Genomic DNA, 56,817 nt, shown 5'->3' on the forward strand with positions numbered 1-56,817 from the left:
GGTTTTGGGGGGGGGGGGGGTTTGGGGGGGGGGGGGGGGGGGGGGGGGGGGGGGGCGGTTTTTTGGGGGGGGGTGGGGGGGGGGGGGGGGGGGGGGGCGCCGGGGGGCGGGCGCGCCCCCCCCCCCCCGCCCCCCCCCCCCCGCCTCACTGCTATGCGCCCAAGGACGGACCAAGGACCGGCCAAAGACCGACCAGGGCGGATCAGGGGCGGCTCAGTACGGCTCCGCCCGCTCCCGGAACTCCTTCGCCGGCCGGGCCGAGCCCGACTCCGGGTAGGAGACGCGATCCGGATCGCCATCGGACGTGTACCGCGCGACCGCCCCGTCGCGCAGCTCGTCCAGCCAGTGCGCGGAGCCGAATTGGGCGTCCTCGTCGTGCGCGCCCGCCGAGCGGATGCGGGGTATGCCGACCGGGTCGAAGGCGGTGGCGTACGGGGAGGGGGCCGGGCCCGCGCCGACGAGGTACGCACCGTCGTACGCGTACCGCTCCCCGTCCGCCGCCCCCTTGACGTCCAGGCCGGGCGGATTGGGCTGGACGCCGAACGGCAGGGCCAGCGAGGTCACCTTCGCGCCCGGCACGCTCTCCTCGATGACCTGCTGGCCGGCGGCTATCTGCTGCTGCGCCGCGCCCGCGGAGATGTCCCGGAGGTTGGCGTGGTCCCGCGTGTGGTTGCCGACCTCGAAGCCGTGGCCGTGCAGCCACCGCAGCGCCTTCTTCGTTCCCGTCTTGGGGAACGCGCCGCCGTTCACGAAGAGGGTGGCGGCGGGCGTGAACCCCGGGTGCCGCCGGGCCACGTCGCGCAGGATGCCGACCGCGGAGTCCGCGGCCGGCCGGCCGTCGTCCCCGAGCGCGAACTGGCTGTCGGTGGAGTCGTCGAAGGTGAGCACGACCGGGTGCCGCCCGGCCGGTATGTCGATCTTCCCCGCGCTGTAGGCGCCGGCGGTCACCGGCACATAGCCCTCCTTCGCCAGCCGCTCCAGCTCGGCGCGGAAGTCGGCGGGCCTGCGGTCGTACGCGCTGCGTGGCTTGTCCACGATCTGGTGGTACATCAGCACCGGTACCGCACCGAGCTCGTTGGCGTGCACCGAGGCCGGTGACTTGGGCCGTGACGGGTGTTCGGGCCGGGCCGAGGGGGAATCCTGCGGACCACTGGCGGTTTTCGGAGCCGAGGGTTCCGGCGGTGGCGCACCACCGCGGGACTCGGCGCAGGAGACGGCCGACGCGGCCAGCGTCAGCAGGGACAGGACGACGAGGCCGGGCCGGCGGAGAGGGACCGGACGCGAGCGACGGAGATGCACGAGACCTCCTGGAAAGGGCGTGCCAATGCGGCTCAACTGGAAGAAGCTTTTCCTGAATCCATCGGATTCCTCCACTTCCTCTACTTCCGCTGATTCCTCCCGTACTCGTTCCCCGCGCAGAGCGCTCGTCATTCTTCTGGCCGGTGTCCTGGCCATGGCCCTGGTGGTCGGCGGCGTGCTCCTCGTACGGCAGTACCGGGCGCCCGCCTTCCGGTTGGCCGGGCTGCCGGCGGGCGGCGTGGTGAACGCCGACGCGCTGCACAAGGGCGGGGTGGCGGTGACCGCGCCGAAGGGGGAGCGGCTGCGCGGCGCCGAGGTCACGCTCGACGGCAAGCACGTGCCGGTCCGTACGTCCGGACGGCAGCTGACGCTGGGTCTGGAAGGCACCCGGGACGGCACGCACGAGCTGAAGGTCGCCACCGAGGGCTCGATGCTCGGCGGCGGCTCCGAGCTCACCCGCGAGCTGACCGTCGACACGACGCCGCCGAAGCTCGCGGTGGCCGACCCCGAGGGCCGGAGTCTGCGCGGGCCGGTCACGGTCAAGGGGCGCGCGCACGGCGCCACCGCCGTGACGGTCGCGGGCCGGAAGGCGGACGTGGGCAAGGACGGCCGCTTCGCCGTCCGGCTCCCGCGGCCGCCCGCCAAGGCCACCGCCGTCGCCACCGACGCGGCCGGGAACACCGCCCGGGAGGACGCGGTGGTGACGGTACGCCGGCCGCTGCTGCGCGCGGTGCACGTCAGCGGCCAGGCATGGGCCTCGGACCAGCTGCGCGAGCCGGTGCTGAAGCTGCTCAAGGAGGGCAAGCTGAACGCCGTCCAGCTCGACATCAAGGACGAGCTGGGCGAGATCGGCTACGACTCGAAGGTGCCGCTCGCGAAGCGGATCGGCGCGGCCAAGGGCTACTACGACGCGAAGAAGGCCATCAAGGAGATCCACGCGGCCGGCGGCGCGGTCGTCGGCCGCATCGTCGCCTTCCGCGACCCGATCCTGGCCTCCGCGTCCTGGAAGGACGGCCACCGTGACCGGGTCGTCCGCACCCCGGACGGCGGCCCGTACGGCGCGGGCTCCAAGTACGGCTCCCTCTCCTTCACCAACTTCGCGAACGAGGACGTCCGCCAGTACCACCTCGACCTCGCCGCCGAGGCCGCGAAGCTCGGCTTCGACGACATCCTCTACGACTACATCCGCCGCCCGGACGGCAAGCTGAGCGGCATGTCCTTCCCCGGCCTCGGCAAGACCTCACCGGAGGACTCGATAACCGGCCTGGTCGCGCGGACCCGCGCGGTCGCCCGCGAGCACGGCGCCTTCCTCGGCGTCTCCGTCTTCGGCATAGCGGTCACCCGCCCGAAGGAGATAGCCCAGGACATCGGCGCGCTCGCGAAGCAGTGCGACTACATCGCGCCGATGATCTACCCCTCGCACTGGGCCCCCGGCGAGTACGGCGTCTCCGACCCGAACTCCGAGCCGTACCCCATCACCAAGAAGTCCCTCGCCGACTTCGCGAAGAAGACCCGCCACACCGACGCCCAGATCGTCCCCTGGATCCAGGACTTCTCCCTCGGCGTCTCCTACGGCGACGCCGAAGTATCCGCCCAGCTCCGCGCGGCGGCCGACGACGGCATCCACTCCTTCCTCCTGTGGAACCCGGGCGTCCGCTATCACGGCGGGGCGCTGAAACCGATGCGGTGACCGACCGGCCCGGCCGGGCCGCCGCGCACCGGCGCGGGGGTCCGGCCGAGCCCGTGTTCTGTCGGTTTGGGGCGCTGTTAGGCTGCGACTGTGTCCCGTGGGGGAAGTCCGGTGAGAGTCCGGCGCTGACCCGCAACGGTGTGCGCGAGCGCGTGCCGCGGCCCTTTCGCAGTGGGCCGTACGCAGTGGTCGCGTGAGTCCGATGACCCGCGGGGTGGCACATCTCCCGACTGCTCGCCGCGGACTGCGAGAGGGATGACGCGACGGAGCCTGCCCGGCGCCGGGTGCGCCGCCCCCTGTACGTACGGACGCGGCCCGAGGCGAAGGACGCCCGCCCGTGCCCGCCATGACCACCGCCCCGGCACCCGCCGCGGCCGGACCGCCCGCGGTTCGCCGCCTCCCGGTCCCCGCTTCCGCAGCCGTGCTCGCCCTGCTCCTGCTCGTCTCCCTGCTGTGCGGGGTCGGGCTGGGCGCGTCCGGCGTGACGTGGGGCGAGACGCTGCGCTTCCTGGGGGCCGGGCTGAGCGGCGGGACGATACGGGGTGACGAGGTCGCCGCGTACACCATCGTCTGGGAGATACGGCTGCCGCGCGCCGTCCTGGCGGCCGTGGTCGGCGCGGGGCTGGCCTCGGTCGGCGTGGCCGTGCAGGCCATGGTGCGCAACGCGCTCGCCGACCCCTTCGTGCTCGGCGTCTCCTCCGGCGCCGCGGTCGGCGCCAACGCGGTACTGCTGTGGGGCGCGTTCGCCGCGCTGGGCGTGTGGGCGCTGTCGGTGTCCGCGTTCCTGTCGGCACTCGTGGCGATGGTGCTCGTCTACATGGCGGCGCGTACGGCATACGGACTGACGCCGCTGCGGCTCGTCCTCGCCGGTACCGCCCTGTCGTACGGCTTCTCCGCCCTCACCACGCTGATGGTCTTCCGGGCCGAGCGCGGCGAGGCGGCCAGGGCCGCGATGATGTGGCTGCTCGGCAGCCTGGGCGGGGCGACCTGGGGCTCGGTGCCGCTCGCCGCGGTCACCGTGCTGGCCGGCATCGGGTACCTCGGCGCCCGGGCCGGGCACCTGAACGCGCTCGCGATGGGGGACGAGACCGCCGCCGCCCTCGGCGTGCGCGCGGGCCGGCTGCGCACCGAGCTGTTCGTGGTGACCGCGGCCGTCACCGCCGCGGTCGTCGCCGTGTCGGGCGCGATCGGGTTCGTCGGGCTGATGGTGCCGCACGTCGTACGGATGCTCGTCGGCGCCGACCACCGGCGGGTGCTGGTCCTCGCGCCGCTCGCCGGCGCCGTGCTGCTGGTCTGGGCGGACCTCGTCTCACGGCTGCTGCTCGCACCCGCCGAGATACCCGTCGGCGTGATCACCGCCGTGCTCGGCGTGCCGTGCTTCCTGCTGCTGATGCGGCGCGGTGGCTACGCGTTCGGGGGCGGCCGGTGATGCGCCTCGACGTCGAAGACGTGACGGTCGAGCTCGCGGGGGCGCGGATCGTCGAGGACATCGCGCTGCGGGCCGACAGCGGGCAGGTCGTCGGGGTGGTCGGGCCGAACGGCAGCGGCAAGTCCACGCTGCTGCGCTGCGTGTACCGGGCGCTGCGGCCCACCGCGGGCACGGTACGGCTGGACGGCGACGACCTGCACGCGATGGACGCGCGCGCCGCCGCCCGCCGGCTGGCCGCGCTGCCCCAGGAGTCCGCCGCCGAATTCGACTTCACCGCCGCCGAGGTGGTGGCGATGGGCCGGCTGCCGCACCACCGGGGCTCCCCGTTCGGCGGGCGCTCCGCCGCCGACGCCGCGCTCTGCGCCGAGGCGCTGGACCGGGTCGGCGCGGCCCACCTCGCCGGGCGCGGCTTCCGCTCGCTCTCCGGCGGCGAGAAGCAGCGCGTCCTGATCGCCCGCGCCCTCGCCCAGCAGCCCCGGGTCCTCGTCCTCGACGAGCCGACCAACCACCTGGACATCGCCCACCAGTTGGAGGTGCTGTCCCTGGTGCGCCGCAGCGGCCTCACCGTGCTCGCCGCGCTGCACGACCTGAACCTCGCCGCGAGCCACTGCGACCTGCTGTACGTGCTCGACGGCGGCCACGTGGTCGCCTCCGGCCCGCCGCACGACGTACTGCGACCCCGGCTGCTGGCCGAGGTGTTCGGCGTACGGGCGCATCGCGTCACGCACCCGGTGACCGGCGCCGTCCAGCTGCTCTTCGACCTGAACGACCAGGAGTGACCATGTCCGTACGACGCCCGGCGACCGCGCTCGCCGCCCTTCTCGCGCTGACCCTTACCGGGTGCGGCGCGCAGGTGGAGAAGGCCGCACCGGATGCCCGCGGGTCCGCGGTCACCATCGAGAACTGCGGCAGGAAGCTCACCTTCGACAAGGTGCCCGAGCGGGTGGTGACCAACGACGTCGGCATCACCGAGATCATGTTCGCGCTGGGCCTGGAGGACCGGATGGCCGGGTTCGTCATGCCGGACGACAAGGGGAAGCTGAGCGGCGTGCCCTGGAAGGACGGGTACGAGAAGGCGAAGTGGCTGTCGAAGGACGAGATCACCGAGGAGCTGGCCGTCGACGCGCGCGCCGACCTGGTCTTCGCGGGCTGGAACTACGGCTTCCGCGAGGGCAGCCTCACCCCGGCGTCCCTGCGCAAGCTCGGCATCGACTCCTACGTCCTCACCGAGTCCTGCCACAACGGACGCGGCTCGGCACGCGGCATCATGCCGCCGCTGGAGGCGCTCTACACCGACCTCACCCAGCTGGGAAAGCTCTTCGGGGTGGAGGACCGGGCACGGAACCTGATCGCGGACTCCAAGGCGCGGGTCGCGGAGGTACGGCGGAAGGCGCCGAAGGGTGCGGACCGGCCGGACGTCTTCCTGTACGACAGCGGACAGGACAAGCCGTTCACGGCGGGCCGCTACGCGGCCCCGGACGACATCATCACCAAGGCGGGCGGCCACAGCATCACCCACGACCTCGCCGACTCCTGGACGACGGTCGGCTGGGAGACCGTCGTCGAGCGCGACCCCAACGTGATCGTCATCAACGACTACGGCGACACGACCGCCGAGCAGAAGAAGCAGTTCCTGCTGCACTACAAGCCGCTGGCGAACGTCTCCGCGATCAAGCACAAGCGCATCGTCACGCTGGACTATGCGGACTTGGTGGAGAGCCCGCGCAACCCGGCAGCGATAGAGCGATTGGGCTCATACCTGCGCCGCTAGGGGCGCGGGGAACTGCGCGACCAGCCACGACGGCGGGTGCGTGAGGGAACAACCGTCACGCACCCCGACCGTCGGTCCGTCGGCTATCCGTCCGCCTCGGCGGACACCGGCTTCGGGATCAAGAAGGACGCCGCAAACGCCCCCGCGATGATCACCACACCCGCGATCATCGCGGCGGTGTAGTCCGACGGCGAGGACGGGTCGGACGGTACGGCCGCGGTCTTCACCGCGTACAAGACCGCAAAGCTCAGCCCCGCCCCCAGATTGAACGCACCCGCGTTCAGCCCCGGCAGGAAGCCCGGGTTCTCGCGCGGGGAGAGCACGATGCCGAGCCCGTTGAGGACGATGTTCGCCACGCCCGCGTACGCGATGCCGACCAGCAGCGACATCGCCAGGAGCAGCACCCGGGAGTGGCTGCCGTTGGTGACGATCATCAGGACGATGGTCACCACCGTGCCGACGAGCCCGAACCGCAGGATGCGGCCGTACCCGAAGGTCGCGGAGAGCCGGCCGGCCAGCGGGCCCATCGCCAGGCCGGCGAGCGCGTACGGCGTCAGCGTCCACCACGCCGACGCCTCGGCCGACATGCCCAGACCCGCGTGCGCGTCCTGTGCGAAGGCCGGGATCAGGCCGTTCATGACGGCGAAGACGCCGGTCATCGTGAGGACCGTGGTCAGCAGCAGGGCCCAGGTCGAGCGCTGCTTGAGGTGGTGGGTGGCGACCAGCGGGTGGCCGCTGCGGCTCTCCGTACGCCAGAACAGCGCGAAGGCGAGCGCGGCGATGACGACGAGCACGGCGATCAGCGGCCAGTTCGCGGCGGCCAGCTTGCCCGCCTCGTTGAACGCGGTCAGCAGGGTGCCGACCGAGATGACGAGGAGGAGGACGCCGGGCCAGTCCATCCGGCTCTTCACGGGCGCGGTGGACTCCCGGGTCATCGTGGCGACCAGCACCGCGGCGAGCGCCGCGACGATCGCCATCGCCCAGAAGACCGCGCCGAAGCCGTACTGGTCGGCGAGGTAGCCGCCCGCGAGCGAGTCCACGCCCGCGATGCCGCCGTTGACCGCGGTGATCACGCCGAGCAGGGTGCCGTACTTCTTCGGCTCGGTGACCTCGACCCGCAGCATGATCAGACACAGCGGTACGGTCGGGCCGCTCACGCCCTGGAGGACGCGGCCCGCGAAGAGCATCGGCACGCTCGTCGCCAGCGCGGCGATGACGCAGCCGACGACCATCACGGCCATCATCCCGGCCAGCACCTTGCGGCGGCCGATCACGTCGCCGAGCCGCGGCAGGAAGAGCGAGAAGAGCGCCGCCGAGGTGAAGAACGCGGTCTGGGTGAGGCCGATCTCCGCCGAGGTGGCGTGCAGGCTGTCCTCGATGCTCTTGAGCGCGGGGCTCAGCATGCTCGCGTTGAGCTGGAAGGCGAAGCACGCCGCCAGCAGCGCCGTGAGCAGGACACCGACCCGGACGCCGGGTCTCTCCGTCAGGCCGCCCGAGGGCTGCCCCGTCGTGGTGGATGCGCTCATGCCAGTACGTCTCCGGGCTTCTGCGGGTTCTCGCCGATCAGCTCGGGGTCGCCGATCCGCTCCAGGGCGTCCACGACCAGGTCCCAGAAGCGGCCGTGGTCCAGCTTCACCGCGACCTGGGTGCGGCAGTCGGCCGGGGCCGGCGCGCGGAAGTCCGTCACGGTCATGCCCTTGGTCAGGGTGCCGGTCAGCTCGATGTCGACCGGGGCCCGGCGCACGGTCATCACGTCCGGGTCGATCACGTACGCGACGGCGCACGGGTCGTGCACCGGCGGCGACTCGAAGCCCTGGTGGTCGCGGTAGGTGGTGCCGAAGAACTCCAGCAGCTCCTCGACGAACTTGCCGGGCTTGGTGCCGAGCGCGGCGATCCGCTCGACGACCTCGGGGGTGGCGAGCGCCTGGTGGGTGAGGTCCAGGCCGACCATGGTGACCTGCCAGCCCGCGTTGAAGACGATGTGCGCGGCCTCGGGGTCGATGACGATGTTGAACTCGGCGACCGCGCTCCAGTTGCCCTCGTGGTAGCCGCCGCCCATCAGGACGACCTCGCGGACCCGCTCGACGATGCGCGGCTCCTTGCGGGCGGCCAGCGCGATGTTGGTGAGGCCCGCGGTCGGGACGATGGTGATCTCGCCCGGCTCGTGGGACATCACGGTGTCGATGATCAGATCGACGGCGTGCCGCTCGTCCAGGACGCAGGTCGGGTCGGGCAGCACGGGGCCGTCCAGCCCGGTCTCGCCGTGGATGTCACCGGCGGTCTCGATGTTGCGTACGAGGGGACGCGGGCAGCCGGCGGCGAAGGGCACGTCGGTGATGCCCGCGATCCGCGCCACGGAGAGCGCGTTGCGGGTGACCTTCTCCAGCGTCTGGTTGCCGACCACGGTCGTCACGGCGACGAGCTCGATGTCGGGGTTCCCGTGGGCCAGGAGCATGGCGATCGCGTCGTCGTGCCCCGGGTCGCAGTCGAGGATGATCTTTCTGGCCAACGGTCGAGCCCCTTTGCCCTGTTGAACGGTGGTGCGGTGACCCCTCCGGGAGAGCGTGGGAAATCGTTCTCCAAAGGGCCGCGAAGAGTTCACCCGTATACCGGGTCGGTTGTCAATGATTCATCCCACAGTGCCCGGCGGCTGCCCGGTGATAACGTTTGCCCGCCGTTGCCGCAGCGTACGCCGCTCGCAGGCGCGCAGCCGAGCCGAGCGAAGGGCGCGACCGTGGCCGAAGTCACCCTCAAGGACGTCGCCCGTGCCTCGGGCTGCTCCGTCGCCACCGTCTCCCGCGTGCTCGCCGGCACCCGCCCGGTCGGTGCCGAGACCGCCCGTACGGTACGCGAGGCCGCCGCGCGGCTGGGATACCGCCCCAACCATGTCGCCCGCGCGCTGCGCCGCCGGGCCACCGGCACCGTCGGCCTGGTCCTGCCGCAGATCACCAACCCCTTCTTCCCCGTGCTCGTGCGCGAGCTGGAGCACGCGCTGCACGCCGCGGGGCGGGCCCTGCTGCTCGCCGACTGCGACGACGACCCGGCGACCGAGGCGGCCCGGATCGCGGAGTTCCTGGACCGGCAGGTGGACGCGCTGGTGCTGATACCGGTCGACGAGCGGCTCAGCCGGGAGGCCGTCACGGACGCCGCGCGGCGGGTGCCGGTGGTGCTGCTGGACCGTGGCTGCGGCCCGGGCGTCGCCGACTCGGTCGCGGTGGACAACGCGGCCGGGATGGCCCTCGTACTGGATCACCTGGCGGCGATGGGCCGCCGCCGGCCCTGGTTCGTGGGGGCGGCCGGCACCACCTCGACGGCGGCCGAGCGGCGCGCCGCGTACGAGGCGGGCGCGGCCGCCCTGGACCCGCAGGCCCCCGGCCGGGTCGAGCTGGGCGACTTCTCCGTGGCGTGGGGGCGGGAGGCCGTCGACCGCATCTGGCCGTCCCGTCCGGACGCGATCGTCTGCGCCAACGACCTGATCGCCGTCGGCGCCCTGCAGCGGCTGCGCCAGCTGGGTGCCGACGTGCCCGGCGAGGTCGCGGTCACCGGCTTCGACGACGTGCCCTTCGCGGGCCTGGCCGACCCGGCGCTGACCACGGTCCGCCAGCCGGTCGGCGAACTGGCGGCGGAGGCCGCCAGGTTGCTGGCGGAGCGGTCGGGGGACCGGACGCCGGGCGGGGGAGCGGGCCCGGCCGTGGGGCCGAGCCGTACGGTCCGGCTCACGCCGGAACTGCTGGTACGGGCCTCCGGCTGATCCCGCGCGCGGGCGCGCCCAAGTGGGGCCTCCCGCGCGTCGTTCAAGAGCGCATGAGGCATACCGGCCGGATAATGTGCATATGACGGACGAAATGCTGGATCCCGTGACATTGGCCGTACGGCCCGTGGTGTGCCCGGTGTGGTGCCGGCGTGTGCACACGGCCGCCGAGGCCGGTGGCCACGACGGGATCATGCATCTGGCGGAACCGGTCGGCTGGAACCTCTCGGCGCAGCCGGAGCGGGGCTTCCCGCAGTTCCACTTCCGCATCATGTGTGAAGAAGGTGCGTCCGGCCGGACGTCGCCGGTGGTCGAGGTCGGCGTGATCGAGGCCGAGGGCCGGCTGCCGTACTCCTGCGACGCACGCACCGCCGGCGAGCTGGACCGGATCGTCGGCGAGCTGGAGCGGGTACTGGAGACGCTGCGCGGCTGGCGCGCGGCGCTGCCCGGCGGGGTTTCGGTGCCCTGACCCCTCGGTCGCGCCGGGCCGGCGCGGATGCCGCCGCGGCCGTGAGGTTGAGCCGCGCAGGCGGGTTTCAAAGAATCTGCACATCGCCCGCGCATCGGCGGCACAGTGTGTGCCGGCCGGCGCGCGGCGGCCCGCGCGCGTCCGGGGCTTGGCGCGGGTATGTCCGGATGGGTCCGGCGTGCGCGCGCCGCCGCCGGCCTGCGGGTAAACGTTCTTGTGAAGGACTCGTCACCAAGCCGTGCATAAAACTGCACGCGATGGTCCGGTGCCGGTGGAATGTGCCGACCGGCCGCCGCAAGCGGGTTGGCCCGGCTAGCAGTTGGCGTGCTTGGATCATTTCGACGCGGGAGTTGTGCGAATGCCTCCCCGGTTTCCATTCGGTAAATGACCGATATGGCCGCCGGGTTATGTTCTGCCGCCGACTTCCGTGTTATTCGAGTATGACCCACAGTAATTGAAGGGAAACGCAAGTCATGGACTTCACCCCCCAGGTCGAGACCGCTGAGATCGCCGACGCCGAGCTGGACGCCATCGCCGGTGGCCTCGGCGTCTCGGGCACCGTCAACCAGGTCGTCGGCACCGTCGACGGTCTGACCGGCGGCACCGTCAGCAGCACCCTCGGCCAGGTCAACGGCACCGTGCAGCAGACCGCCGGCATCAACGCCGTGGGCACCGTCGAGGGCCTGACCCAGGGTCTCTGAGTCGCATCGCCGCTCTCGGCCTCACCGCCGCAGGCGTGACTCGACCTATTGGTACATATCCGTACCCATAGGTTTGCCGTGCGCCCCGGAGCATTTGCTCCGGGGCGCACGGACGCCTTCGGCCGCCGTCATCGCCCGTCAAGTACGGGCTTTTCCGCCTGTGTTACGGTCATGCCTTGGTATGCCCGAACAGCGGGTATTTTCATGGATCATTGGTGCGCCATGTCGCGCGTGTCCCATTGGGTCGCCTTTTCGCCTGCGCTGCCCTTTGGTGTATGCGTCGGCACCGAATGAGACAAAAGCAGTCGAGGGAAAAGTTCCGTGCAGTTCCGGCAAAAGGCGCTGGCCAAGCTCCAGTCGCCTGAAGAGCTCGACCTGCCCGTGCGCTACGCCCGGCCGCAGGGCGGCCTCGTCCTCGCCGTCACCGTCGTCGTGATGGCCGTCGCCGCCTTCTGGGCGGTCACCGGGTCCGTGTCCTCCAAGCTGACCTCACCCGGCATCCTGACCCACCCGCAGGGCAGCTACGTCCTGCAGAGCCCGGTCGCCGGCCAGGTCACCGAGATCTTCGCCAAGGAGGGCCAGCAGCTCCGGGCCGGAGCGCCGGTACTGAAGGTGCGCACCGCACAGGGCGACCGCGCCGTCCGCGCGGTGGCGCCGGGCCGCGTCACCAGCCTGGTCGGCAAGATCGGCTCGGTGGTCACGATGGGTGCCGACGTCGCGAGCGTCGAGCGCGTCCAGAGCGCGCACGAACCGCTGGTGGCGATGGTGTACGTACCCAGCCGCAGCGCCGCCACCGTCCCCGTCGGCGCCGATGTCGACCTCACCGTCCAGTCCGTGCCCACGCAGCAGTACGGCGTGCTCCGCGGCAAGGTCAAGGCCGTCGGCCGGGCGCCGCAGAGCAGCCGCCAGATCGCCGGCTTCCTCGGCGACCGCGAGCTCGGCGAGCAGTTCACGGCGGACGGCCAGCCGATCGCCGTCCTCGTCGAGCTGGAGCGCTCCAAGGACACGAAGTCCGGCTACAAGTGGTCCAACGCCGACGGCCCGCCGAACGCGATCGGCTCCATGACGCCCGTCACCGGCGCGATCCACCTCACCGCGCAGCGCCCGATCGATTGGCTCCTCCCGTGACCGCGCCGTCCGAAGCCCCGGCGCCGCCCCCGCTGCCGCCCGGCGGCCGCGGCCGGCACCGCCCGAACACCAAGCCCGACCGGCGCCGCTCCGGCGGCTCCGGAGCCGCCAAGGGCGCCGGCAAAACGGTCCGTACGCCCACCATCCTCCAGATGGAGGCCGTGGAGTGCGGCGCCGCCTCGCTCGCCATGGTCCTCGGCCACTACGGCCGGCACGTCCCGCTGGAGGAGCTGCGCATCGCGTGCGGCGTCTCCCGCGACGGCTCCCGCGCCTCCAACGTCCTCAAGGCGGCCCGCGCCTACGGCCTGAAGGCCAAGGGCATGCAGATGGAGCCCGCCGCGCTCGCCGAGGTCCGGACCCCGGCCATCCTCTTCTGGGAGTTCAACCACTACGTCGTCTTCGACGGCATGGGGCGCCGCTTCGGCCGCAAGGGCGCGTTCATCAACGACCCCGACCGGGGCCGCCGCTTCGTGCCCGCCGAGGACTTCGACACCAGCTTCACCGGCGTCGTGCTGACCTTCGAGCCCGGTGAGGACTTCCGCAAGGGCGGCCGCAAGCCCGGCGTCCTCGGCGCCCTGCCGCCCCGGCTGCGCGGCACCTCCGGCACCATGCTCGCCGCCGTCCTCGCCAGCTTCCTGCTGGTCGTGGTCGGTGCGACGGTGCCCGCGCTGAGCCGTACGTACATCGACATGTTCCTGATCGGCGACCAGACGTCGCTGCTCGGAGTGCTCTTCGCGTCGATGGGCACCACGCTCGTGCTCACCGCCGCGCTCACCGCGCTGCAACAGGCGAACCTGCTGCGCGGCCGCATCATCTCCTCCACCCTGAGCAGCGCCCGCTTCCTGCGCCATCTGCTCCGGCTGCCGGTCACCTTCTTCGCGCAACGCAACCCCGCCGACCTCGTCCAGCGCCTGCAGACCAACGACACGGTCGCCGAGACCCTCGCCAGGGACCTCGCCGCGGCCGCCGTGGACGCGGTCGTCGTCATCCTCTACGCGTTCCTGCTGTGGTCCTACGATCCGCAGCTCACCCTCATCGGCGTGGCCGTCGCGCTGCTCAACGTCGCCGCGATGCGCATCGTCGTACGGATGCGCGCCACCGGCACCCAGAAGCTGCGCGCCGACACCGCCCGGCTGACCAACACCTCGTACAGCGGTCTGCAGCTCATCGAGACGATGAAGGCCACCGGCGGGGAGAACGGCTACTTCCGCCGCTGGGCCGGACAGCACGCGACCACCCTGGACGGCCAGCAGCGGCTCGGCGTACCCACCTCCTGGCTCGCCGTTGTCGCGCCCACCCTCGCCGCCCTCAACAGCGCCTGCATCCTGCTCATCGGCGGACTGCGCGCGGTCGAAGGCCATATGTCGGTAGGTCTCCTTGTCGCCTTCCAGGCGCTGGTCACCAACTTCACGGCGCCCATCACCCGGCTCAACGGCATGGCCGGCCGCATCCAGGACTTCGCCGCCGACGTCGCCCGCCTGAAGGACGTCGAGTCCTTCCCGGTCGACTCCCTCTACACCCGCCCCGAGCCGGTCGCGTCCACCCGCCGCCTCAAGGGCCACGTGGAGCTGACGCACATCACCTTCGGCTACAGCCCGCTGGACAAGCCGCTGCTCACCGACTTCTCGCTGACCGTCGGGCCCGGGCAGCAGGTCGCCCTCGTCGGCGGCTCCGGCAGCGGCAAGTCCACCGTCTCCCGGCTGATCTCCGGCCTGTACAGCCCCTGGGAGGGCACCATCCACATCGACGGGCAGCGGCTGGAGGACATCTCCCGCGGCGCGCTCGCCTCCTCGGTCTCCTTCGTCGACCAGGACGTCTTCCTCTTCGAGGGCACGGTCCGCGACAACGTCGCGCTGTGGGACCCCTCGATCCCCGACGAGGCCGTCATCGAGGCGCTGAAGAACGCCGCGGCGTACGACATGGTGGCCCGCCGACCCGGCGGCATCCACAGCCGCGTCGAGCAGGACGGCCGGAACTTCTCCGGCGGCCAGCGGCAGCGCCTGGAGATCGCCCGGGCCCTGGTCCGGCGCCCCTCCATCCTCGTCCTGGACGAGGTCACCAGCGCGCTGGACGCGGAGACCGAACAGATCATCATGGACAACCTGCGGCGCCTGGGCTGCGCCTGCGTCGTCATCGCACACCGCCTCAGCACGGTGCGCGACAGCGACGAGATCGTGGTCCTGGACCACGGCACGGTCGTCGAGCGCGGGCGGCACGAGGACCTGGTCGCCGCCCAGGGCGCGTACGCAGAGCTGGTCAAGGAGTCCTGATCAGGTGACAACCCCGCACCCCGCGGCCACCGGCACGGCCGCCGACGACACCGTGCTGCACGCCCTCGGCGGCCTCGGCACCGAAGTCGACTGCACGGGCCTGCGCAGCCTGCCGCTCGAAGGGCCGCACGTGCTGTGGCTGGTCACCGGCGGCGCGATGGACCTCTTCGCGGTCGACGCGGCCCAGCAGGGCCACTGGTACTTCCTCGGCCGGCTCGCCCCGGGCACCCTGCTCCTCGGCCCCGTCGAGGGCCCGCAGCACACCCTCGTCGCCCGGCCGCTCGCGGGCTGCGCGGTCCGCCGCATCCAGCTGCGCGAGCTGTTCCGGGCCGAGTACGGCGGCGCGGAGTACGACGCGTACGGCCGGTACGTCGGCCCGGCCTGGGAGACCGGCGAGTACGCCTACGATCCCGCGCTCAGCCCGCTGGAGGACGCCTTCGCGCGCGGCGTCGGCCGCAGCCAGCGCGTGCTCTTCGAAGCGCCGCTGGACGGCGAGTACGAGGCGGGCGAGAGCGACGGCACCGACGGGGCGGCCGACGAGAACATCCTCTGGATGCCCGTCGAGCCCGGCAGCCTCCAGTACGGCGCCCACTACAGCGCCGAGGCCGCCGCCGACCTGCTCATCGACGCCACGATGTGGCAGCGGATGGTCGACCAGCAGTTCCGGCTGCTGTCCGCGCTGGACCGCTGGATCGAGCGGCTGGAGCGCGCCCACGAGGACCGCACCGCGGCCGGCATCAAGGCCGGCGAGGCGGCCCGCTCGCAGGCCGACCAGACCCTGCTGTCCTCCATCGGCTCCACCGGCCGCGGCGGCACGCAGACCGGCGCCACCGACGACGCCACCCTCGCCGTCTGCCGGAAGGTCGCCGCCGCCGCCCGGATCACGCTGACCTCGCCCAAGGAGGGCGGCACGGCGAACGACCGGCTCAGCCCCGTCGAGCGGATCGCCGTCAGCTCCCGCATCCGCACCCGCGTCGTCAAGCTCGACGGCCGGTGGTGGCGCGAGAACAGCGGCCCGCTCATCGGCCACCGCACCGAGACCGGCGAGCCCGTGGCACTGCTGTGGCGCCGGGGCCGTTACGAAGCGGTCGCGGCCGACGACACCCGCACCCGGCTCGACCAGGAGCAGGCGGCGGCGCTCGAACCGCGCGCCGTCATGCTCTACCCGCCGCTGCCCGACCGCCCCATGGGCGCCCTGCGGCTGATCCGCTTCAGCATGCGCGGCACCCGCCTGGACCTGCGCAACCTCGCCATCGGCGGACTCATCGCCGTGCTGCTCGGCTCGCTCGTGCCGATCGCCACCGGCAAGGTGCTGGGCGAGTACGTGCCCAACGCCGAGCGCGGCCTCATCGTGCAGACGACGATCGCACTGATCGCGACGAGCCTGGTCTCCGCCGCCTTCATGCTGCTGGAGAACACCTCCATCCTGCGCATCGAAGGACGCATCGAGTCCACCCTCCAGCCGGCCATCTGGGACCGGCTGCTGCGGCTGCCCACGAAGTTCTTCAGCGAGCGCTCCACCGGCGAGCTGGCCAGCGCCGCGATGGGCATCAGCGGCATCCGCCGCATCCTGTCCGGCATCGGCTCGGTCGCCGTGCAGGCCGGCACGGTCGGCGCGATGAACCTCGTCCTGCTGCTGGTCTACAGCCCCAAGCTGGCCGTCGTCGCGATCGCCATGCTGCTCTGCATCGCCGCCGTCTTCCTGCTGCTCGGCCTGTGGCAGCTGCGCTCCCAGCGCCGCCTGATCGAGCTGACCAACAAGCTCAACAACCAGGCGTTCCAGACCCTGCGCGGGCTGCCGAAGCTGCGCGTCGCCGCCGCCGAGAGCTTCGCGTACAGCGCGTGGGCCGGGGAGTTCGCCCGCAGCCGGGAACTCCAGCAGAAGGTCGGCCGGATCAAGAACCTCACCACCGTGCTCAACGCGGTCTACCTGCCGCTGTGCACCCTCGTGATGTTCATGCTGCTCGCGGGCCCGGCCCGCGGCGTGCTCTCGGCCGCCGAGTTCCTCACCTTCAACACCGCCGTCACGATGATGCTGAGCTCGGTGACCCAGCTGACCGGCGCGTGCCTCCAGGCGTTCGCCGTGCTGCCGATGTTCGAGCAGATCAAGCCGGTCCTCGACGAGCGCCCCGAAGTACGCGGCGGCTCGACCCAGCCCGGCATCCTCGACGGCGGTATCGAGGCCCGCGGCCTCTCCTTCCGCTACTCCGACGACGGGCCGCTCGTCCTGGACGACGTGTCCTTCGAGGTGCGGCCCGGCGAGTTCGTCGCCGTCGTCGGCGCGAGCGGCTGCGGCAAGTCCACTCTGCTGCGCCTCCTCATCGGCTTCGACCGCCCGGTCTCCGGCAGCGTCCTCTACGACGGCCAGGACCTGGCGGCCCTGGACCAGGCCGCGGTGCGCCGGCAGTGCGGCGTGGTGCTGCAGAACGCCCAGCCCTTCAACGGCTCCATCCTCGACTGCATCTGCGGCGCCGAGATGTTCACGCAGGAGGAGGCGTGGGCGGCCGCGGAGATGGCGGGCCTGGCCGAGGACATCAAGCGGATGCCGATGGGCATGCACACGATGCTCTCCGACGGCGGCGGCTCGATCTCCGGCGGCCAGCGGCAGCGGCTGATGATCGCCCAGGCGCTGATCCGGCGGCCGCGCATCCTCTTCTTCGACGAGGCCACCAGCGCGCTGGACAACGAGACCCAGCGGGTGGTCACCGAGAGCACCCGCACGCTCAACGCCACCCGTGTCGTCATCGCCCACCGGCTCTCCACGATCATGGACGCCGACCGGGTGATCGTCATGTCCGACGGGCGGGTCGCCCAGCAGGGCACCCCCGCCGACCTGCTCGCCGACACCGGCGGCCTCTTCCACGAGCTGGTCCGCCGGCAGATCAGCTGACCGTCCGGCGGCCGCGTCCGGGGAGGCGTGGCCGCCCGCAGTGTGGAACGTCACGCTCCACTACGTCCTCCACACGTAAGAATGCCGTGTGCTCCAGCAACTGTTCACGCCCACCGTCCAGCACACGCTCGAACTCATCGGGATCTTCGTCTTCGCGATCTCCGGTGCGCTGCTTGCCGTACGCAAAAACTTCGACATCTTCGGCATCGCCGTGCTCGCCGAGGTCACCGCGCTCGGCGGCGGGCTGTTCCGCGACCTGATCATCGGTGCCGTGCCGCCGGCCGCCTTCACCGACCTCGGGTACTTCCTCACCCCGCTGGTCGCGGCCGTCCTCGTCTTCTTCCTGCACCCGCAGGTCCAGCGGATCCAGGCCGGGGTCAACGTCTTCGACGCGGCCGGCCTCGGCCTCTTCTGCGTGGCCGGCACCACCAAGGCGTACGAGTACGGGCTCGGCCTCACCGCCTCCGCCACCCTCGGCATGGCCACGGCCGTCGGCGGCGGCGTGCTGCGCGACATCATCGCCAATGAGGTCCCCTCACTGGTGCGCTGGGACCGCGACCTCTATGCCGTGCCGGCCATCGTCGGCTCCGCCATCGTCGTCCTGTGCATCCGCTTCGAGTCCCTCAACCCCGGCACCAGCGCGGCGGCCGCGGTCGTCGCCTTCGCCGTCCGACTGCTCGCCCTGCGCTATCACTGGCGCGCGCCCCGCGCCTGGAACCGCCGCTCCTCGGCGGTGGAGGTACCGGAGGAGGGGTGAGCCCCGCGGTCAGGCAGCCGGGTCCGGCTCCGTGAAGGAGTGCCAGAGGGCCGTGAGGGTGGCGCCGAGCAGCTCGGGCAGCGGGGCGCGCGGCGCCGGATCGTCCGGCGGGGGAGTGCCGGGGTCGACCCGGGCGCGCAGGCAGAAGCCCTCCAGGACGGCGAGGAGGGAGACGACGAAGTCGGCGACGGTGCGGCCGGGGGCCGGCCGGCGTCCCTCGCGGGCCAGCAGGCGTTCCAGCGCGGTCGCGTAGCCGAGGCCCAGCTGGCGGTAGCCGCCCTGGGCGGCCTCGCGGACCTTGGGGTGTTCGCCCAGTACGTAGAAGGTCAGATAGACGTAGGTGAGCGGGTTGGCGCGGGCGCGTTCGAGGTAGCCGGCGGCGACCGTGGTGAGGATGGCCTCGACCGGCGCCGTGGTGTCCGCCAGCGCCAGCAGTTCGGCCACCGCGTCCCGGTCCTCCGGATACGCGTCCGGGCCGAGCAGGTGGAACATCAGCTCCGCCTGGTAGTCGGCCTGGGTGGGCCAAAGGGGATAGATCGCGCCGGTGGTGATCGGCTGCGCGCGCCCGACGCCCGGCTGCCGGTCCGCGGCGATCTCGGTGGCGAGCCGGGCGACCTCGGTGAGCCTGATGTGCGCCAGCGGCCCGGCGAGCGCCTGGTCGGAGGTGTCGGCGGCGTGCCGGCGCACCAGCTCGACGCCCGCCTCCAGCATCAGGGCCCGGGTCTCCGCGGGTGAACGGCGGGTGCGCCGCGTCTTCTTGCTGGTTCCCGGCATCGCGGTCTTTCCCGGCATTGTGCTGCTGCCCCCTCTGTCGGCCCCATTGTCTTCGTAGGCGCCATTGTCTCCGTAGAAGACCTACCGTAACTTTTCTACGAAACCTGGTCGTGGAACGCCCCATGAGCGTAGGGAGACCAGCACGATGACGCAGCCGTTGGACGAAACCCGCGCACGCGCCCTGGACGAACTGATCGCCGAGCAGGAGAAGATCCTCACCGACCGCACCGCCGGCTCCGCCCGGCTGCGCGCCGAGGCACGGGAGTCGCTCGCCGGCGGGGTCGCCTCCGCCTGGCAGGACTCGCCGCCCGTCGCCGTCTGGATCGAGGACGGGCACGGCGCGCACGTCCGCGACGTGGACGGCACCGACTACGTCGACCTGCACGGCGGCTTCGGCGTCGGCCTCGCGGGCCACGCCCACCCGGCGATCGTCGCGGCGGTCACCGAACGCGTGCGGCACGGCACCCACTTCGCCCAGCCCACCCGCGACCTGATCCCGGTCACCCGGCTGCTCGCCGAACGGTTCGGACTGCCCCAGTGGCGGTTCACCAACTCCGGTACGGAAGCCACGATGGACGCCGTCCATCTGATGCGGGCCGCGACCGGGCGCAAGAAGATCCTCAAGGTCGAGGGCAGCTACCACGGCCACCACGACTCGGTACAGGTGTCCGGTTACGCCCGCGTCGCCGAGGACATCGGCCCCGACGACCGGCCGCGCTCCGTACCGTACGGCCCTGCCTACCCCACCGAGATCACCGACCTCACGCTCGTCGTGCCGTTCGGCGACCTCGGCGCGGTCGAACGGGTGCTGGCCGAGCACCCCGGAGAGATCGCCGGCATGATCATCGAGCCGGTCATGATGAACATCGGCCTGATCGTCCCGCCGCCCGGCTACCACGCCGAGCTGAAGGCGCTGCTGCACCGGCACGGCGCCCACCTCGCCTACGACGAGGTCAAGACGGGCTTCGCGATCGCCCCCGGCGGCGCCACCGAACTCTTCGGCACCACCCCGGACATCGTGTGCCTCGCCAAGGCCATGGGCGGCGGCATCCCGTGCGGCGCCGTCGGCGCCACCCGCGAGCTGATGGACCGCATCGCCGACCACACCTACGAACAGGTCGGCACCTTCAACGGCAACCCCATGATGCTCGCCGCGACCCGCGCGATGCTCACCGAGGTACTGACCGAGGACGCCTACCGCGGCTTCGACGCCCTCCGGTCGCGGATGACCGGGGGCGTCGAGGCCGCGCTGCGCCGGTACGGCCTGCCGGGATACGTGGCCGCGCACGGCGCCAAGGGCTCGGTGATCTTCACCGAACGGCTGCGCGACTTCCGGGACTTCCTCGCCTACGACGACCGCTGGGGCCATCTGCACTGGCTGTACCAGCACAACGGCGGCGTCTTCCTGCCGCCCTGGGGCAAGACCGAACAGTGGACGCTCTCCGTGCAGCACACCGCCGAGGACGCCGAGCGCTTCGTCCTCAACTTCGAACGGTTCGCGGCCGCCGTGCACACCGCACTGGAGACCGCTCCCTCATGACCGGCGGCTGCCCGCGTCGGCCGTGTGCTGCGCCGCCAGCCGTACGGTGGCGTTGGCCGCGCCGTATCCCTGATAGCCGCCGCGCCGCTCCACGAGCTCGAAGAAGACCCGGCCGACGGTGACGGTGTAGCAGTGCAGGAACTCCCCGCCGTCCGCGTCCCGTTCGTAGAGGATGCCCAGCGCGCGGAAGGCGTCCAGGGTCTCGGGGTCGAGGCCGTACCGCGCGTCGAGGTCGTCGTAATAGTTGTCGGGGATGGGCAGCAGGCCCGCGCCCGCCTCGCGCACCCGGCGCGCGGTGGCGAGCAGGTCGTCGGTGGCCAGCGCGATGTGCTGCGGCCGGACCTCCTGCTCGCCCGGGACGGGAGCCACGTTCAGCGCGATCCGCAGGCTGCCGGTGGCGTTGGCGACGGCACGGCTGCGGAAGAGGCCGTACGGGTCGGCGAGGTCCAGGCTCTCGTTGGGCTGCAGGCCCAGCACGCTCGCGTAGAAGAGGGCCGCCTCGTCGAAGTGGTGCCAGGGCTGGGCCAGCGCGACATGGTCGATACGGGTGATCCCCGCCGTGCCACGTTGCGGCGCCGGCGCGCCGAAGTCCGCCGTCCAGCTCGGATGGTCCTCCCGGTCCGTACGGCAGAAGAACAGCTCGGTGTCGTCCGGCGCGGCCACCGCGTCCAGCGGTACATCACCGGGCGCCCGGCGGCGGGGCACGACCGGTGCCCGCAGCGACTCGGCGCGGCGCACCGCGGCGGCCGGCTCCGGGCTCTCCAGCCCGAGCGCGACCAGCCCCGGACCCTCGCGGCGCGCACCGCTCACGGTGTTGAGCAGTACCCGCGCCTCGTTCTGCTGCCACAGCTCCACCGGCTTGCCGCCGGTGTGCCGGCCCGCGCGCACGAAGCCGAGCGAGCCGAGCAGGGAGCGCAGCGGCTCGGTGTCGGCGGCGGCGAGCTCGGCGAAGGCGAAGCCGTCCGGGACGACCGGCGCGGGCAGGCTGCTGAGCCCGGCGGCCTCCTCCAGGGCGATCAGCGAGCGCATCGCGTCGACCGCGGTGCGCCCGGCGTCCGCCTGCCGGAAGACATCGTTGAAGATCTCCAGCGAGAGCGGCCCGGAGTAGCCGGCGCGCAGTACGTGGCCGAGCAGCCCGGCGAGGTCGAAGCCGCCCTGGCCGGGGAAGCAGCGGTAGTGCCGGCTCCACTGCAGGACGTCCATCGCGAGCTTCGGCGCGTCGGCCAGCTGGAGGAAGAAGATCTTCTCGCCGGGGATGTCCTCGATGCCCTTGGGGTCCGAGCCGCGCGAGAGGATGTGGAAGCTGTCCAGGCAGGTGCCGAGCGCCGGATGGTCGGCCTGCTCGACGATGCGCCAGGCGTGGTCGTAGGTGTTGACGTGCCGGCCCCAGGCCAGCGCCTCGTAGGCGAGGCGGATGCCGTGTCCGGCCGCGCGCTCGGCGAGGGCGCGCAGCTGCCGGGCCGCCAGCGCGTCGTCGTCGACGGCGTCCGGCGAGACGCTGGAGCACACCAGCATCAGATCGGCGCCGAGCCGCTCCATGACGGCGAACTTCCGCTCCGCGCGCCGCATGTTGCGCGCGAAGACCTCCTCCGGGACCGCCTCGAAGTCGCGGAACGGCTGGTAGAGGTCGATGGACAGGCCGAGGTCGGCGGCGCGCAGCCGGATCTCCTCGGGGCTGAGCGGACTGGCCAGCAGGTCGTTCTCGAAGATCTCGACGCCGTCGAACCCGGCCGCTGCGACGGCGCTGAGCTTCTCGGAGAGCGAGCCGCTCAGCGACACCGTGGCGATGGACTTGCGCATCAGGACCTCCTCAGACCGCGGCCGCGCCGACCAGGTCGGCGAGGTCGGCGAGCATCTCTTCGGCGTGCGGCTCCTGGCCGGTGAAGAGCCGGAACGCGTCGGCGGCCTGGAAGACGGCCATGCCGCCGCCGTCCAGCGTCCGACAGCCCAACTCCCTTGCTGTACGGATGAGTTCGGTCTCCAGCGGGCGGTAGACCACCTCGGCGACCCACAGGTCGGGACGGAGCAGTCCGGCCGGGAGCGGGAGGCCGGGGTGGGCCGCCATGCCGGTGGGCGTGGCGTGCACCAGGCCGTCGGCGCCGGGCAGTACGGCGGCCAGCGCGTCCGGGCCGGCGGTGGTGGCGCGGCCGGCGCCGAAGCGGGCGGTCAGCGCGTCGGCGAGCGCACCGGCCCGTACCGCGTCGGTGTCGACGAGGACGAGCCGGTCGGTGCCGAGCGAGAGCATGGCGTGCGCGACGGCGGAGCCCGCGCCGCCCGCGCCGATCTGGACGACCTCGCGGGTCGCGGCGCCGGGCAGGCCGCGCGCGAAGGACTGGGTGAAGCCGGTGACGTCGGTGTTGTGACCGACCGTGCGGCCGCCCCGGAAGACGACGGTGTTGACCGCGCCCAGCTCGGCGGCGCCGGACGAGAGCTCGTCGAGGTGCTCGATCACCAGCTGCTTGCAGGGGTGCGTGATGTTGAGTCCATCGAAGCCGAGCGTACGCGCGGCGCGGATCAGCTCGCCGACGGACTCGGCCGGTACGCCCAGCGTGTCCAGGTCGAGCCTCCGGTAGAGCAGCCGCAGGCCGTGCCGGTCGGCCTCCCGCTCGTGCAGGGCCGGGCTCAGCGAGGGGCCGATGCCGGAACCGATGAGGCCGGTGAGATACGAGGGCGTGGACAACGCGACTCCCTGGTGGTGCGCTATGAACGTACTTCTATGAACGTACTAGATAGTTAATTATGGCGGCGGAGGACCGCGGGGGAAAGGGGGCCCGCGGCCCTCCGGTACCGGCAGTGGTGCGGCTCTCCGGTCCGGCGCCGGTCAGGCGGAAACCGTGCGGGCGCTCAGGCGGAGGCCGTGCGGGCCAGGCTGCCGCTGTCCTCGGGCACGACCGGCTTCTCGCCGAGCAGCGCGGTCGGCACGCGGTGCGTCTCCCGGCCGGTCAGCACGGCGAGCGAGCAGATCACGCAGGTCGCGGCAGTGAAAGTCGCGACGCCGACCCAGTTGTCGCCGCCGGGCCCCGCGATCCGCTCGGCAAGGCTCACCGCGAAGCCCGCGACGGCGAAGCCGATCTGGGTGCCGATGGCCATGCCGGAGAGGCGGACCCGGGTCGGGAACATCTCGCCGTAGAAGGAGGGCCAGATGCCGTTGGCGGCGCTGTAGACCACGCCGAAGAAGGCGATGCCGGTGACGAAGACCAGCGGGTAGCTGCCGGTCGAGACGGCCCACAGGTACACGAAGATCATGACGGCCGAGCCGAGCGAGCCGATCAGGAAGACCGGCCTGCGGCCGATGCGGTCCGACAGCTTGGCCCACAGCGGGATCGCGAGCAGCGCGACCGCGTTGGAGAGCACGCCGACCCAGAGCATCGCGGACTTGTCCAGGCCGACCGCGTCGCCGGTCGCGTACGCCAGTGCCCAGACCGAGAAGATCGTGCTGACGGTGGCGATCAGGGCGGCCGCGATCACCCGCAGCACGTCGGCCCAGTGGTGGCGGAGCAGGTCCGCGAGCGGCAGCTTGGCCACCGCGTCCTCGGCCGCGGCCCGCTCGAAGACCGGGGTCTCCGAGAGCTTGCGCCGGATGAGGTATCCCGCGACCGTAACGGCCACGCTGACCAGGAACGGGAGCCGCCAGCCCCAGGTGTAGAGCTGCTCCTCGGGGAGCGCGGCGACGGGGATGAAGACCAGGGTCGCGATGATCTGGCCCGCTTGGGTGCCGTTGAGCGCGAAGCTCGTGTAGTACCCGCGGCGGTCCTCGGGCGCGTGCTCCAATGTCATCGAATTGGCGCTGGCCTGCTCGCCGGCGGCGGAGAGGCCCTGAAGGACGCGCATCAGCACCAGCAGCACCGGCGCGGCCGTGCCGACCTGCGCGTAGGTAGGCAGGCAGCCGATCAGGAAGGTCGACAGGCCCATCAGCATCAGGGTGAAGACCATGATCTTGCGGCGGCCGAGCCGGTCGCCGAAGTGACCGAGGAAGAGGGCGCCGATCGGGCGGGCCGCGTAGGCGACACCGAAGGTGGCGAGCGAGATCAGCGTCGCGGTCGCCGGGTCGGACGGGTCGAAGAAGACCTTGGGGAAGACCAGGGCGGCGGCGCTGCCGTAGATGAAGAAGTCGTAGTACTCCAGCGCGCTGCCGATCCAGGCGGCGACGGCGGCCTTGCGGGGCCGGGCGGGGGGCGGGGCCCCGGCCTCGGACGAGAGAGCGGACATGCCTGCTCCACGGGGGACGGCCACCCGCGTCTTCGACGGGTGGCGGCGGGCTGCGGGTTAACTCACTAGGTAGTTAATTGCAGCGATCCTCAATCCCTCGCAGGTCACTGTCAAGACATCTGGAGGAAACAATTTCCGCACGTGGCGGTGGGTGAGGGAGCCGTCACCCGGTCGGCCGCGGGCGGTCAACCGGTGGACCGGGAGCGGCCCCCTGGTCGGCCGCGAGTGGTCGCCCGTCAGCCGGAGTGGTCGCCCGTCAGATAGCCGAGCACCATGTCGCCGAGCATCGTGCGGTAGTGCTCCCGGCGGTCCGCCGCCGTCAGGTCGCGCGCGAAGAGCGCGCCGAAGGTGTGCCGGTTGGCGACCCGGAAGAAGCAGAACGAGCTGATCATCGCGTGCAGGTCCACCGCGTCCACGTCCGCCGTGAACACGCCCTGCGCGCGGCCCTCGTCCAGGATCCGCCCGATCACCTCGATCGCGGGCGAGTTGAGCCGGCCGATCGTCTCCGACGCGGTGATGTGCTCCGCCTCGTGGATGTTCTCGATGCTCACCAGGCGGATGAAGTCCGGGTGCGCCTCGTGGTGATCGAAGGTCAGCTCGGCCAGCCGCCGGATGGCCGCCGCGGGATCCAGGTGCCCGACGTCCAGCTGCTGTTCCTGCTGCCGGATACCCGCGTACGCGTGCTCCAGCACGGCCGTGAACAGCTGCTCCTTGCTGCCGAAGTAGTAGTAGATCATCCGCTTCGTGGTGTGGATGCGGGCCGCGATCTCGTCCACCCGCGCGCCCGTGTACCCCTGCCGCGCGAACTCCTCCGTCGCGACCTTGAGGATCTCCGCCCGCGTCCGCGCCGCGTCGCGCTGCCGGCCTGTGGTACGGGCCGGCGGGTGAACGGCGGTCATACGGCTGGCTCCTCGCGATGGTCCACTGGTCGGCCCAGTCTAGGCAGACCCGCCGGGCGCGTGGCGAGGGCCCCGGAGCGGCGCCCGTGCCCCGTACGGCTGATGCGGCGTCAGCTCGACGTGCACCGGACACGGACGGTGCGTACGGTGTGACGATGAGTGATGTGGCATGGCTGCAGTCCTCCCAGGCGTACCGCCCGGCACACGTGCCCGACCTGCCGGGCGCGGGACCGGACCCGGACCGGCGGCTGGCGTGGCTCGACGCGCTGCGCGGCCTCGGGGCGCTGATGGTCGCGCTGCACCACGCGGGGCCGCGCTATCTGCCCGAGCTGTCCGCCACCGTACTGCGGTACGTCAACCCAGGTACGTACGGCGTCCTCGTCTTCTTCCTGGTCAGCGGCTACATCATCCCCGCCTCCCTGGAACGGCGCGGCTCGCTGCGCCGCTTCTGGGTCGGCCGGATCTGCCGCCTCTACCCACTGCTGTGCGTCGCGCTCGCGGCCACCGCGCTGCTCGTCCTGTGGGGACCGGGCCGGCTCCGGGAGGGGCTGGGGGAGCGCGACCCGCTGAGCGTCCTGCTCGCGCACGGCACGATGCTGCAGGACCTGCTCGGGGTGCCCAGCGCGATCAATGTGCTGTGGACCCTCTCGTACGAGATGGTGTTCTACTTCCTGGTCACGGCGCTCTTCGCACTGCGGCTGCACCGGCGCTCCGCGCCGACGGCCCTGGGCCTGGCCGCGCTCGCCGTCGCGGCAGGCGGGGCGCTGCCCGTCGCAGCGCTGACGCGGGGGCTGGGCGGCACCACGGTGATCGCGGCGACCGCGCTCGGGGCGGCCGTCGCGCTGTGCGCCGTGGCCTCGGGGCGGGCGCCGTGGAACCGCGCCGGTGCGCTGCTCGGGGGCGCGCTGGCGAGCGTTCTGCTCCTCTTCAACGGCCGCATCCCGCCCTGGCAGGGACTCGCGCTGCTCTCCCTGATGTTCACCGGGACCGTGCTGTACCGGATGGAGCGCGGGCAGCTCGGCAGGGCCGCCGGGGTGACCGTGGCGGTCACCGTGCTCGCGGCCTGCGTCCTCTCCGCCGCGCTGCACATCGGCTCCCGCCCGGACGCCGTCACCGGCGGCGGCGACCCGGAGTCCGCGGTGCGGATCTGGGCGGTCACGGCCGGGCTCGCGCTGCTCACCTTCGGCGCGGCGATGGCCCTGCGGCGGCACCGCGTACCGCGCTGGCTCGCCTTCTGCGGCGTCATCAGTTACTCGCTCTACCTCCTGCACCCGCTCGTCCTGGAGGTGTGCGACCTGGCCGTGCCGTGGCAGCAGCACGACACGCCGCTGCTGATGGCCGCCTACCTCGCGCTGCTGCTGCCGCTGGCCATGCTCGCGCACCGGCTGGTCGAACTGCCGGGCCAGCGCGTGGGACGGGTGCTCGCGGGACCGCTGGGCGGCCTTCCGCTGCCCCGCGGCGGCGAGCAGCGCGGGGCGCGGCCGGCCGCGCTCGGGTGACGCACCGTCATGACCCCGCAAGACGCCACGCCCAGGTGATGCCCCGTCAGTGCCCGCGGGTCGCCGCGTCCAGGTGCACGCGCAGCGCCGCGTTCACCGCGTCGGGCCGTTCGATCCCTGCCAGATGGGCGGCGCCCGCGACCTCGACGAGGGCCGCGCCGGGCACCCCGTCGGCGATCTCCCGGGCGTGCGCGGGCGGCGTCGCCGGGTCCTGGCGCCCGGCGACGACGAGCGTGCGCGCGGACACCGACCACAGCTCGGACCGTACGTCGTAGCCGGCCAGCGCGTCGCAGCAGGCGGCGTACCCGGCCCGGTCCGCGGCGGCGAGATCACCCAGCAGGGCGCTGCCGCGCGGACCCGCGGCGGTACCCGGATCGGCGAACCAGCGCCCCGGCGTGGGCTGCAGCACCGCCCCCGTACCGCGGGAGCGCACTGAAGCGGCGCGCTCCCGCCAGCCCGCCGGATCGCCGAAGCGGGCCGAGGAGCAGACCATCGCGAGCGAGGCGAGCCGGTCGGGATGATGCACCGCCAGGTACGCGCCGATCGCGCCGCCGAGCGAGATCCCGGCGTAGTGGAAGGTGCGCCAGCCGTGGTGCTCGGCCACGTCCAGCACGAGCCGGGCCAGGTGGCCGACGGTCGTGCCGCCGGGCGTGGGATCGGGCAGCACGCTCACCGGCGAACCGCCGTGCCCCGGCAGGTCGAAGCGGAGCACCCGGTGAGTGCGGGCGAGCTCGGCGAGCTGCGGCTCCCACACGGCGAGCGAGGTGCCCAGGGACGGGCCGAGGACGAGCGGCGGCGCGTCCTCGGGGCCGTCCAGCACATGATGGGCCAGCACATGAGGGGGCAGCGCCGTCACGAGCCCTCCTGAGCGTGCGTCGCGGGCAGCCGTACGGACGCGTCCGTACGCGCGACGATCTCCTCCGGCGTGACACCCGGCGCGGTCTCCACCAGTACGAGACCGTCCCCGGTGACGTCCAGGACGCCGAGGTCGGTGATGATCCGGTGGACGCAAGCCCGGCCGGTCAGCGGCAATGAGCACCGCTCCACGATCTTCGGGCTGCCGTCCTTGGCGGTGTGGTCCATGACCACGACCACCCGGCGGGCGCCGTGCACGAGGTCCATCGCGCCGCCCATGCCCTTGACCATCTTCCCCGGGATCATCCAGTTCGCCAGGTCACCGCGGGCCGAGACCTGCATGGCGCCGAGGATCGCGGTGTCGATGTGCCCGCCGCGGATCATCCCGAAGGAGAGCGCGGAGTCGAAGAACGCGGCGCCGGGGAGGACCGTGACGGTCTCCTTGCCCGCGTTGATCAGGTCCGGGTCGACCTCGTCCTCGGCCGGGTACGGGCCGACGCCGAGCAGCCCGTTCTCGGACTGCAGGACGACGTCCACGCCCTCGGGCAGATAGCTGGGCACCAGCGTGGGCAGCCCGATGCCGAGGTTCACGTAGTCGCCGTCGCGCAGCTCGCCCGCGGCCCGCGCGGCCATCTCTTCCCTGGTCCAGCCCATCAGGCGCGCACCGTCCCTTCGCCCTTCGGCGGCGCGGCGACCGTCCGCCGCTCCACCTTCTTGTCCGCCGCCTGAGCGGGCGTCAGCTCGACCACCCGCTGGACGAACACGCCCGGCAGATGCACCTCGTCCGGGTCCAGTACGCCCGGCTCGACCAGCTCCTCCACCTCCGCGACGGTGACCTTGCCGGCCATCGCCGCGAGCGGGTTGAAGTTGCGGGCTGCTTTGTTGAAGAAGAGGTTGCCGTGCCGGTCGCCCTTCGCGGCCCGGACGAGCGCGAAGTCGGTGGTGATCCCGCGCTCCATCACGTACGGCACGCCGTCGAACTCGCGTACCTCCTTGGGCGGCGACGCCTTCGCCACGCCACCGTCCGGCGCGTACCGCAGCGGCATCCCGCCGTCCGCGACGTCCGTGCCCACCCCGGCCGGGGTGAAGAACGCCGGGATGCCGCAGCCGCCGGCCCGCAGCCGCTCGGCGAGCGTGCCCTGCGGGGTGAGCTCCAGCTCCAGTTCCCCGGCGAGGTACTGGCGGGCGAACTCCTTGTTGTTGCCGACGTAGGAGCCGGTCACCCGGTCGATCCGGCCGGCGGCGAGCAGGATGCCCAGGCCGCCGCCGTCCACACCGCAGTTGTTGGAGACCACGCCCAGCCCGCCGGCACCCGTCTCGTACAGCGCCTGGATCAGCACGTCCGGGACGCCGCTGAGCCCGAAACCGCCGACGGCGAGCGAGGCGCCGTCCCGTACGTCCGCCACCGCTTCGGCGGCGGTGGCCACGACCTTGTCCATGAACCGCTCCGTCAGGCGTTGATGTCGGAGGGGTGCACGGCCAGCGGCGTCACCTCGAGGGACATGTACGGGAAGAGCGGCAGGCCCCAGAGGATCTCGTGCAGCTCGTCGTTGGACTCCACGTCGAAGACGCTGAGGTTGGAGTACTGACCGACGCACCGCCAGATGTGCCGCCACTTGCCGGACTTCTGGAGCTCCTGGGAGTACGCCTTCTCGCGGGCGATCGTGTCGGCCCGGACGCCGGGATCCAGGTCCGCGGGGATCGCGACGTCCATCTTCACTGCGAACAGCATGCGGTTCAGCTCCGGTCCATGACGAAGTTGTACGTGACCTCGTTGCCCGTGCCGCTCGCGGCGGGCTTCGGGTCGAGGATCAGCTCGGGCTTCACGGCCGAGGCGATGTCGTCCTCGACGTGGCTGCCGCCCTGGAAGTAGAGCTGGGTGGTGATCAGCTGGTGGCCGGGCGCGGACACCTTCAGGTGCAGGTGGGCGGGGCGCCAGGCGTGCCACCCGGCGGCGGCGATCAGCTTGCCGCAGGAGCCGTCGGTGGGGATCTGGTAGGGCGCGGGCTGGATCGTGTGGATCTTGAAGTTGCCCTGGTCGTCGGCGATGACGGTGCCGCGCAGGTTCCACTCCGGCAGACCCGGCGCGTACTGCGAGTACAGGCCGTCGTCGTCGGCGTGCCACATCTCCACGTGCGCGCCGGCCAGCGGCTTGCCCTCGACGTCGGTGACCTGCCCCTGGAAGAGCAGCGGGGTGCCCGCCTCGTTCTCGCGCATCGGCAGGGTCGCCTCCGCCTCGTACTTGGGCGAGTCGGGGACGTAGTAGGGGCCCTCGATGGTGCCCTTGCTGCCCTCGCGGTTCTCGTTGGCGACCTCCTCGACGACGTGCTCGATCCATACGTCGAGGAAGAGCGGCCACTCGCCGTCCTGGCCGACGCCGATCAGCCACGCCTTCAGCGCGTCGTACTCCTCGTAGCTGACCTTGTGGCGGCGGATGACGTCGTGGACCGCCGAGATGACCTCGGTGGCGAGGGTGTTGACGCGTTCCTTGCTGCTGGCCGCGGTGGCCCGCTGCTTCTGCCGGAACGCCTCGGTCGCCGAGGCGCCGGACGCGGCGGCGGTGGCCTGAGTGGTGTCGGTCATGGCTCTGCTCCTCTTGTCGTGCGGATGAGTTGTCGTTCAGGTGTCCTGGCGGTACCGGGCCAGCTTTTCCGGGTCCAGCTCGATGCCGAGCCCGGCGCTCTCGCGGACGCGCAGCGTGCCGTCCTCGATCCGCAGCGGCTCGGCGAGCAGGTCGTCGCTCATGTCGAGGAAGTTGGACAGTTCCCCCGCCCGACGGGACGTCAGTTCGTACGCCGATCCGAAGACCGCCGTGCACAACGTGCCGATCTGACCGTCGATCTGATTGCCCATCACGGCCTCGACGCCCAGCCCCTCGCAGAGGTGGTGCACGCGCTGGGAGTACGTGAAGCCGGTACGGGCGGTCTTGATGCTGATGGCCGTCGCGGAGCCGCCGAGCAGCTCGCGGGTCACCTCGCCGGGGCGGGTGGCGCTCTCGTCCGCGACGAACGGGATGTCGGTGTGCGAGACCAGCCAGCGGCGGCCCAGCACGTCGTCGGCCGGGCACAGCTCCTCGGCGAGGGTGAGGTCCAGGCCGTCCATGGCGCGCAGCGCACGGGCCGACTCCGACGCGGTCCAGCCGCGGTTCCCGTCGATGTACAGCTCGGCCTCGTCGCCCAGCCCCTCGCGCAGCGCCCGGCACGCCTCGACGTCCAGCATGAACGGGCGGCGGCCCACCTTCACCTTGAAGGTGGTGATGCCGTACGTGTCACGGACCCGCTGCGCCTCGGCGACCATCTGCTCCGGCGGCGCGAAACCCACCATGTGCGAGACCCGCAGCCGGTCGGTGAAGCCGCCGAGCAGCTCGGTGACGGGCAGGCCGACCGACTGGCCGATGATGTCCCAAAGTGCCATGTCCACCGCGGACTTGGCGGCCGGATTGGCCACCGTACGGTTCAGCCGGGCGTGCACCGCCTCGCGGGCGGTGGGCGCCAGCCCCAGGATCTGCGGTGCGAAGACCTTCTCGATCACCGCGACGATGGACTCCTGGGTCTCGCCGTAGGTGAAGGGGCGGGGCGGTGCCTCGGCGGTGCCGGTCAGCCCGTCGTCGGTGTGGATCCGTACGAGGACGTGCTCGGCGGCGTGCACCTCGCCGCTCGCGAAGCGGAGCGGTTTGGCGTACGGAATGGCGAACGGTATCGCCTCAACTGCGGTGATTTTCACGTGAGTCCTCAGCATGTCGTGCCGCGACGAAGACGTCGTGCGACTCCAGGACGCCGATCAGCGTCTCCAGCAGGGGAGAGGCGTCGTTCTCACGCCAGGCGAGGGCGAGTCCGACGGTCTCCGCGTCCCGGACGGGCTTGAAGACGACGCCGTCGCGGGAGACCGAGCGGACGGAGTCGGGGAGCAGGGCGATTCCCAGGCCGGCGGCGACGAGCGCCAGCGCGGTCGAGGTCTCGGTGACATCGTGTGCGCAGTGCGGGTAGTAGCCCGCCGCGAGGCAGCTCCTGGTGACCGCGTCATTGACGACGGAGCGGGAGCCGGCCGCGTACATGATGAAGTTCTCGTGGCGCAGCTGGGCGACCTCGGCGCTCTCCGCGTCGCTCAGCCAGTGGTCCTCGGGGACCGCCAGCACCAGCGGCTCCCGGGCGACCTCCCGGCAGACGATGCCCTCCTGGCGGACCGGCGGCCGGAGCATGCCCACGTCGAGACGGTTCTCGGTGAGGGCCAGCTCCTGCGCGGGGGTCAGCAGCTCGGTGTGGATCTCCAGCGCCACCCCCGGCATCTCCTCCTTGACCAGCCGGGCGATCTCGGGGAGCTGCCGGTAGCAGGCGGTCCCGGTCAGGCCCAGTCGCAGGATGCCCTCCGCGCCCTTCGCGAAGCGCCGCACGCGGGCGGTCGCCTCGTCGACGGACTGCAGGATGCGCACCGCGTCGGTACGGAAGACCTCGCCGGCCCCGGTCAGGGCCACCTGGCGGGTGGTCCGGGTGAAGAGCTCGACCCCGAGATCCGCCTCCAGCTGCCGGATCGCCTGGGACAGCGGGGGCTGTGCCATGTGCAGGTTCTCCGCGGCCCGGCCGAAGTGACGGGTCTCGGCGACGGCGACGAAATAGCGCAGGTGGCGCAGTTCCATGAATGCCTCCTTGGCTTCCCGGCCGCCGGATGCGGCTCATCGTAGGCAGCCGTTCTCAGACGAGAGAAATACTCTTTTCCCGCCGATTGATATGCAAGGGATATGGATGAGGCCCTGGGTGAACCCTAGGGAAATGCCCGGGGTGGCGGCGTAACCGCCCTGTCATGGTGCTGAAAAGCGGACGTGAGCCCCAGGACGGGGGCCGCGCACGCAGGTTTGGAGGGACCATGACGCAGACGTCGGCCGGTACCCGGGCGATCCTGGACGACGCCCTGGTGGAGGACGAGGAGAACGGCATCCACCGGGCGCGCCGGAAGATCTTCACGGACGAGGAGATCTTCGAGCTGGAGATGAAGCACATCTTCGAGGGCAACTGGGTGTACCTCGCCCACGAGACGCAGATCCCCGAGGTCGGCGACTACTTCACCACGTACATCGGCCGCCAGCCCGTGGTCATCTCGCGGAGCAAGGACGGCGAGCTCAACGCGCTGATCAACGCCTGCAGCCACCGCGGCGCGATGCTCTGCCGCCGCAAGACGGACAACCGCACCACCTTCACCTGTCCGTTCCACGGCTGGACCTTCAACAACTCCGGCAAGCTGCTGAAGGTCAAGGACGGCCGCGGCGCCGGCTACCCGGAGCAGTTCAACAAGGACGGCTCGCACGACCTGACCAAGGTCGCCCGCTTCGAGAACTACCGCGGCTTCCTCTTCGGCAGCCTCAACCCGGACGTGCTGCCGCTCACCGAGCACCTCGGCGAGGCCACCAAGATCATCGACATGATCGTGGACCAGTCCCCGGAGGGCCTGGAGGTGCTGCGCGGCTCCTCCACCTACACCTACGACGGCAACTGGAAGGTGCAGGCGGAGAACGGCGCCGACGGCTACCACGTCTCCGCCACCCACTGGAACTACGCGGCCACCACGGCCCGCCGTTCCTCCGGCGAGTCCGCCAACGACACCAAGAACATGGACGCCGGCAGCTGGGCCCGCCAGAAGGGCGGCTACTACTCCTTCGAACACGGCCACCTGCTGCTGTGGACCCGCTGGGAGGACCCGTCCAACCGCTCGCTGAACGAGCGCCGGGACGAGCTGGTCGCGGAGTTCGGCGAGGACAAGGCCAACTGGATGATCGAGTACTCGCGCAATCTGTGCCTGTACCCGAACGTCTACCTGATGGACCAGTTCAGCTCCCAGATCCGGCACTTCCGCCCGGTCTCCGTGGACAGGACCGAGGTCACCATCTACTGCATCGCCCCCAAGGGCGAGAGCGCCGAGGCCCGCGCCAACCGCATCCGCCAGTACGAGGACTTCTTCAACGCCACCGGCATGGCCACCCCGGACGACCTGGAGGAGTTCCGCTCCTGCCAGAAGACCTACCTGGCCGAGGCCGCGCCCTGGAACGACCTCAGCCGCGGCGTCGCCCACAAGATCGAGGGCCCGGACGAGGACGCCAAGAAGCTCGGCATCCACCCCATCGCCAGTGGCGCGCGCACCGAGGACGAGACCCTCTACCCGATCCAGCACGGCTACTGGCTGGACACCATGCGCCGCGCGGTGGCGGCGGAGGACGCGACGGCCCCGCAGCAGGACCGGTAAGGACGGAGCGAGCCATGACCACCACCACTGATGTCACCACTGATGTCACCCCGGACGTCCCGCTCGAGGACATCCGCCAGTTCCTCTACCGCGAAGCCCGCTACCTCGACGACCGCGAGTTCGAGAAGTGGCTGGAGTGCTACCACCCGGACGTCGAATTCTGGATGCCGGCCTGGGCGGACGACGACGAGCTGACCCGCGACCCGCAGACCGAGATCTCACTGATCTACTACGCCAACCGCGGCGGCCTGGAGGACCGGGTCTTCCGCATCCGCACGGACCGCTCCAGCGCCACCAGCCTCCCCGAGCCGCGCACCGGCCATCACCTCGCCAACGTGGAGGTCGTCGAGCGCCGCGGTGCCGAGATCGACATCCGCTTCAACTGGCACACGCTGTACTACCGCTACCAGAACATCGACCCGTACTTCGGGACGTCGTTCTACACCATCGACTTCTCGGGCGACACCCCACTGATCAAGAAGAAGAAGGTCGTTCTGAAGAACGACTGCATTCATCACGTGGTCGACATCTACCACATCTGATCGCAACACCCTTCCCCCCGAAGCGAGTTCACCATGAGCAGTTATCAGGTCGCCCTGGCCTTCGAAGACGGCATCACGCGGTTCGTCACCTGCGGACCGGACGAAACCGTCGCCGACGCCTCGTACAAGGCACGCATCAACATCCCCCTCGACTGCCGCGACGGCGCCTGCGGCACCTGCAAGTCGCTCTGTGAGAGCGGCAGTTACGACGGCGGCGACTACATCGAGGAGGCGCTGACCGGCGAGGAGGCCGCGCAGGGGTACGCGCTGCCCTGCCAGATGACCCCGCGGAGCGACCTGGTGCTCCGCATCCCCACCACGTCGGACGCCGCGAAGACGGCGGCCGCCAATCACAAGGCCACCCTCGTCGGGCTGGAGCGCCTGTCCGAGACGACCGTCGCCTTCACGCTCGAACTCGATGACCGCGACGCGCTGGCCTTCCTTCCCGGCCAGTACGTCAACGTCGCCGTGCCGGGCACCGACGTCACCCGGTCGTACTCGTTCAGCAACGGACCCGCCGAGGGCCTGGTCTCCTTCCTCGTCCGCCTCACCGAGGACGGCGCGATGTCCAGCTATCTGCGCGACCGTGCCGAGATCGGCGACCGGATCGACTTCACCGGCCCGATGGGCAGCTTCTACTTGCGTGAACTCACCCGGCCCGCCCTGCTGCTGGCGGGCGGCACCGGGCTCGCCCCGCTGCTTTCGATGCTGGAGAAGCTGACCACACAGCCGCCCGGCCATCCCGTCCACCTGGTCTACGGCGTCTCGTCCGAGCGCGACCTGGTCCGCCTGGAGACCCTCGCCGATTACGCGGCAGTGATCCCCGGCTTCACCTACGACACGTGCGTCAAGGAGTACGTGACCGAGCGGCTGGAGCCGAAGCACCTCCACGACGGTGACGTGGACGTGTACGTATGCGGGCCGCCGCCCATGGTCGAAGGCGTACGCGACCACTTCCGGCGACTGGGCGTCACACCCGCCCACTTCCACAACGAGAAGTTCGCTCCCACCGGAGCCGGTGACCTCATCGGCGCCGCCCGATGACGCACTTCCCCGGCCGGTTCGCCGGCAAGAAGGCCGTGGTCACCGGCGCGGCCCAGGGCATCGGCGAGTGCGTGGCGCGCCGGCTGGCCGCCGAGGGCGCCGAGGTCGCGCTCGTGGACCGCGCGGAGCTCGTGCACGAGGTGGCCGCGGAGCTGGCCAAGGACGGCGCCACCGCGTACGGGATCACCGCCGACCTGGAGCAGTACACGGGCGCCGAAGCGGCCGTCACCGAGGCGCACCGAGCGCTCGGCGGCCGGATCGACATCCTGGTCAACAACGTCGGCGGCACCATCTGGGCCAAGCCCTACGAGCACTACACGCCCGACCAGATCCGGGCCGAGGTGCGGCGCTCGCTCTTCCCGACGCTGTGGACCTGCCACGCGGTGCTCCCGCACCTGATCGCGCAGCGCTCCGGCACCATCGTGAACGTCTCCTCGGTGGCCACCCGCGGCGTCAACCGCGTCCCGTACGCCGCGGCCAAGGGCGGCGTCAACGGCATCACCTCCGCGCTGGCCCTGGAGGCGGCCCCGTACGGCATCCGCGTCGTCGCCACCGCGCCCGGCGGCACCGACGCACCGCCCCGCCGGGTCGCCCGCGGCCCCGCGGCGGCCGACGCGCAAGAGCGTGCCTGGTACCAGCAGATCGTCGACCAGACGGTGGAGTCCTCGCTGCTCAAGCGGTACGGAACGCTGGAGGAGCAGGCCGCCGCGATCTGTTTCCTGGCCTCCGACGAGGCGTCCTACATCACCGCGTCCGTGCTGCCCGTGGCCGGTGGCGACCAGGGATGAGGGCGGCGCACGGCCGCTGAAGGGCGGTGTGCGGCCGCTAAGGTGAAAACCGATGGACGATCACGACGGTGTGAGCCCCCTCCCGGACGGCGCCCGCGAGACGGTCCAGCGGGGCCCCGCGGGCCGGCAGGCCGAGCTGGCCGAGCTGGACCGCCTGCTGGCCGCAGCGCGCGCCGGAAACCCCTCGATGATCCTGGTCGAGGGGGCGTCCGGCATGGGCAAGACCGCGCTCGTCGATCATTTCTTGCATGAGCACAGCTTGGCGGCCCAGGAGTCGGTACGGGTTCACCGCGCGAACGGCGTCCGCTGGGAGAACGGCCTGCACCTCGGCGTCGCCGAGCAGCTCGCCAAGGCCGCGGGCGCCACGCTCGCCCCGGAACTCGACCCGGTGGCCGCCGGCCGCCGCCTGCACGAGATCTGGAACGAGCGGCGCGGCCAGGAGACCGTGGTCGTCGTCATCGACGACGCGCACTGGGCCGACGCCGCCTCGCTGCGCGCCGTCGCCTCCGCCGTCCGCCGGATGTCCACCGAGCAGGTCCTGGTCGTCCTGCTCGCCGCCGACGACCGGCTGGGCCAGCTCCCCGTCGACGTACTGGACTTCCTCGCCGCCTACCGGGACAGCGCGCTGCGCCTCGGCCCGCTCACCCCCGAGGACGTGCAGAGCCTCGCCTGGAGCGCCGCCCGGATCGACCTCTCGCTCGCCGCCGCGCGCATCCTGTGCCGCCACACCCGCGGCAACCCCCTGCACATCACCGACCTGCTGCAGGAAGTACCGCCCGGCATCTGGCGGGACTGGCAGCCGGCCCTGCCCGCACCCAGGCGGTACGCCTCCGCCGTACAGCGCCGACTCGACGGCTGCGGCGCCCAGGCCCGTACGCTCATCGAGGCGTGCTCGGCGCTGGGGGAGTCCGTGCCGTTCGCGGAGGCCGCCGAGCTGTCCGGCGTCGCGGACCCGCTCGCCGCCGTCGACGAGGCATGCGCCGCCGGACTGCTGACCCGCACCGACGGCCCCGGACTCACCCTCCTCACCTTCCCGCACCCCCTCGTACGGGCCGCCGTGCACGGCGCGCTCGGCCTCGTCGAACGCGGCGACCTGCACCGGCGCGCCGCCGAGACCGTCGAGGACCACGGCCGCTGCCTGATGCACCGGGTCGCCGCCACCCCCGCCGCCGACGCCGAGCTCGCCGACGACCTGGACCGCTTCGCCGCCGACCGGGCCGCCGAGGGCGCCTGGTCCCAGGCGGCCGGCGCGCTGGTCGCCGCCAGCCGGCTCAGCCCGGCCCGCGCCACCCGCCGGGACCGGCTGCTGCGCGCCGTGGACGCGCTGGTCGGAGCGGGCGACCGGCCGCAGGCCGAGACGTTCGCCGCCGAGCTGGAGAGCTTCCCGCCCAGCGCCCTGCGCGACTCCGTACTCGGCTACCTGGCGATCACCCGCGGCCGCCCCGAAGAGGCCGAGGTGTATCTGACGCACGCCTGGGAACGCTGCGACCCGGCCCGCCGCCCCGAGCTCGCCGCCGCCATCTGCCAGCGCCGCGTCCTGCACTCGCTCGGCCGCGCAGACGCCGCCGAGCTCGTCCACTGGGCCCGCAAGGCCGTCGACCTGGTCGGCCCGATGGAGCCCTCCGCCGTCGAGTCCGAGGCCATCCTCGGCCTCGGCCTCGCCGCCATGGGCCGCCCCGAGGAGGCCGCACACGCCTACGACGACGTCCTCGCACGGATCTCCAGCGGCGCCCAGTCCCAGCGCGTACAGATGGGCCGCGGCTGGATGGACCTGGCCCTGGACGACCCGGAGGCCGCCCGGCGCGAGCTGGAGGGCGCCGTGCCGACCGGCATCCGCGGCGGCTCGCTGCGCATCTCCCTGTGGGCACAGGCATGGCTCGCCCGCACCCAGTTCGCGCTCGGCGCCTGGTCCGACGCGCTGCGCACCGCCGACCGGGCCGCCGCCCAGGTCTCCGAGGCCCGCATGGAACTGCTGCGCCCGCTCGTGCACTGGACCGGCGCCCAGATCCACGCACTGCGCGGCGACTGGCCCACCGCCTACCACCACGCCCGGCAGGCCACGGCCGACATGCAGCACTACGAGACCATGGTGGTGCCCGCCTGCCTGGCCCGCGCCCAGGTCGTCGAGGCCCGCGGCCAGTACGAACGGGTCACCGCCGCGCTGGAGCCCGTCCTGCGGCTGCGGCAGCGCGCGGGCATCGACGAGCCGGGCTTCTGGCCCTGGCAGGACGTCTACGCCAACGCGCTGGTGATGACCAACCGGGTGCCCGAGGCCGATGCCTTCCTGCGGCCCTTCGAGGAGCTCGCCGCCGACCGCGGCCACCGCTCCACCAGGGCCAGGCTCGGCTACGTACGCGGCCGGATCGCCGGCACCGAGGGCGACCTGGACGCGGCGCGCGCCCACTTCGAAGGCGCGCTGGCCCACCTGGAGCACCTGCCGCTGCCGTACGACCGGGCCAGGGTGAGCTACGCGTACGGGCAGACGCTGCGCCGCGCGGGCAAGCGCAAGGAGGCGGACGCGCTGCTGCAGAACGCCCGGGACGCGTACGTACTGCTGGGCGCGCGCACGTATGTCGAGCGCTGCGAGCGGGAGCTCCAGGCCGGCGGGCTGAAGCGGGGCGGCGCGGAGGACTTCTCCCGGCTCACCGCGCAGGAGCGGGCGGTGGCCCGGCTGGTCGCGAGCGGGAAGAGCAATGGGCAGGTCGCGTCGGAGCTGTTCCTGTCGGTGAAGACCGTGCAGTACCACCTCACGCATGTGTACGCGAAGGTCGGGGTGCGGTCGCGGGGGGAGCTGGCGGCGGTGTTCCGCGACACCTGACTCGTAGGTCTCCGTCCTATCTATTCGTACAAAAATTCGAACACGACGTACGCTGGCACCATGGCCACCACGCACCTCCAGAGTTCCCTCTTCGCCGGGACCGACGAGATCGGCCTGCGCCCTCTGGACGGACTCGCACGCACCGACCTCGGGCTCGGCGCCTGGATCGACGTGCTGCCCGGCTGGCTCACCGGCGCCGACGTGGTCTTCGACGCGCTCGTCGGCACCGTCCCCTGGCACGCCGAACGGCGCCAGATGTACGAACGCGTCGTCGACGTGCCCCGGCTGCTGTGCCACTACGGCGAGGACGAGGAACTGCCGCACCCCGTGCTCGCCGAGGCCCGCGACGCGCTCAGCGCCCACTACGCCACCGAGCTCGGCGAACCGTTCCGCACGGCCGGACTCTGCTACTACCGCGACGGCGAGGACAGCGTCGCCTGGCACGGCGACCGCATCGGCCGCGGCCGCACCCACGACACCATGGTCGCGATCCTCTCCGTCGGCGAACCCAGGACGCTGGCCCTGCGCCCCCGGGACGGCGGCGGGGCCACCGTCCGCCGCCCCCTCGGGCACGGCGACCTGATCGTCATGGGCGGCTCCTGCCAGCGCACCTGGGACCACGCCATCCCCAAGACGGCCCGCCCGGTCGGCCCCCGCATCAGCGTCCAGTTCCGCCCCCGCGGCGTGCGCTGAGGGGCCCGCACACATGCTCATCCCGCGCCTTATGGTCCCGCCCCACATCGGTACCGCACCGCGCGCTGCTTAAGGTGGCGGCCATGAGCGCCACCTCCACACCAGGCACCGACGTCGCAGGTCCCGACCTCGGGGGCCGCACCGCACTCGTCACCGGCGCGGCCAGTGGCATCGGCGCCGCCTGCGCGCTGCGGCTGGCCGCGGCCGGCGCCACCGTCCGCGCGCTCGACCGGGACGCCGACGGCCTCACCCGGCTCGCGCAACAGGCCGACGGCCTGCCCGGCACGCTCCAGCAGGTCACCCTCGACCTCACCGACCTCGATGCTGCCGAGGAGGCCGCCGCCGGCGCCGACATCCTCGTCAACAACGCCGGAATCCAGCTCGTCCGCCCCATCGAGGAATTCCCGCCCGACGTCTTCGCGACCGTACTGAAGGTCATGCTGGAAGCACCCTTCCGCCTGGTGCGCGGCGCGCTGCCCCACATGTACGCGCAGGGCTGGGGCCGCATCGTCAACATCTCCTCCGTGCACGGCCTGCGCGCCTCGCCCTACAAGTCCGCCTACGTCGCCGCCAAGCACGGCCTGGAGGGCCTCTCCAAGGTCGCGGCCCTGGAAGGCGCCGCGAACGGCGTCACCTCCAACTGCGTCAACCCCGGCTACGTCCGCACCCCGCTCGTCGAGAAGCAGCTCGCCGACCAGGCCGAGGCCCACGGCATCCCCGCCGAACGCGTCCTCTCCGAGATCCTCCTCGCCGACACCGCCGTGAAGCGGCTGGTCGAGCCGGCCGAGGTCGCCGACGCCGTCGCGTACCTCTGCAGCCCCCAGGCATCGTTCATCACCGGCACCTCGCTGGCCATGGACGGCGGATGGACGGCGCACTGACCTCAGGATCCTCCGGGGACGCCGGCTCCGGCGCTGGCGCAGTGCGGCGTACCGGAGGTATCCCTAGGTCCATGCCACCCCAGCAGCCCGCCGAGCCGTCCGCCGAACCGGCCGAGACCCCCTTCCTCGACCTGCTTGCCACCGGCGCGCCCGCCGAGGACTTCGAACGCGCGGTACTGCGCGCCCGCGCCGCCGGCGCCTCCGCCGAACGGCTGGCCGCCCTGGAGCACGCCAAGCTGCTGGCGCTCCGCGTCCGTACCGAGCTGGAGGGCCGGCGGCGCCGCGAGGCCGAGCTGTCCGCGCTGTACGAGACGGCCCACGACCTCGCGGGCCTGCGCGACCTGGACGCCGTGCTCCGGGCCATCGTCCAGCGGGCCCGCTCCCTCCTCGGCACCGAGACCGCGTACATGACCCTCAACGACCCCGTCGAGGGCGACACGTACATGCGGGTCACCGACGGCTCCGTCTCGGCGCGCTTCCAGCAGCTGCGGCTGGGCATGGGGGAGGGGCTCGGCGGCCTGGTCGCCCAGACCGCCCGCCCGTACGTCACCGACAGCTACTTCGACGACCCGCGCTTCCAGCACACCCGGGCCATCGACACAGGCGTACGGGACGAGGGCCTGGTGGCGATCCTCGGCGTGCCGCTGAAGCTCGGCAACGGCGTCATCGGCGTACTCTTCGCCGCCGACCGCCGGGTCCGCGTCTTCGACCACGCCGAGATCGCCCTGCTCTCCGCGCACGCCGCGCACGCGGCCGTCGCCATCGACACCGCCAACCTGCTCGCCGAGACCCGCAAGGCGATGACCGAGCTGGAGGCCGCCAACGAGATCATCCGCGACCGCAGCGGCGTCATCGAGCGCGCCTCCGACATCCACGACCGGCTCGCCGAACTGGTGCTGCGCGGCGGCGGAGTACAGGACGTGACCGCCGCCGTCGCCGAAGTCCTCGACGGAACAGTGGAGTTCGCCGACGCCGACCGGGTCCCGGCCGAGGCCCTGGAACGCTGCTCACGCGCCGACGGCCACGCCGTACGCGACGGCGACGACTGGGTCGCCGCCGTCCGCTCCGGCAGCGAGGTGCTCGGCGCACTCGTACTGCGCGGCCACCCCCGCCTCGACCCGGTCGACCAGCGCACCCTGGAACGCGCCGCCATGGTCACCTCCCTGCTGCTGCTCGCCCGCCGCACCGCGGGCGAGGCCGAGCAGCGGGTACGCGGCGAACTCCTCGACGACCTGCTGGAGGCCCCGGACCGCGACCCGCGGCTGCTGCGCGAGCGCGCGGCACGGGTCGCCGCGGATCTGGACGTACCGCATGTGGTGCTCGCGGCGCGGATGGAGGACGCTGCCGGGGAGGGACCGTCGGGGGCGGGCTTGGCCGGGTCGGGACCGGTCCCGGCCGATGGCGCCGCTCGGCCCGGTGGTCCCGGCGGCTCCACGGGCCCCGAAGGCGCCGGGGCCACCGGGCGGCAGCGGCTCTGGTCCGCCGCCTCCCACCTGGCCGCCACCCGCCAGGGGCTGGCCGCCGCCCGGGACGCCGGCGTCGTCCTGCTGCTCCCGCTGGGCCGGGACGACGACCCGGGCGAGGCGGCCCGGCGCGCCGCCCGCCAGCTCGGCGCCGCCGTCCAGGCGCCGGTCACGGTCGGCGCCTCCGCACCCGTACCGGCCCCGGCGGCGGAGCCCGCCGCCGTCGCCGCCGCCTACGCGCAGGCCCGCCGCTGCCGCGAGGCCCTACGGGTCCTCGGCCGCGCCGGACAGGGTGCCGCCGCCGAGGACTTCGGCTTCCTCGGGTTGCTGCTGGCCGACGGCCGGGACGTGGACGGCTTCGTCCGCCGCACACTCGGCGAGGTCGCCGACTACGACGCCCGCCGCGGCACGGACCTGCTGCGCACGCTGCACGCGTACTTCGACAGCGGCATGAGCCCGGCCCGTACGAAGGACGCCCTCCACGTACACGTCAACACCGTCGCCCAACGCCTGGACCGCATCGGGCGACTGCTCGGCCCGGACTGGCAGTCGCCGTCGCGGGCCCTGGAGATCCAACTGGCTTTGCGGCTGCATTTGTTGGCTTCGGCTTTGGGGGAATGAGGTGGCTGGGGGAGGGGCCGCCGCCCATGTTCCCTGGGAGGGGAGGGAGGGGCCGCCGATTACGTTCCCTGGGAGGGCCCGCTGCCCACGTTCCCTGGCAGGGCCCCTCCCTCTCCCCATCCGCTGGGAGAGCTTCCCCACCGGTGGCAAGGCCCCTCCCCCACCTCCACCACACACCCGCACCCGCGAAACTACCGCGCCCCACTGACAGCCGACGAGTTGTCCACAGCCTCCGGTTCGATCGCCGACAGGTCCCGCTGCCGCGTCTCCTTGGCCGCGTACAGCGCGATCAGCGTCAGCACCGCCGCGCCCATGACGTACAGGGAGATGGGCGTGGAGCTGCCGTAGTCCGCCAGCAGCGCGGTGGCGATCAGCGGCGCCGGCGCACCCGCCGCGACCGACGAGAACTGCGCGCCGATCGACGCGCCCGAGTACCGCATCCGCGTCGCGAACATCTCCGCGAAGAAGGCCGCCTGCGGCGCGTACATCGCCCCGTGGAAGACCAGCCCGACACTCACCGCGAGCAGCAGCAGTCCGAAGTTCCGGCTGTCGACCAGGGCGAAGAAGGGGAACGCCCAGGCCGCCACGCCCAGCGCCCCGATGAGGTACACCGGGCGCCGCCCGATCCGGTCCGACAGCGCGCCCCACGCCGGGATCACCGCGAAGTGCAGTACGGACGCGAGCAGTACGGCATTGAGCGCGGTCTGCTGGGACACCCCGGAGTGGGTCGTGGCGTAGACCAGGACGAACGCCGTGATCACGTAGTACGAGATGTTCTCGGCCATCCGCGCGCCCATCGCGATCAGTACGTCCCGCCAGTGGTGCCGCAGGACGGCGACGAGCGGCAGCTTCTCCGCCGCGCGCTGCTCGCCCTTGCGCGCCGCCGCCTGCGCCAGCGCCGCCTTGAACACCGGCGACTCGTCCACCGACAGCCGGATCCACAGCCCGAGCAGCACCAGCACACCCGACAGCAGGAACGGCACCCGCCAGCCCCACGCCACGAACGCCGCGTCCGGGAGCAGCGCGGTCAGCGCCGCCAGTACCCCGGTCGCCAGCAGCTGCCCGGCCGGCGCGCCGGTCTGCGGCCAGGACGCCCAGAAGCCGCGCCGCCGCGCGTCCCCGTGCTCGCTGACCAGCAGCACGGCGCCGCCCCATTCGCCGCCCAGTGCGAAGCCCTGGATCAGCCGCAGCAGTGTCAGCAGCAGCGGTGCCGCCGAGCCGACCGTGGCGTGCGTGGGCAGCAGCCCGATCGCGAACGTCGCCCCGCCCATCATCAGCAGGCTCAGCACCAGCAGCTTCTTGCGGCCGAGCTTGTCGCCGTAGTGGCCGAAGACCAGCGCGCCGATGGGCCGCGCGGCGAACCCGACCGCGTACGTCAGGAACGACAGCAGCGTCCCCACCAGCGGATCGGATTCCGGGAAGAACAGCTTGTTGAAGACCAGCGCGGCGGCCGACCCGTAGAGGAAGAAGTCGTACCACTCGACGGTGGTGCCGATCAGGCTGGCGGCGACGATGCGCCGCAGGCCGGCGGGGGTGGGTGGAACGTGGGCTGTGGCGGACATGGCTCACTCCGGACCGGGAAGGGGGGACGGGAAGGCGGTGCGATGTCGCCACACGGTAGGAAGCCCTGCCCACGCCGCGTATGTGGTCGCGCCCCACACTTCCCGGGCGGGGTGTGCGCCCCGGGGCCATGCCGGGCAGCACGCCGGGTACACGGGGTGTTCGCCCCCGTACCGCTGGGCGAGTGACAATGCGACGGAGACCCGCCCCTTCCGGTCGCACAGGCGATGCCGTGGGGTGAGCCTGGAAGGGGACGGTATCCGCGTACGGCTCAACAGGAAGGTTGCACAGTGGACAGCGCGCACCAGGAGACGCAGGCGGAACACGCGGCGGAGGTCACGGTCGAGTGCAGCGGATGCAGGCCGGAGGACGCAGCGGCCATCTTCGGCGCGCTGCGGACGTCCTTCGTCTCCGACCGCGAGGCCGATGACGTGCCCCACGAGACGGCCGGGGCGGGACCGAGTGTGTGGACCGCGACCTTCGAGGTGAAGAAGCCCCGCGACATGCCGGGTCCCACGCAGCTCTCCGCTCCCTGCACGATCTCGCTGCAGGGCGGCTACCAGGCGGTGGACGAGCTGCGGAAGGCCCTGTTGCCCGCGTTCGTCGTGTCGGTCGCCGGCACGGCGGCCGGCGACCAGGAGGAGGAGGTCACGCTGCGCCTGGAAAGCCGCTAGGCGGTTAGGGCCGGTCCGGCCGGCGGGCGAAGAAGTTCATCGCCGTCATCGTCAGCACCGGTTCGCCCCGCTGGTTGAGCACCTCGATTCCCGTCCGCACGATGCCCCGGTCCGGCTTGGACCGGGACACTCGCGCGTCCAGGATCGTCGTACGGATCGACAGCGCGTCCCCCGGCCGCACCGGCTGTACCCAGCGCAGTTCGTCCACCCCGGGCGACGCCAGGCTCGCCACCTTGCTCACGTAGTGATCGGCGTAGAGCCGCATCATCACGGCACTCGTGTGCCAGCCACTGGCGATCAGCCCCTTGAACGGCCCGTCCGCCGCCGCCTCGGGGTCCGTGTGAAAGCTCTGCGGATCGAACCGCCGCGCGAAGTCGAGGATCTCCTCCTCGCTGAGCACGATGCTTCCGTACGTATACACAGCGCCCGGCACGTAGTCCTCGAAGTACCGCTCCGTGCTCGGCGCAGCGAAGTCCGTCCCACCCGTCACCGTCGTTGTCATGCGAGCACGGTATGACGCTCCTGACGGCCCTGTCAGGCGAGTCACGTGACAGGGCCGTCAGGTCTCAGCTGTCGCTCTTACTCCTTCGCCGCTCTCACTCCTTGCGGTAGGAGTACGCCTCTCCGGCGGCCGCGGCCACCGCGTCCAGGTCCGCGCCGGCCGACGCGGTGACCACGGCGGCCACCGCGCCCTCCACGAACGGCGCGTCCACCAGGCGGGATCCTTCGGGCAGTTCGTCGCCCTCCGCGAGCAGCGCCTTGACCGTCAGGACGGCGCTGCCGAGGTCCACCAGGACGGCCACGCCCGCGCCGCGGTCGACCGTGCGGGCCGCCTTGGTGATCAGCTCGGCGCTCGTCCCGAGCCCGCCGTCGGGCGTGCCGCCCGCCGCCGTGACCGGCGCCTTCGCGCCGCCTCCCGCGAGCCCCGCGGCCAGCTCCGCGACCGACTCGGCCACGGCCTTGCTGTGCGAGACCAGCACGATGCCCACCAGCGCCTTGGGACCGTCGCCCCGGCCGTTCCCGGCCGCCGTTTCCGCGCTCACGACGTCACCTCGGCGAGGGCCGCGAACAACAGCGCAGAGGACGTCGCCCCCGGGTCCTGGTGCCCCTTGCTGCGCTCGCCCAGGTAACTCGCCCGGCCCTTGCGCGCCTGCAGTGGTGTGGTGTCCACCGCGCCCTTCTCGGCGGCCTCGGCGGCGGCCGCGAACGACGTGGCCAGCGCCTCGACCGCCGGGTCCAGCGCGTCCAGCATCGTCTTGTCGCCCACCGCCGAGCCGCCCAGCTGGGCCACCGCGTCGACCCCGCCGCGCAGCGCGGCGCGCAGCTCCTCGGCGGTCACGCCGGGCGCGTCGCCCAGCGTCTTGCCCGTACGGCGCAGCAGCGTCCCGTACAGCGGCCCCGAGGCGCCGCCCACGGTGGAGATCAACTGCCGTCCCGCCGTGGTCAGTACGGCGCCGGGCGTCACCGGCGGCTCGGTTTCCAGGGCCTTGGCGACGGCGGTGAAGCCGCGCTGCAGATTGCTGCCGTGGTCGGCGTCGCCGATGGGGGAGTCCAGCTCGGTGAGGCGCTCGGCCTCCCGGTCCACCAGGGCGGCGGCAGCCTGCATCCAGCGGACGAAGAGCGCGGCGTCAAGGGCCGTTTCGGTCACGTGCTGCTCCTGAGATCGCGGTACGGGTACGAGTGCGGGTGAGAGTACGAGTACGGGTGCGGCGTTACGGGAATTCTTCGGTCGTCCGGGCCTCATCGATATCGATACGGGCAGGTCAGCGCCCCCACCGTAGCCCGGGCGTCTGCACCGGCGCGTCCCACAGGCGCAGCACTTCTTCGTCCGCCTGGCACAGCGTCACCGAGGCGCCCGCCATGTCCAGCGACGTGACGTAGTTGCCGACGAGGGTACGGGCCACCGGCACGCCGCGCTCGCCGAGCACCCGGTGCACCTCCGCGTTGAATCCGTACAGTTCCAGCAGCGGCGTCGCGCCCATCCCGTTGACCAGTGCCAGCACCGGTCCCACCGGCCGCCAGTCGTCCAGGATCGCGCCCACCGCAGCGTCCGCGATCTCGCCGGAGGTCATCATCGGCCGCCGCTCCCGGCCCGGCTCGCCGTGGATGCCGATCCCCAACTCCAGCTCGCCGGCGGGCAGGTCGAACGTCGGGCTGCCCTTCGACGGCGTCGTGCAGGCGCTCAGCGCGACCCCGAAGCTCCGCGAGGTCTCCACGACCTGGCGGGCGATCGCCTCGACCCGCTCCAGCGGCTGGCCCTCCTCGGCCGCCGCGCCGGCCACCTTCTCCACGAACAGCGTCGCTCCGGTTCCGCGCCGCCCCGCCGTGAACGTCGAGTCCGTCACCGCGACGTCGTCGTTGACGAGCACGGTGGCGACCTGTACGCCCTCGTCCTCCGCCAGCTCGGCCGCCATCTGGAAGTTGAGCACGTCACCGGTGTAGTTCTTCACGATGAACAGCACGCCCTGGCCGCTGTCCACGGCCGCCGCGGCGCGCACCATCTGATCCGGTACGGGAGAGGTGAACACCTCGCCGGGACACGCCGCGTCCAGCATCCCGGGCCCGACGAACCCGCCGTGCAGCGGCTCGTGCCCGCTCCCGCCGCCGGAGATCAGCGCGACCTTCCCGGCCACCGGCGCGTCCCGCCGCACGACCACCCGGCCCTCGACATCCACCACCAGCTCCGGATGCGCAGCCCCCATCCCCCACAAAGCGTCCGCAACCACACTCTCCGGCACGTTCATCAGCATCTTCACGGGTACCTCCTGGTGAGACTAACAGCGTGGCCTCTGAGCAGTGTTTCCGCTGGTCGCGGTGGGTATGCCCAGCTCTCGATCTTGGCGGTTCCTGGCGGTCCTGAGCGGCTTCCAGCGGGTCTGACGCTGACTCGACGCTGCCTTTCCTGACTGGGTGTCAGGCCGGATGGCTGCCCAGAGGGACCCCCGCTGGAAGGCCCTGCCCCAGTATCGGCCGAGCGGCGATCGAGGTCACGGACACGACGAAAGGTGTTCAGCAACGGGACCGGAGTCCCCGACGCCTGATCGGCGTGGCTGCTGAAGGCCGCACGGGCCACAGGGCTCGTGCGGCCCCGCCCACCCGCTCCCGCCCACGCATGTCGGGGCATCAAAGGCTGCTGAAGAGACGTCATCCGGTCCGCCAGTGTCCACGATGTGGCACTTCATGGCTCTTTGTTGTCAACGGTTACGGAGCGTGGCGCGCTGGTGGAGGCTGGCTCCAGCACACGCAGTGGGCGTGGGACGGGCAAGGAGAGCATTTCAACGTGGCGGCGGAGGAGCGGCGGGTGGGGAATCTGCCCCGGCCGCGGACGGGGACGGTGGATCGCCGGGCGGAGCTGGCGGAGATAAAGCGGCTGTTCGAAGGTATTCCGGGCGAGCAGCCGGTGCGGCTGGTGACGTTGACCGGGGTCGGTGGGGTGGGGAAGACCCGGGTGGCGCTGGATGCGGCCGCCGCGCTGCAGTCCCGCTTCCGTGACGGGGCGTGGCTGGTGGAGCTCTCGCCGCTGCGTCAGGGGGACCTGCTGGCGCACACCATCGGCGAGGCGCTGCCGCTGGCCGATCAGACCACCCGCCCGATGATCGATGTGCTGGCGGAGTACCTGGCCGAGCGGGAGCTGCTGCTGGTGCTGGACACCTGCGAGCATCTGACCGATGCCTGCGCCATGGCCGCCGAAGCGTTGCTGCGGGCCGCGCCGGGGCTGCGGGTCCTGGCCACCAGCCGCCGCGTCCTGGGCGTGGTGGGCGAACGGGTCCTCGCGGTCGAGCCGCTGCCCGTGCTCGAGGACGGCGATGCGCGGGCGGGTGCGGCGGATGCGGTGGTGCTGCTGATCCTGCGTGCCCAGGAGGCGGTGCCGGGATTCACGGTCACCGATGCCGAGCGGGCGGAGTTGGCGCGGCTGTGCCGGCGGCTGGACGGGCTGCCGCTGGCGATCGAGCTGGCCGCGGCCCGGCTGCGGGATCTGCCGGTGCGGGAGCTGACCGCGCGGCTGGACGACCGCTTCGCCGTGCTGGGCGATACCGACGATGTGGCCACCGATGCCGACCCTCCCTGGCACCGGGCCCTGCGCACCGCCATCGGCTGGAGCCACCAGCTGTGCACCCCGGCCGAGCGGCTCCTGTGGGCGCGGCTGTCGGTCTTCGCCGGCAGCTTCGACGCCGAGACGGCCCGGCAGGTCTGCGCCGATGACCACCTCCCGGCCGGGCAGGTCCCGGCGGTGCTGGGCTCGCTGGTGGAGAAGTCGATCCTGATCTGGGAGCCCACCGGGGGCGGCGAGCGGTACCGGATGCTGGACACCCTTCGCGAGTACGGGGCGCACTGGCTGCGCGAGCTGGGTGAGGAGGAGGTGCTGCGCCGCCGCCACCGGGATCACTACCTGGCCCTGGCCCGCCGGGGCGACGCCGCGTGGATCGGGCCGGACCAGTTCGCCTGGTACGACCGGATGACCGCCGAGCACGACAACCTCCGCGCCGCGCTGGAGTACACCCTGGCCGGATCCGAGGGGCGGATCGCGCTGGAGATGGCCGGAGCGCTGTGGTTCTTCTGGCACGGCTGCGGGTTCGTGAAGGAGGGCCGGCACTACCTGGACCAGGCCCTTGCCGCCGACACCGCCCCCTCGCCGGCCCGAGTGAAGGTCCTGTACGCCAGCGGTCAAGTGCTGGTCTACCTGGGCGATCTGGCAGCGCTGGAGGAACGGGCCGCCGAATGCACCGCCCTGGCCGCACACTTCGGCGACACGGAGCGGAGCTACGCGGCCGCCACCGACCTACGGGTGTCGACACTGCGCGGCGACCTGGAGCAGACGGTCGCCCGGGCCGAGGCGTACCTCGCCACGGATTGGCGCGAGAAACCACTCACCTTGGTTCCCCTGACGACCCTGGTCTTCGTCACCCACACGCTCGTCGCCGCGGGCCGCTTCGAGGAAGCCATCGCCTGGCTGGACGAGCTGAGCGCCGCCTGCGACCAAAACGGCGAGCGCAGCATGCGCGCCTGGGGCGACTTCATCCGCTCCCAGGCGGAGCTGGGGCTGGGCCGGTTCCAGGAGGCCCAGGAGCGCGCCCGGGCCGCGCTGCTGGTCAAACACCGGCTGCGCGAAGGCATGGGCAGCGGCCTTGCCCTGGAATCGCTGGCCCGTGCCGCCACCGCCACGGGCCGGCACCGGGACGCCGCGTGGCTGCTCGGCCTGGCCACGCAACTGTGGGAGACGCTCGGCCGGCCACAGGCGGGCATCCCCGCGATGGTGGCCGCCCGCCAGGACTGCGAACGCCAGACCCGCGAAGCCCTCGGCGAGGACGCCTACCGGAGCGCCTTTGACGCCGGCCGCGCCACCGACCTGGACACCGGCATCGCCCACGCCCTCGACTCCACAGCGGTGCGGCTGTTGTGATCCCACAACGGGCGTCCATGCCGGGATGGGCGAACGGACCACGTCACCGTGGGCGTGTGCCGTACACCTTCTTGGCCTGCTCGGGTCCGTACTGGGTCAGGCCCCAGATCACCAGCACGTCCAGGCCCACGATGATCGCCGACCAGACGCCGGAGTAGGGCGCGAAGAAGAAGTTCTTCACCACGCTCAGCACGGCCACGACGATGCCGATGACACGGGCCGAGTGGCGTGCGCTGAACAGGTTCACCGCGGCCACTATCGCGGCGACGCCGAAAGCGAGATGGAGCCATCCCCATCCGTGCGTGCCCCATGAGATGAGGTAGCTGTCCGGTGGGGACAACAGGTCCTCGTCGATGAGGACGGCCATCCCCACGATGGCGTGGAAGAGGCCGATCAGGAGCAGCATGCAGACTGCGAACACAACGCTTCCCAGCGCGAGGTAGGTGACTCGCGGATCCGAAGCCGGTGCGTCTGCCGGCGGGTCTTCCGGATGACGCCGCCCGGTCGGGGAATCTTCAGCCATGTCCGACACCCCCTGGCTCGAGCAACAAGCATCCCACGGCGTGCGGCCTCCTCGTCATCCCTCGGTGGGCGTTGGGCCAGGGCGACCGCCGGGTGCAGGATGACCGCAGCGACCGGGACCGGCGCCACGCCGCCGGTCTTCTCGGCACTCTCCTCGTGGGGGGCTCATGCGCCGAAAGGGAACGGGCACGCCAGGAAACACCGTGCGCGCGCCGCGGTCGATGCGTACGGGCACGGCCGTGGGAATCACCGTCGCCGTGCTGGCGATCACCAACCTGGCCAACAATCGATGGTGGCCATCGCTCGGGGTACTGACCGCCGTTGTGGTCAGTGCGCTGTTGCTGGCGGTGCACCGCCGGGCAGGAGGCACGTGGGCGGATGCGGGGCTGGACCCCGCGACGTTCGGGCGCGGTGCGCGTTGGGCAGCGGTACTGATCGGCCTGGTCGGCGTGGGGTGTGCGGCGGCGGCGCTGCTGCCGGCGGCCCGGGGCCTGTTCGCGGACGAGCGGTACAGCGGGCTGACAGGCGGTCAGGTGGCGTTGCGTGTGCTGGTGACGGTGCCGGTCGGCACGGTGCTGCTGGAGGAGGTGGCCTTCCGGGGTGTGCTGTACGGTCTGGTGCGCCGGGCTCGGGGTGCGGTGTGGGCGACGGCCGTGTCGAGTGTGTTGTTCGGGCTGTGGCATGTCCTGCCGTCGCTGCACCTGGCGAGCGCGAAGCCCGTGCTGACGCCGGTGTTCGGCGGTTCCGCGCTCGGTGCGGCGGCTGCGGTCGTGGGCGCGGTGCTGTTCACGGGGGCCGCGGGCGTACTGTTCTGTGAGCTGCGCCGGCGCAGCGGGAGCCTGCTGGCACCCATGGGTCTGCATTGGGCGGTCAACGCGTTCGGCTACGTGGTCGGCCATCTGCTGGCGTGACCGGGCCGTACAGCGGATGTGTAGTACGTCGACCGCGTACGGCGGCATGCAGCGTAGGTGGTCACTGCTCCGTCGCGATGATGTCCTTGAGGCGGTCGAGGTCCCGGGTGGTGACGTCCGGGGGCCGCATGACGGCGTTCCACGCGTCGACGTATTCGGTGGTGTACGTGTGGCCGTGGCCGGGCGGTACGTCGGTGGAGAAGGGAAGGTCCGCGGTGACCTGCCAGAAGGTGACGAGGGGCAGCCACACCATTTGCCTGAGCACGTCGTCGCCCGGGTGCTGGCCGAGCCAGTCCGGCTTGCTGTGAACGAGGTGCGGGCTCCACCAGACGATCGGGTCGGAGGAGTGCATGAGGTAGAGCACGCGGTTGCCGTTCCAGGGCCGGTCCGCCGGCGGAATCTCCGCGGCCGGATCACTGGCGAACCGCACGGTCCGCCCGTCCTTGTAAACGGGCTGGATCTCGGGGCTGCCGGCGTCCCGGTGGTCGCTGAACTCCCGGAACAGTGTGTTGAACGCGGGCGGGCCGGCGAACAGCGTGCCCGCGGTGCGGTTGCGCAGGTCGTACTCCCCGCTGAACGCGGTCTCGCCGCCGAACGACCCCAGACTCTCCCCGCTGACGAACAGCCGGGGGCGTTGCCCCTGCGGCAGCTTCGACCAGTCGTCGTAGACGGCGTCGAAGAGGGCGCGCCCCGCCTCGCGGGCCTTCGTCTGGTCGACCAGGTAGGAGAGCCAGGACGGCAGGTAGGAGTACTGGGTCGCGACGGTGGCCGAGTCGCCGCCGCTGAGGTACTCGAAGGTGTCCACCGAGGCCGGATCGACCCAGCCGCTTCCGGTCGTCGTCACGACGAGCAGGTTCGCGCGCCGGAAACCGCCCTGGCGGGACAGGTCGTCGACGGCCTTCGCGGCCCGGGACTCCGCGCTGTCGGCCGACTCCAGCCCGGCGTACGACCGGATCGGCTCCTGCGCCGGGCGGCCGGTGAACCGCTCGATGTCGCCCGCTGAAGGGCCGGTGCCGGTGAAGTTGCGCCCCTGCCGGCCCAGTGAGTCCCATGGCACGAGTGAGCCGGGGCCGCCCGAGCGCAAGGTCGTCGTGGGCCGGTGCGCCCCCTCCTCGGTCGTCGTGTCGCGGACCGAGAACGCGTCGTTGGCGAGGCCGACGAGGCCGTTGAGCAGCAGGCCGGTGACGATCGTCCAGACGAGCGCGGCGACCGCGGTCCAGCCGACGGCGGTCGCGGCACGCGGCCCGATCCAGCGCTTGAGCAGGCGTACGAGCCTGCGGAACAGGCCGCGGATACCGCGCGCGGTCAGCAGGAGAAGGCAGAAGACCAGCGCCGCGATGAGGGGCGAGACCACGGCGAGCGGGACGTTGTAGTGGGTCACGCCCATCAGTCGGCGTATCTCGTGCTGCCAGTACTGCCCGAAGCCGAAGAAGAGGCCGAACAGGACGGCCGCGCTCGCCAGAAAGACGATCCAGGACCGGTGACGCGCGGGCCGCGGCCCGCGGTCGGCGAACGCACGCCATACCCACGCGGCGAGTACACCGGCCCCGTACCCGAGGGCCGCGTTGATGCCGCAGATCAGGCCCTGCAGGATGCCGCCGCGCGGGAGCAGCGACGGGGTGAAGGAGAGGCACGCGAACAGCAGCGCTCCCCAGCACCCGGGGAGGGTGAGGGACAGCCACCGCCGGTGCTTCCGGCGCCTCGGTGCCGGCCGGCCCTCGGCCACTGCCGCGGTGTCCGCGCCCGGCGACGGGCCGGCCGACGGCTCCGATGCGTCCCCCACCACGGCCACCTCCGTCCGGAAGCCCCCGTCAGGACAGCACAACGACCCGTGCCACCACTGGAGTCAGTGCAGGATCCGGTTCTTCGCCTGCCGGAACTCCTCGTCCGAGATGTCGCCGCGCTCCTTGATCCGGGACAGCTTCGCCAACTCGTCGGCCTGACTGGTGCGGTACGGGCTCGTCGCCGCGGTCCGGCGGACGTATTCGTCGAACGCCTCCTGCTGGGCCTGTGCCCTGCTCACTTCGCGTCGTCCCATGCCGCGGCCCCGGGCGAGGACATAGACGAGGACACCGATCAGCGGCAGCACGAGTACGAAGAGGATCCAGCCCGTCTTGGCCCATCCGTTCAGCCGGTCGTCACGGAAGACATCACCGATGACGCGGAACAGCAGGAAGAACCACAGCACCCACATGAAGAGCCACAGCGTGGTCCAGAAAACGCCGAGCAGCGGATAGTCGTACGCGAGGGTGACGGAACCGCTCATGGTCTTCTCCCTTCTCATCACCGACCCCCCCGTGTGGCCGAGGGGCGGCGGTGACTCCCTGAGCGGGGCATGCGGTGCGGAAGAGCGTGCGTGGGCTCGTTCCGATGGCAGCGGCGGGAATGAGGATCTCCACAACCGCGGTCCTGGGTCCGTCTGTTGCTGACAGTAGGGCGACCGCGCGGAGGGGGCCATAGCCGGGCGGGCAAAAAGGCGGCGGTACCGGGAATCGCGGAGGGTGCCGCGCCGCGGGCTCCGTGCCACGCTGGGCGCAGCAGGGGGGAGGCGCTGATGAGTGCTCGGCACCGAGTCGGCCGGCAAGGGCTCACTGCCCGGTCACCACGACGCACCGTGGCACGGGGAGGGCGGCCGGTGCGGCCCCGGGTTCGCCCAGTGGCGGGGGAGCGGTGGTGGGCACGCATGTCGCTGCTGACGGCCGCGGCGGCCGTGACCGTGCTGCTCCTGTTCGCGGGACTGCGGGCAGTTGCCCTGGTCGGGGTGGGGGCCAGCGGCTTGGTGGTGATGGTGGCCGCCGTGTGGTGGGCCCTCACCCACCACGGTGCACCGCGGATCATCGCCCTGGTACTGGCCGTTGCCGCGCCGGTCCTGGTGCTGGTGCAGTACGTGCGGTACCACGTGACGTGGATCGCCGCGCTGTCCGTTGCGTTGTGGCTGTCCGCCGTCGTCGCCGGCCGGGCCGCCCTCGTACGCGTCGACCGGCCGGCGGCGATGCCGGAGTTCCCGGCCTTTCCGCCTCGGCAGCCTTTCCTGATCATGAATCCGCGTTCCGGTGGCGGCAAGGTCGAGCGCTATGGACTGCGTGAGAAGGCCGAGGCGCTGGGAGCCGACGTCGCGCTCCTGGAAGGCCCGGGCCCGGTCGACGTGGCCGGACTGGCGCGGGCGGCGGTCGCCAAGGGCGCCGACCTCCTGGGCGTGGCCGGTGGGGACGGTACCCAGGCCGTCGTCGCCGAAGTGGCCTCCTCGCACGGCATACCGCTGCTGGTCATCCCGGCGGGAACCCGTAACCACTTCGCCCTCGATCTGGGCCTGGACCGCGACGATCCCGCCAAGGCCCTCGACGCGCTGCGGGACGGCGTGGAACTCCACGTCGACCTCGGCCGGGCGGGCGGCCGGCCCTTCGTGAACAACGTGTCGTTCGGCGCCTACGCCGAAGTGGTGCAGAGCCCGTCCTACCGGGACGGGAAGACCCGCACCGTCGCGGACCTGCTCCCGGACTTCCTGGCCGGGCACCGCGGCGCCCACCTGACGGCTCGGGCGGCCGGTGTCACCATCGCGGGGCCCCAGGCCGTGCTCGTCAGCAACAATCCGTACGGCATGGGGGACGCCACCGGCCTGGGCCGCCGGCCGTACCTGAACGGCGGCACGCTCGGCGTGATCGGTGTGAAGGTCACCAGTGCGGCACAGGCAGCCGCTCTGCTGCGAGGGCAGCGCTCGGCAGGACTGACGCGGTTCACGGCGAAGACCGTGACGGTCGATGCCGACCGCCCGCGCATACCGGTGGGCATCGATGGCGAAGCACTGCTGCTGCCCGTCCCCCTCACCTGCGAGGTGCGGCCCCTGGCGCTTCGCGTGACCGTGCCCCGTACGCGGCCCGGTGTGCCCAAGCCCCGTCCGCCGCTGGACTGGAGGCGGGTCTGCCGGCTCGCCTTCCGGCCGGCCCGCGGAGCGGCGTAGCGGCGGCAACGGCCGGCCGACGGGCGGGGCGGCTGCCTTTCGCCGGCGACCAGGGCCCGCCGGTCACCGCGTTACTTCCCCCGCGCGACCGCTGCCTGCGCGTCGACGATTCCCAGCCCCAGCTTGGACAACTGGTCGGGGTTGCGGGCGGTTTCCTTCACATCGGCGATGATCTGGTCGGGGGTACGGCCCTGCTGGTGCAGGAGGGCCGCCACGGCGGAGACGTAGGGCGTGGCCATGGACGTGCCGTCCAGCTCGCCGTACCCGGAGGTGTTGTCGCGCGTCAGCGGCGTGGTGTACGTGGGCAGGGTGGACAGGATGGCAACGCCCGGAGCGGAGACGGCCCCCTGGGCGCCGAAGTTGGAGAAGCTCGCGGGCTTGCCGTGCTGATCGCTGGCGCCGACGACGAGTACGGGGGTGCTCAGCCGGTACGGCTGTGTCTCGGCCCCCTCGTTGCCCGCCGCGGCGACCACCACCGCACCTTCGTCGTGGGCGGTGGTGATGGCCCGGTTGAGGGTTCCGCCGCGCAGCAGCTTCGCCATGAGCCCGGACTCGCCGAGCGAGAGGTTGATGACATCGGCGCCGTGCTCCGCCGCCCATACGACGCCGCGGATGATGTCCTCCTTGGCGCCGGATCCGGCCGCCGTCAGGACCCGCACCGGCATGATCTTGGCGCCCGGTGCTCCGCCCGCGATGCCCACGCCGTTGTCGGTGGCCGCGGCCGCGATCCCGGCGACGTGGGTGCCGTGGCCGTTGTGATCCATCGGGTCGCCGTCACC

Annotated in this window: 49 protein-coding genes and 1 riboswitch (1 of these 50 running past the window's edge); of the genes, 25 read left to right on the top strand and 24 right to left on the bottom strand. The window is 72.0% G+C overall.

The window, feature by feature from the left end:
* Positions 1–213: 213 nt before the first annotated feature.
* Complete coding sequence (locus tag ACIGXO_RS21940; RefSeq protein ID WP_399789267.1) at positions 214–1,299, bottom strand: polysaccharide deacetylase family protein; 1,086 nt, start codon at positions 1,297–1,299, stop codon at positions 214–216.
* A gap of 154 nt (positions 1,300–1,453) precedes the next feature.
* Between ACIGXO_RS21940 and ACIGXO_RS21945 the strand changes: the two genes are divergently transcribed.
* The 4 genes from ACIGXO_RS21945 to ACIGXO_RS21960 all read left to right on the top strand — a co-directional run bounded on the left by ACIGXO_RS21945 (position 1,454) and on the right by ACIGXO_RS21960 (position 6,189).
* Complete coding sequence (locus tag ACIGXO_RS21945; RefSeq protein WP_399789270.1) at positions 1,454–2,989, top strand: putative glycoside hydrolase; 1,536 nt, start codon at positions 1,454–1,456, stop codon at positions 2,987–2,989.
* 100 nt (positions 2,990–3,089) lie between these two features.
* Positions 3,090–3,198, top strand: a riboswitch (cobalamin riboswitch).
* 137 nt (positions 3,199–3,335) lie between these two features.
* Positions 3,336–4,418 (top strand): FecCD family ABC transporter permease, encoded by a 1,083-nt coding sequence (locus ACIGXO_RS21950; protein WP_399789697.1) that lies wholly within the window; start codon positions 3,336–3,338, stop codon positions 4,416–4,418.
* Positions 4,418–5,197 carry an ABC transporter ATP-binding protein gene (locus ACIGXO_RS21955; protein WP_399789273.1) on the top strand — a complete coding sequence of 260 codons (780 nt, stop codon included), beginning with the start codon at positions 4,418–4,420 and terminating at the stop codon, positions 5,195–5,197. Before ACIGXO_RS21950 ends, ACIGXO_RS21955 begins: the two co-directional genes overlap by 1 nt.
* A gap of 2 nt (positions 5,198–5,199) precedes the next feature.
* Positions 5,200–6,189 (top strand): ABC transporter substrate-binding protein, encoded by a 990-nt coding sequence (locus ACIGXO_RS21960; RefSeq protein WP_399789276.1) that lies wholly within the window; start codon positions 5,200–5,202, stop codon positions 6,187–6,189.
* Between the two features lie 83 nt (positions 6,190–6,272).
* Here ACIGXO_RS21960 and ACIGXO_RS21965 read toward each other — a convergent pair whose 3' ends face one another.
* The gene (locus ACIGXO_RS21965; protein WP_399789279.1) at positions 6,273–7,715 is read right to left on the bottom strand and encodes an MFS transporter; all 1,443 of its coding nucleotides are present in this window, start codon (positions 7,713–7,715) and stop codon (positions 6,273–6,275) included.
* Positions 7,712–8,698, bottom strand: coding sequence for a nucleoside hydrolase (locus ACIGXO_RS21970; protein ID WP_399789283.1), 987 nt, complete (start codon positions 8,696–8,698; stop codon positions 7,712–7,714). The genes ACIGXO_RS21965 and ACIGXO_RS21970 overlap by 4 nt, the downstream gene beginning before the upstream one ends.
* A gap of 225 nt (positions 8,699–8,923) precedes the next feature.
* On the opposite strand from ACIGXO_RS21970, the gene ACIGXO_RS21975 reads away from it, so the two are divergent.
* The 7 genes from ACIGXO_RS21975 to ACIGXO_RS22005 all read left to right on the top strand — a co-directional run bounded on the left by ACIGXO_RS21975 (position 8,924) and on the right by ACIGXO_RS22005 (position 18,155).
* Positions 8,924–9,940 (top strand): LacI family DNA-binding transcriptional regulator, encoded by a 1,017-nt coding sequence (locus ACIGXO_RS21975; protein WP_399789285.1) that lies wholly within the window; start codon positions 8,924–8,926, stop codon positions 9,938–9,940.
* A gap of 82 nt (positions 9,941–10,022) precedes the next feature.
* Positions 10,023–10,409 (top strand): DUF6907 domain-containing protein, encoded by a 387-nt coding sequence (locus ACIGXO_RS21980; protein WP_157847600.1) that lies wholly within the window; start codon positions 10,023–10,025, stop codon positions 10,407–10,409.
* Positions 10,410–10,882: 473 nt separating this feature from the next.
* Positions 10,883–11,110 (top strand): type A2 lantipeptide, encoded by a 228-nt coding sequence (locus ACIGXO_RS21985; RefSeq protein ID WP_399789289.1) that lies wholly within the window; start codon positions 10,883–10,885, stop codon positions 11,108–11,110.
* A 321-nt stretch (positions 11,111–11,431) separates the two neighbouring features.
* Positions 11,432–12,238: an HlyD family efflux transporter periplasmic adaptor subunit gene (locus ACIGXO_RS21990; protein WP_399789292.1), complete on the top strand. Its 807-nt coding sequence runs from the start codon at positions 11,432–11,434 to the stop codon at positions 12,236–12,238.
* Entirely contained in the window at positions 12,235–14,508 is a 2,274-nt protein-coding gene (locus tag ACIGXO_RS21995; RefSeq protein ID WP_399789294.1) for an NHLP family bacteriocin export ABC transporter peptidase/permease/ATPase subunit, read from the top strand. The genes ACIGXO_RS21990 and ACIGXO_RS21995 overlap by 4 nt, the downstream gene beginning before the upstream one ends.
* Positions 14,509–14,512: 4 nt before the next feature.
* Entirely contained in the window at positions 14,513–17,398 is a 2,886-nt protein-coding gene (locus tag ACIGXO_RS22000) for an NHLP bacteriocin export ABC transporter permease/ATPase subunit (RefSeq protein ID WP_399789296.1), read from the top strand.
* 88 nt (positions 17,399–17,486) lie between these two features.
* Positions 17,487–18,155 (top strand): trimeric intracellular cation channel family protein, encoded by a 669-nt coding sequence (locus tag ACIGXO_RS22005; RefSeq protein ID WP_399789298.1) that lies wholly within the window; start codon positions 17,487–17,489, stop codon positions 18,153–18,155.
* Between the two features lie 9 nt (positions 18,156–18,164).
* Here ACIGXO_RS22005 and ACIGXO_RS22010 read toward each other — a convergent pair whose 3' ends face one another.
* Positions 18,165–18,947: a hypothetical protein gene (locus ACIGXO_RS22010; protein ID WP_399789301.1), complete on the bottom strand. Its 783-nt coding sequence runs from the start codon at positions 18,945–18,947 to the stop codon at positions 18,165–18,167.
* A gap of 127 nt (positions 18,948–19,074) precedes the next feature.
* Here ACIGXO_RS22010 and ACIGXO_RS22015 point away from each other — a divergent pair, with 127 nt between their 5' ends.
* Positions 19,075–20,469 (top strand): aspartate aminotransferase family protein, encoded by a 1,395-nt coding sequence (locus ACIGXO_RS22015; RefSeq protein ID WP_399789304.1) that lies wholly within the window; start codon positions 19,075–19,077, stop codon positions 20,467–20,469.
* Here the strand turns inward: ACIGXO_RS22015 and ACIGXO_RS22020 are convergent.
* The 4 genes from ACIGXO_RS22020 to ACIGXO_RS22035 all read right to left on the bottom strand — a co-directional run bounded on the left by ACIGXO_RS22020 (position 20,464) and on the right by ACIGXO_RS22035 (position 25,577).
* Positions 20,464–22,269: a bifunctional sugar phosphate isomerase/epimerase/4-hydroxyphenylpyruvate dioxygenase family protein gene (locus ACIGXO_RS22020; protein ID WP_399789306.1), complete on the bottom strand. Its 1,806-nt coding sequence runs from the start codon at positions 22,267–22,269 to the stop codon at positions 20,464–20,466. The two genes, ACIGXO_RS22015 and ACIGXO_RS22020, sit on opposite strands and share 6 nt — an antisense overlap.
* 10 nt (positions 22,270–22,279) lie before the next feature.
* Positions 22,280–23,149, bottom strand: coding sequence for a shikimate dehydrogenase (locus tag ACIGXO_RS22025; RefSeq protein WP_399789309.1), 870 nt, complete (start codon positions 23,147–23,149; stop codon positions 22,280–22,282).
* A 164-nt stretch (positions 23,150–23,313) separates the two neighbouring features.
* Positions 23,314–24,678: an MFS transporter gene (locus tag ACIGXO_RS22030; RefSeq protein WP_399789312.1), complete on the bottom strand. Its 1,365-nt coding sequence runs from the start codon at positions 24,676–24,678 to the stop codon at positions 23,314–23,316.
* 236 nt (positions 24,679–24,914) lie between these two features.
* Positions 24,915–25,577: a TetR/AcrR family transcriptional regulator gene (locus tag ACIGXO_RS22035; protein WP_399789315.1), complete on the bottom strand. Its 663-nt coding sequence runs from the start codon at positions 25,575–25,577 to the stop codon at positions 24,915–24,917.
* A gap of 155 nt (positions 25,578–25,732) precedes the next feature.
* On the opposite strand from ACIGXO_RS22035, the gene ACIGXO_RS22040 reads away from it, so the two are divergent.
* Entirely contained in the window at positions 25,733–27,076 is a 1,344-nt protein-coding gene (locus ACIGXO_RS22040; protein ID WP_399789318.1) for an acyltransferase family protein, read from the top strand.
* Positions 27,077–27,122: 46 nt separating this feature from the next.
* Here the strand turns inward: ACIGXO_RS22040 and ACIGXO_RS22045 are convergent, their stop codons facing one another.
* Genes ACIGXO_RS22045 through ACIGXO_RS22075 form a run of 7 tightly spaced genes read right to left on the bottom strand, consistent with a single transcriptional unit; the run spans position 27,123 to position 32,564 of the window.
* Positions 27,123–27,932: an alpha/beta fold hydrolase gene (locus ACIGXO_RS22045; RefSeq protein WP_399789321.1), complete on the bottom strand. Its 810-nt coding sequence runs from the start codon at positions 27,930–27,932 to the stop codon at positions 27,123–27,125.
* Complete coding sequence (locus ACIGXO_RS22050; protein WP_399789324.1) at positions 27,929–28,585, bottom strand: CoA transferase subunit B; 657 nt, start codon at positions 28,583–28,585, stop codon at positions 27,929–27,931. The genes ACIGXO_RS22045 and ACIGXO_RS22050 overlap by 4 nt, the downstream gene beginning before the upstream one ends.
* Complete coding sequence (locus ACIGXO_RS22055) at positions 28,585–29,370, bottom strand: CoA transferase subunit A (RefSeq protein WP_399789327.1); 786 nt, start codon at positions 29,368–29,370, stop codon at positions 28,585–28,587. Before ACIGXO_RS22055 ends, ACIGXO_RS22050 begins: the two co-directional genes overlap by 1 nt.
* 11 nt (positions 29,371–29,381) lie before the next feature.
* Entirely contained in the window at positions 29,382–29,663 is a 282-nt protein-coding gene (catC, locus tag ACIGXO_RS22060; RefSeq protein WP_399789330.1) for a muconolactone Delta-isomerase, read from the bottom strand.
* A 5-nt stretch (positions 29,664–29,668) separates the two neighbouring features.
* Positions 29,669–30,514, bottom strand: coding sequence for a catechol 1,2-dioxygenase (catA, locus tag ACIGXO_RS22065; RefSeq protein ID WP_399789333.1), 846 nt, complete (start codon positions 30,512–30,514; stop codon positions 29,669–29,671).
* 36 nt (positions 30,515–30,550) lie between these two features.
* On the bottom strand, positions 30,551–31,654 hold the full coding sequence (locus ACIGXO_RS22070; RefSeq protein ID WP_399789335.1) for a mandelate racemase/muconate lactonizing enzyme family protein: 1,104 nt from the start codon (positions 31,652–31,654) through the stop codon (positions 30,551–30,553).
* Positions 31,635–32,564, bottom strand: a complete 930-nt coding sequence (locus ACIGXO_RS22075) for a LysR substrate-binding domain-containing protein (RefSeq protein WP_399789338.1) — start codon at positions 32,562–32,564, stop codon at positions 31,635–31,637. Before ACIGXO_RS22075 ends, ACIGXO_RS22070 begins: the two co-directional genes overlap by 20 nt.
* 227 nt (positions 32,565–32,791) lie before the next feature.
* Between ACIGXO_RS22075 and benA the strand changes: the two genes are divergently transcribed.
* The 8 genes from benA to ACIGXO_RS22115 all read left to right on the top strand — a co-directional run bounded on the left by benA (position 32,792) and on the right by ACIGXO_RS22115 (position 43,012).
* Positions 32,792–34,162 carry a benzoate 1,2-dioxygenase large subunit gene (gene benA, locus ACIGXO_RS22080; RefSeq protein WP_399789341.1) on the top strand — a complete coding sequence of 457 codons (1,371 nt, stop codon included), beginning with the start codon at positions 32,792–32,794 and terminating at the stop codon, positions 34,160–34,162.
* A gap of 14 nt (positions 34,163–34,176) precedes the next feature.
* Positions 34,177–34,704: a benzoate 1,2-dioxygenase small subunit gene (benB, locus tag ACIGXO_RS22085; RefSeq protein ID WP_399789344.1), complete on the top strand. Its 528-nt coding sequence runs from the start codon at positions 34,177–34,179 to the stop codon at positions 34,702–34,704.
* A gap of 33 nt (positions 34,705–34,737) precedes the next feature.
* Complete coding sequence (gene benC / locus ACIGXO_RS22090; RefSeq protein WP_399789346.1) at positions 34,738–35,748, top strand: benzoate 1,2-dioxygenase electron transfer component BenC; 1,011 nt, start codon at positions 34,738–34,740, stop codon at positions 35,746–35,748.
* A complete protein-coding gene (locus ACIGXO_RS22095; protein ID WP_399789349.1) occupies positions 35,745–36,536 on the top strand; it encodes a 1,6-dihydroxycyclohexa-2,4-diene-1-carboxylate dehydrogenase in 792 nt (263 codons plus the stop codon). Before benC ends, ACIGXO_RS22095 begins: the two co-directional genes overlap by 4 nt.
* Positions 36,537–36,588: 52 nt before the next feature.
* Entirely contained in the window at positions 36,589–39,354 is a 2,766-nt protein-coding gene (locus ACIGXO_RS22100) for an AAA family ATPase (RefSeq protein WP_399789352.1), read from the top strand.
* A 60-nt stretch (positions 39,355–39,414) separates the two neighbouring features.
* Positions 39,415–40,047 carry an alpha-ketoglutarate-dependent dioxygenase AlkB gene (locus ACIGXO_RS22105; RefSeq protein ID WP_399789354.1) on the top strand — a complete coding sequence of 211 codons (633 nt, stop codon included), beginning with the start codon at positions 39,415–39,417 and terminating at the stop codon, positions 40,045–40,047.
* Positions 40,048–40,130: 83 nt separating this feature from the next.
* A complete protein-coding gene (locus ACIGXO_RS22110; protein WP_399789357.1) occupies positions 40,131–40,928 on the top strand; it encodes a 3-hydroxybutyrate dehydrogenase in 798 nt (265 codons plus the stop codon).
* Between the two features lie 71 nt (positions 40,929–40,999).
* Positions 41,000–43,012, top strand: a complete 2,013-nt coding sequence (locus ACIGXO_RS22115) for a helix-turn-helix domain-containing protein (protein WP_399789360.1) — start codon at positions 41,000–41,002, stop codon at positions 43,010–43,012.
* Positions 43,013–43,203: 191 nt separating this feature from the next.
* Here the strand turns inward: ACIGXO_RS22115 and ACIGXO_RS22120 are convergent, their stop codons facing one another.
* The gene (locus ACIGXO_RS22120; protein ID WP_399789363.1) at positions 43,204–44,574 is read right to left on the bottom strand and encodes an MFS transporter; all 1,371 of its coding nucleotides are present in this window, start codon (positions 44,572–44,574) and stop codon (positions 43,204–43,206) included.
* A gap of 288 nt (positions 44,575–44,862) precedes the next feature.
* Between ACIGXO_RS22120 and ACIGXO_RS22125 the strand changes: the two genes are divergently transcribed.
* A complete protein-coding gene (locus ACIGXO_RS22125) occupies positions 44,863–45,246 on the top strand; it encodes a hypothetical protein (protein ID WP_399789366.1) in 384 nt (127 codons plus the stop codon).
* A gap of 4 nt (positions 45,247–45,250) precedes the next feature.
* Here ACIGXO_RS22125 and ACIGXO_RS22130 read toward each other — a convergent pair whose 3' ends face one another.
* From ACIGXO_RS22130 to dhaK, 4 genes are all read right to left on the bottom strand, one after another.
* Positions 45,251–45,748: a MaoC family dehydratase gene (locus ACIGXO_RS22130; protein WP_399789369.1), complete on the bottom strand. Its 498-nt coding sequence runs from the start codon at positions 45,746–45,748 to the stop codon at positions 45,251–45,253.
* 94 nt (positions 45,749–45,842) lie between these two features.
* A complete protein-coding gene (gene dhaM, locus ACIGXO_RS22135) occupies positions 45,843–46,289 on the bottom strand; it encodes a dihydroxyacetone kinase phosphoryl donor subunit DhaM (RefSeq protein ID WP_399789372.1) in 447 nt (148 codons plus the stop codon).
* A complete protein-coding gene (gene dhaL / locus ACIGXO_RS22140) occupies positions 46,286–46,852 on the bottom strand; it encodes a dihydroxyacetone kinase subunit DhaL (RefSeq protein WP_399789700.1) in 567 nt (188 codons plus the stop codon). Before dhaL ends, dhaM begins: the two co-directional genes overlap by 4 nt.
* A gap of 157 nt (positions 46,853–47,009) precedes the next feature.
* Positions 47,010–48,002: a dihydroxyacetone kinase subunit DhaK gene (gene dhaK, locus ACIGXO_RS22145; protein WP_399789374.1), complete on the bottom strand. Its 993-nt coding sequence runs from the start codon at positions 48,000–48,002 to the stop codon at positions 47,010–47,012.
* A 524-nt stretch (positions 48,003–48,526) separates the two neighbouring features.
* On the opposite strand from dhaK, the gene ACIGXO_RS22150 reads away from it, so the two are divergent.
* Complete coding sequence (locus tag ACIGXO_RS22150; RefSeq protein ID WP_399789377.1) at positions 48,527–50,647, top strand: ATP-binding protein; 2,121 nt, start codon at positions 48,527–48,529, stop codon at positions 50,645–50,647.
* Between the two features lie 43 nt (positions 50,648–50,690).
* Here the strand turns inward: ACIGXO_RS22150 and ACIGXO_RS22155 are convergent, their stop codons facing one another.
* Positions 50,691–51,053, bottom strand: coding sequence for a hypothetical protein (locus ACIGXO_RS22155; protein WP_399789380.1), 363 nt, complete (start codon positions 51,051–51,053; stop codon positions 50,691–50,693).
* A gap of 355 nt (positions 51,054–51,408) precedes the next feature.
* Between ACIGXO_RS22155 and ACIGXO_RS22160 the strand changes: the two genes are divergently transcribed.
* Positions 51,409–52,080 carry a lysostaphin resistance A-like protein gene (locus tag ACIGXO_RS22160; RefSeq protein WP_399789383.1) on the top strand — a complete coding sequence of 224 codons (672 nt, stop codon included), beginning with the start codon at positions 51,409–51,411 and terminating at the stop codon, positions 52,078–52,080.
* A gap of 61 nt (positions 52,081–52,141) precedes the next feature.
* Here ACIGXO_RS22160 and ACIGXO_RS22165 read toward each other — a convergent pair whose 3' ends face one another.
* Positions 52,142–53,863, bottom strand: coding sequence for an alpha/beta hydrolase (locus tag ACIGXO_RS22165; protein WP_399789386.1), 1,722 nt, complete (start codon positions 53,861–53,863; stop codon positions 52,142–52,144).
* Between the two features lie 63 nt (positions 53,864–53,926).
* Complete coding sequence (locus tag ACIGXO_RS22170; protein WP_399789389.1) at positions 53,927–54,346, bottom strand: SHOCT domain-containing protein; 420 nt, start codon at positions 54,344–54,346, stop codon at positions 53,927–53,929.
* 417 nt (positions 54,347–54,763) lie between these two features.
* On the opposite strand from ACIGXO_RS22170, the gene ACIGXO_RS22175 reads away from it, so the two are divergent.
* Positions 54,764–56,038 (top strand): diacylglycerol/lipid kinase family protein, encoded by a 1,275-nt coding sequence (locus ACIGXO_RS22175; RefSeq protein WP_399789392.1) that lies wholly within the window; start codon positions 54,764–54,766, stop codon positions 56,036–56,038.
* A gap of 71 nt (positions 56,039–56,109) precedes the next feature.
* Here the strand turns inward: ACIGXO_RS22175 and ACIGXO_RS22180 are convergent, their stop codons facing one another.
* Positions 56,110–56,817 carry the 3' portion of a S8 family serine peptidase gene (locus tag ACIGXO_RS22180; protein WP_399789395.1) on the bottom strand. Its footprint extends 258 nt past the window's final position, so 708 of the gene's 966 nt are visible here — the last part of the coding sequence; its start codon lies beyond the right edge, outside the window; its stop codon occupies positions 56,110–56,112.

Origin of the sequence: Streptomyces sp. NPDC053542, from assembly GCF_044544685.1 — a bacterium.
Classification (GTDB): Bacteria; Actinomycetota; Actinomycetes; order Streptomycetales; family Streptomycetaceae; genus Streptomyces.

Excerpts from the sequence above, each read along its gene's own strand:
- ACIGXO_RS21945 (WP_399789270.1), top strand. The coding sequence starts at position 1,454 with ATGGCCCTGGTGGTCGGCGGCGTGCTCCTCGTACGGCAGTACCGGGCG.
- ACIGXO_RS21950 (WP_399789697.1), top strand. The coding sequence starts at position 3,336 with ATGACCACCGCCCCGGCACCCGCCGCGGCCGGACCGCCCGCGGTTCGC.
- ACIGXO_RS21955 (WP_399789273.1), top strand. The coding sequence starts at position 4,418 with ATGCGCCTCGACGTCGAAGACGTGACGGTCGAGCTCGCGGGGGCGCGG.
- ACIGXO_RS21960 (WP_399789276.1), top strand. The coding sequence starts at position 5,200 with ATGTCCGTACGACGCCCGGCGACCGCGCTCGCCGCCCTTCTCGCGCTG.
- ACIGXO_RS21965 (WP_399789279.1), bottom strand. The coding sequence starts at position 7,715 with ATGAGCGCATCCACCACGACGGGGCAGCCCTCGGGCGGCCTGACGGAG.
- ACIGXO_RS21980 (WP_157847600.1), top strand. The coding sequence starts at position 10,023 with ATGACGGACGAAATGCTGGATCCCGTGACATTGGCCGTACGGCCCGTG.
- ACIGXO_RS21985 (WP_399789289.1), top strand. The coding sequence starts at position 10,883 with ATGGACTTCACCCCCCAGGTCGAGACCGCTGAGATCGCCGACGCCGAG.
- ACIGXO_RS22010 (WP_399789301.1), bottom strand. The coding sequence starts at position 18,947 with ATGCCGGGAAAGACCGCGATGCCGGGAACCAGCAAGAAGACGCGGCGC.
- ACIGXO_RS22015 (WP_399789304.1), top strand. The coding sequence starts at position 19,075 with ATGACGCAGCCGTTGGACGAAACCCGCGCACGCGCCCTGGACGAACTG.
- ACIGXO_RS22020 (WP_399789306.1), bottom strand. The coding sequence starts at position 22,269 with ATGCGCAAGTCCATCGCCACGGTGTCGCTGAGCGGCTCGCTCTCCGAG.
- ACIGXO_RS22030 (WP_399789312.1), bottom strand. The coding sequence starts at position 24,678 with ATGTCCGCTCTCTCGTCCGAGGCCGGGGCCCCGCCCCCCGCCCGGCCC.
- ACIGXO_RS22035 (WP_399789315.1), bottom strand. The coding sequence starts at position 25,577 with ATGACCGCCGTTCACCCGCCGGCCCGTACCACAGGCCGGCAGCGCGAC.
- ACIGXO_RS22040 (WP_399789318.1), top strand. The coding sequence starts at position 25,733 with ATGAGTGATGTGGCATGGCTGCAGTCCTCCCAGGCGTACCGCCCGGCA.
- ACIGXO_RS22050 (WP_399789324.1), bottom strand. The coding sequence starts at position 28,585 with ATGGGCTGGACCAGGGAAGAGATGGCCGCGCGGGCCGCGGGCGAGCTG.
- ACIGXO_RS22055 (WP_399789327.1), bottom strand. The coding sequence starts at position 29,370 with ATGGACAAGGTCGTGGCCACCGCCGCCGAAGCGGTGGCGGACGTACGG.
- catC (WP_399789330.1), bottom strand. The coding sequence starts at position 29,663 with ATGCTGTTCGCAGTGAAGATGGACGTCGCGATCCCCGCGGACCTGGAT.
- catA (WP_399789333.1), bottom strand. The coding sequence starts at position 30,514 with ATGACCGACACCACTCAGGCCACCGCCGCCGCGTCCGGCGCCTCGGCG.
- ACIGXO_RS22075 (WP_399789338.1), bottom strand. The coding sequence starts at position 32,564 with ATGGAACTGCGCCACCTGCGCTATTTCGTCGCCGTCGCCGAGACCCGT.
- benA (WP_399789341.1), top strand. The coding sequence starts at position 32,792 with ATGACGCAGACGTCGGCCGGTACCCGGGCGATCCTGGACGACGCCCTG.
- benB (WP_399789344.1), top strand. The coding sequence starts at position 34,177 with ATGACCACCACCACTGATGTCACCACTGATGTCACCCCGGACGTCCCG.
- benC (WP_399789346.1), top strand. The coding sequence starts at position 34,738 with ATGAGCAGTTATCAGGTCGCCCTGGCCTTCGAAGACGGCATCACGCGG.
- ACIGXO_RS22095 (WP_399789349.1), top strand. The coding sequence starts at position 35,745 with ATGACGCACTTCCCCGGCCGGTTCGCCGGCAAGAAGGCCGTGGTCACC.
- ACIGXO_RS22100 (WP_399789352.1), top strand. The coding sequence starts at position 36,589 with ATGGACGATCACGACGGTGTGAGCCCCCTCCCGGACGGCGCCCGCGAG.
- ACIGXO_RS22105 (WP_399789354.1), top strand. The coding sequence starts at position 39,415 with ATGGCCACCACGCACCTCCAGAGTTCCCTCTTCGCCGGGACCGACGAG.
- ACIGXO_RS22110 (WP_399789357.1), top strand. The coding sequence starts at position 40,131 with ATGAGCGCCACCTCCACACCAGGCACCGACGTCGCAGGTCCCGACCTC.
- ACIGXO_RS22115 (WP_399789360.1), top strand. The coding sequence starts at position 41,000 with ATGCCACCCCAGCAGCCCGCCGAGCCGTCCGCCGAACCGGCCGAGACC.
- ACIGXO_RS22120 (WP_399789363.1), bottom strand. The coding sequence starts at position 44,574 with ATGTCCGCCACAGCCCACGTTCCACCCACCCCCGCCGGCCTGCGGCGC.
- ACIGXO_RS22130 (WP_399789369.1), bottom strand. The coding sequence starts at position 45,748 with ATGACAACGACGGTGACGGGTGGGACGGACTTCGCTGCGCCGAGCACG.
- dhaL (WP_399789700.1), bottom strand. The coding sequence starts at position 46,852 with ATGCAGGCTGCCGCCGCCCTGGTGGACCGGGAGGCCGAGCGCCTCACC.
- ACIGXO_RS22155 (WP_399789380.1), bottom strand. The coding sequence starts at position 51,053 with ATGCTGCTCCTGATCGGCCTCTTCCACGCCATCGTGGGGATGGCCGTC.
- ACIGXO_RS22170 (WP_399789389.1), bottom strand. The coding sequence starts at position 54,346 with ATGAGCGGTTCCGTCACCCTCGCGTACGACTATCCGCTGCTCGGCGTT.
- ACIGXO_RS22175 (WP_399789392.1), top strand. The coding sequence starts at position 54,764 with ATGTCGCTGCTGACGGCCGCGGCGGCCGTGACCGTGCTGCTCCTGTTC.